Consider the following 57,671-nt stretch of genomic DNA (forward strand, 5'->3'; position numbering starts at 1 on the left):
CCCCACAATTGACAATTCACATATCTGATATTGACAAGTATCATCAAAAATACTTTAATAAAACATTAAAAATTGCGAAATTAGCGCACTGAATAAAAATCTTTTTGAACAAGCAAATTTATGGAGCAAAATATTTTAGATTGTGTCATCGTTGGATCCGGACCTTCTGGTTTCACAGCAGCAATATATGCAGCAAGAGCAGACCTGAAACCTGAACTGTATACTGGTTTGGAGCCGGGCGGGCAATTAACAACAACTACTGAGGTGGATAACTTCCCGGGGTATCCGGCTGGGATTACAGGGCCTGAAATGATGATGGATCTGCAGAAGCAGGCAGAAAGATTCGAAACCAAAGTTCATTACGAAATGATCACCAAAGCGGAATTCTCTAAAGAAATTGGCGGTGTTCACAAACTATATGCAGGAAATAAGGAGATCTTCGCTAAAACAGTCATTATCTCTACAGGTGCTACGGCAAAATATCTTGGCCTTGATGATGAAAAGAAATATGCAGGAGGCGGTGTTTCCGCATGTGCTACGTGCGACGGGTTCTTCTACAGAGGAAAAGATGTAGTGGTAGTAGGAGCGGGGGATACAGCAGCGGAAGAAGCTACTTACCTTGCAAAGCTTACCAGAAAAGTAACTATGCTGGTAAGAAAAGACGTATTCAGAGCTTCTAAAGCTATGATCCACAGGGTAGAAAATACTCCGAATATTGAAGTGAAATTCAATCATGAGCTGATTGGTATTGAAGGTGAAAACAGTCTTGTAGAAAGAGCCGTGATCATCAATAACCAAACGCAGGAAAAATCTACGGTTGATGTGGAAGGGATCTTCATCGCCATCGGGCACAAACCGAATACTGATATCTTTACAGGCCAGATTGACCTTGACGAAAACGGATATATCCTTACGGAAAAAGGATCTACAAGAACCAATCTTCCGGGTGTATTTGCTGCCGGAGACGTTCAGGACCATATCTACAGACAGGCTATTACTGCTGCAGGAAGCGGATGTATGGCGGCTATGGATGCAGAAAAATACCTTGCTGAACTACATTAATATTCAGCTTATCATCATACAAAGCGCGCCCGTTGGGCGCGCTTTTTTATTTACAGGGCTCGGGCTCAAACGAAGTTTGAGCCCGAGCCTTTTCCACCAGCTTCATTCAATCAACAAAGTTGATTGCCCCTTAGCCCCCTTAAAATATAAGGCATCAAAATAAAAACTTTGCGTTAAAAAACAAAAACTACTTCTTCTGAAAAGCAGCCAGTTTCAGCGCATTTTTAATCAGCCTGCCGGGACGGAAGATGGCTTTTACGCTCTTGATGCTTGCCGAGGTTACTTCCTCTGCCGTTTCTTTTCCTTCACTGGAACCACCGGCCTGCAGGGTAAAATATTCTCCTACGTATACTATTTTGCCATCTGCCACATCATCTGCAATTTTGGTGAAGATGGTTTCCAGCACTACAAGCACATCGCCTTTGGATACGGTGGATACTGAGGCGGCATATTTGGCAAGATCGTCCATAGTGGTTTTACCGTTTCCTACGATGTCTGCGTAATATTTTTGCGGGTCTTGCGGTTTCTGGATATTCTTTCTTGGAATAATGTTGAATGTAATTGGCATTTTTCTAAATATTTGTGTTAAATAATGATAGAATAAAGCAATACAAAAATTCTGCGAAAAGCAACTCAAAAACAACAATTCTCACGAAATGGCCAATACCGGAACTTATCTGTTGAATAAACAGTAAATAATAAATATATCTTCTGGAAATCTATTATTTATTTTCACAAAATGATAGGCATGAGTGGTTTAATTCATGCTGGTGATTTGATGAATTTATGCGCATGAATTGAAGAAATGATGCACATGAATTTTAAGAGCATAGTAACCAACAAAAAAACTGCTTCTTTGGAAGCAGTTTTCGTTATAATGATTTATCTTGTTACAATCCTTTTCTGGACTTACCCTTTTTATTTTCCTCTTTTAAGGCTTCTATCTGCTCTTTCAGTAGCTTGATGTAATCCTGTTGGCTTTCCAGTATATATTCTGGAATATTACAATATTGGTTATAATTTCCAGATTGATTATTTGTACTACTGTCATTAAAAGTTAAGTTCTGTACGACATTTGCCGTTTTCTCTTCTTTAATATCTTCTACATTAATATCTAATGCCTCCGCCAGCTTTTCCCATTCATCATCATAAATCTTCACCTCGCCGTTTTCTTTACGGCTGTAGTTGGATACATCGGTTGCAATGATATCAGCAAGATATTGCTGAGTAAAGCCTTTCTGCTTTCTTTGATTTTTTAACTTTTCCATAGTCATAGGCGTATCTGTGTTTTGTACAAATATAGAAAAAAAATGGAGTTTGCTAAACTGTAAATTATAATTACATTTGAGAAAAACTAAAAAAACATGAATAGACTTGTAATTATTGGCAATGGCTTCGACCTTGCTCATGGATTACCAACTTCATATTCCTCTTTTCTGAATTATATATGGAAAAATTTTAGTGAGACTAAAAGCAATCCTTTGTTTCAGGATTTATTTGAGATAGATCATATTCATTTTCGGGGCAATGAATCGTATAATAATTATAATGAATTCTGTGAAGATATAAGATTTAGTTTCAGAAAAGATCCATATTATTTTGTAAATTCTGCTAACTATAGTGATAAAAGTTTTACTTTATACCATAAGCGTAGTTCTTCAAAATGTGTATTTTCTTTTAAAAATAAATTTTTTGAATTAATTACTGTTAAAAGTGTAGAAAATTGGGTAGATATAGAAAATATTTATTACCAGGTATTAACTTCAATGGTGAAAGGGGATAGTGTATTTTCGCAATTAGGAGATATTAACCAATTGAATGCTGAATTTTCTCAAATTAAAAAGCTTTTAGATTATTATCTTAATAAAGAGATTGAACAGAAGTACTTTTTTAAAAATTCATATGAAGATTCAGACTCAATTGCTGATCTATTTACTTATGAGTATAAGAATTTAGGTAAAGACTCTAAGAATAGTTTTTTTTTGGAATTCGCTCCTGATTATAGAAAAGAACTAATTGATTTTGATAATTTATTTTTAGGCGTTAGTATATATCATCAAAAATGTTTTGAAAATCTATTTGTTGATTTTAATTATACATCAAATGTGAATAATTATGTATCTATTATAAATAGTAAAAAAGTTAGAGGATATGGGCTGTCATCCCAAATACAAATACATGGCCATGTTTCTGATGATACCAATCCGATAAATTTTGGCTTTGGAGATGAAATGGATGATCATTACAAAATATTAGAAAATACGGGAGATAATAAATATTTGGAAAATATAAAGTCCTTCATGTATTTTAATAACTCAAATTATCGTAAACTACTGAACTGGATAGAGACAAAAGATTATCAGGTTTTTATAATGGGACATTCATGTGGCTTATCAGATAGAACATTATTAAATACATTATTTGAACATCCTAATTGTAAATCCATAAAGATTTTCTACCATCAAAAAGCAGATGGAACAGATAATTTTACTGAATTATCACAGAACATTTCAAGACACTTTAATAAGAAGTCAATGATGAGGCAAAAGGTGGTAGATAAAAGCTTATCCAAGCCTCTGCCTCAGAATGTGAGATATCAAAGTAAAGGAGTATAAGTATTAAACCAAATTAAAAGTTTTTATAAAATAAATATGGAAAGAAAAGTCATAAAAATCAAACATATCACAGGAACCTACACCATCGAGGTTGCCGATGGAAAGCTGAATGAAATGAAAAGTCAGCTGGACAAATGCCTGAACGATGAACAGGGCGCAATAGTTGTGAAGGGAGAAAACGGAGACCAGTTTGTATATCCGTCAGATCTTTTGAAAAACAGTTTCATTGCTGTAGTAGATAGGGAAGAGGTTAAAGAGGCGTAGAAAAATAATTCCCCTGATTTTAAGCTCATTATTAAGCTTTGTTAAAATTTGTGGAATAAATATTTTGCAGAGCTGTAAAATCCTTCTATATTTGCACCACTGAAAACAACGGTACATCCGTTATTCAGGAGAGTTGGCAGAGTGGTCGATTGCGGCAGTCTTGAAAACTGTTGACTGTAACAGGTCCGGGGGTTCGAATCCCTCACTCTCCGCTTAAGGAGACGTCCATTTTTTGGACGTCTCCTTTTTTAATGCACGTTATAGTCTGCATTACGGGAGGTTATATTAAAATAATGCTCTATAAACAAGTGTTCGGGTTTTGTAATCTTATTGATATTTTTTCATACTATAAATTCCAGTTTATTTCTAATTAATGGATTTACTTTTCATCCTGTCATTGTATTTATTTTTGAGAAATGTTACGAGCTTCCCTGATGCTTTAAAAATCAAAAGTCCCAAAAGCCAGCCCGAAAGTGCTCCGCAGATAATTCCTGCGACAATTGAGATGTCGGCTGTCCACCAATGCTGTATTAAATTGATGAAATAGAAAAAAATAACAGAAACAATAGTAGTCCCTAATATGGAGACAGACAAAAAAAGAGTTTTAAACCCTTTGCTTACAGATTTTTGCTGAATCCCCACCAAAACTGATGCAGAAATAATACCTCCGCTGATCAGGAAAAACAGGATAAGGAAGAACATCAGAATCAAAACAACTCCAATAATGAGTGCCAAAAGAAAAAATAGTGCACCCATCAGAATCAAAGCGATCAGAAAATCTTCATCATTTTTGAATGAATCCATCATATAAAGATGATGAGGAATGTTAAGTATTCCGTGTAAAAGATTTTTCATAATTAAGTTTTTTTAAGTCAGCTATATAAGTTGTCTGTCCGCTCTTTTTAGAATTTTTCGATCTTTGGTTTCTTATTGTTTTGTAGTATGACACCTTTCTTCAGACTTGTTGAGACAATACAATAATTACTGGAAAAGTTCAGTATCTTAAAGGAATCTCAGATTCATGCTCTGATAAAAAAATATTCTTCAATATCATTTTGTAGTACATTGCACTGGGGTCTTAAAAAATTAATTTTCATTCATGTGTTTTTTGTTAATAGTCTATTCATAAATATATTGCAAAAAATCATGTGACTGGGAAAAATGATATTATGTTAAAATACAGCAGATTGAAAATGGATAATAATCATAATGATTATGTTATTTTTGAATGATGTACGGATGTGTCCAGTGCGAGAGCAATTACATTGAAAGCATATTTAAATTACCAAATTTGAATTCTTCTTTTCGAGAATGGATAACTTATTAATTTTGATTAGATGATAATATGTTGTAAGTCAATTTTTTAATATTATTTAAAAAACTCAGAAAGGGTATTAAGAATTTGACAGAGCTCCCTTTCAGCCCGCAGAGTAAATACTCAAAATGTAGTTTATTGCAGGCTTTTTTGTTTATGAACTGGCCTTTTAAAGTTTTCAAAAAAATTACCGTTAATTTTTAAAATAACATAAAAATCTATCCGTTTCCAGCCAAAACTTATCTATTTTTGAACAACTAAATTTCAAAAATAAAAATGAAAGCCAAAGCTCCTTTTTATATTGCATTGATTGTTGGAATTACTTATCTCCCCTTATCTGCACAAGCCCAGTCACAAATAAACAATGATATTTCTAAAGTAGAAGCAGGATTGATGCCTGCAGTCCGTTTTCAGGGAGAGCCTCTCTGGACAATGGAATCCAGAATGAAACACTATAATATTCCGGGCGTGAGCATTGCAGTCATTAAAAATTCCAAAGTCATTTGGAGCAAAACTTATGGCTTCGCAGATGTGGAATCTAAAATTCCGGTGAATACCCAAACACTGTTTCAGGCTGCATCTATGAGCAAACCGGTAAGCATGTATGCTGCACTGGCGGAGGTTGAGGCCGGAAAAATAAACCCGGATGCTGATGTGAATACCTATCTGAAATCCTGGAAAATTCCCGAAAATAAATTTACAAAAGAAAAAAAGGTAAGTCTTAAACATATAGCGAGCCATACAGCAGGAATTACCATGAGCGGATTTCCCGGATATGAAACTGATAAGCCTCTTCCTTCCCTGGTTCAGGTGTTGAATGGAGAGAATCCAGCCAATACTCCCGTAATTACAGTTGACAAACTTCCCGGAACCCCTTTCAGGTATGCAGGCGGTGGATATTGCGTTATGCAGCAGATGTTAATGGATATAGAAGGAAAAGACTTCACCACTGTTATGAATGAAAAAGTACTGATGCCACTGAACATGAAAAACAGTACCTTTTCCCAACCCTTACCTGAAGCACAGGTCCGGTTTGCCGCCACAGCATACAATCAGGAAGGTATAAAGGTTCCCGGGAAATATCATATCTACCCCGAGCAGGCACCTGCCGGTTTATGGACTACCGCTGAAGACCTGGCTAAATTTATAATTGATGTTCAAAATACCCTCAGCGGGAAAAGCAGCACAATTATTTCGCAAAAAACGGCTGAAGAATTTACAACTCCTTTCATTGATCCGTTTATGGGATTGGGTATTTTTCTGGAAAACAGGGAAGGACAGATTTATTTCAATCACGGTGGCTGGAATGAAGGCTTTTCGAGCAGATTCATAGCCAGTAAAACAAGTGGTGACGGAATTGTAGTGTTAACAAATACCAATAAACCCGATTTTGTAGAAGAGGTGGTACGTTCGGTTGCAGAAGTTTATCACTGGCCTGCATTTAATCCTCCTGCTTATAAAGTCTTACCACTGAATAATGAAGATTTTAGCAATACAGGAAGCTACACCAATAATATTTACGGCTTTTTTAAGATTTATCGTGAAAAAGGAAAGCTGATGGCTGCCAATAATACAGAAGGTCCTATGGAACTTATGAAAATAGGAGAAGACACTTATGCATTCCGGGAATGGGATTTCAACCTTAAGCTGGTAAAAAATACCCGGACAGGAAAAACAGAATTAGCTCAGATTCTCCGCAATGGTAAAATCAGGCAGGGGCCGAAGCAAAGCGACAGAGAAAAAGTTCCTTTGGAAATAATTCTTGACGGAAATTTTGATGAAGGACTGGAAGCTTACAGAAAAGCAAAAATCAAAGATGAGAATCATTATCTTCTTTCCGAAAACTATCTGAATGATGCAGGCTATTCGTTACTCAACAGAAAAGATTTTACAGGAGCCATTAATGTTTTACGCTTAAATACATTGCTGTATCCCCAGAGCGAAAATACATATGACAGTCTGGGAGATGCTTACATGAAGGCCGGACAAAAGGAAAAAGCAAAAGAAACCTATCAAAAATTACTGAAGATAAATCCTGCAAATGAAAACGCTGCAAACGTTTTAAAAACATTGTAGAATGAACTTTTTAGTTTTGTATTTTAAGAGAAGAAAATGTAAAACATGAGTATAAAAGATAAATACGGAATGGAATTTCTAAAAGTAAGTGCTGATGGAAATATAGGGCATACCTGTATCCGTAAAGATGGAATTGTTGATAAAAATAACCTGCTGCAGTTTTTAAATTATTTGAATATATCCCGTACCCGGCATCTTTTAAAGGAAATAAACCATTATCTGGAGAATACGGAAACTCCGGATAATACCCCTTATGACTCTATGGTCCTGGAACATATTGATCTGAAGATCCATTACCCGGAATTTATAATAGACGAACAACCCGGCACGTTTCCGTTAGCAGATATCAGAGACTTATTGATGGAGTGGCTGGTGTTTTTACAATCTTAGATCATTTTTATATACAAGTCATATACAATTCAGTATCATTTAACTAACGGATTGAACAATTTTTTGAGTATAATAAGTTTTTGGTAATATTTTTTTTAAAAATTGATTTATAACTATATATGTGTGGTATGTAGGCGTAAAATGATTAAAAAAATAAATGTTTTTCGAAATTTTGTGAGTATTTTTGGCGGTACTTAAATATAAACAAACCCAAGTACTCATTCATCTTATGATCTTAATTGTTGATGATAACCAAAGCAATCTTTACTCACTGAAAAAACTGCTGGAATCTAAAGACTTTCAGGTAGATACAGCCGGTTCCGGAGAAGAAGCATTAGGAAAAGCCATAAAAAATAATTATGCACTGATTATTTTGGATGTACAGATGCCGGGTATGGATGGATTCGAAGTAGCGGAAACATTAGCAGACTACAGCAAAACAAAAGAAGTTCCCATTATATTTTTATCCGCAGTAAATACCGAAAAGAAATTTATAACCCGTGGATATGCCTCAGGAGGAAAAGACTATGTTACCAAACCCGTAGACCCTGAAATTTTACTGCTTAAAGTTAAAACATTCTATAATCTTCATGAGCAGAATCTGGCGATGAAAAAGACCCAGCAGAGTTTAGAACTTGAAGTCAAAGGCAGACGTGAATCCCAGGTGACCATGAAATCCCGGATCGATCATCTGCAGTTAATGCTCGAATCATTGCCGCAGATTGCATTTACACTCAATGAAGATGGAAACATAGAGTTTGTTAATTACAAATGGTATCAGTATTCAGATACGGATGTGGATTTTCCAGAAGTACATCCTGATGACCATAATATCAGGGAAGAATTCGAGCGTTGCAGAAAAAGAAACAGAGCCCTTGAGCTTGAGGTCAGAATAAAAAAAGTGGATTCAGGAGAATACAGGTATCATCTTCTGCGCGTAACACCGGTGAATGATGGGAATATAATAAAAAACTGGATTGGAACATTTACCGATATTGATGACCAGAAAAAAATTGAAAAAGAAAAAGACGAATTCCTGAGTATTGCCAGCCACGAACTGAAAACACCTTTAACAAGCATAAAAGCCTATGTTCAGTTGCTGGACCGCAAACTAAAACTGGATAAGCAAAGTGCCGAAGCCGGTTTTATGATTAAAGTTCAGGACCAGATAGAAAAACTCAATACCCTGATTACCGATCTGCTAGATGTTTCCAAAATAGAAAACGGGAAGCTTAAAATCAACAGGAAGCCGACCAGTCTTGAAAATGTTATCAGCAATGCCGTTGAAACCATTATTCAGACCCATGATGAAAATAAAGTTAAAATAAAACGTCATGGTATAAAACCGGATATTCTTATTCCTTTGGATGAAATACGCATAGAACAGGTTCTGATCAATTTCCTGACCAATGCCATTAAATATTCTCCCCAGAATAATCAGGTTATCGTTACCACTTTTGTAGACGAAGAAAAACAGGAAGTAAAAGTGAATGTCACTGACTTCGGAATAGGAATCCCAGACTTCAAGCAGGACGCTGTTTTCCGTAAATTTTACCGTGTGGAAGAATCCTCCCTGCAATTTCAGGGGATGGGAATCGGGCTGTTTATCTGCTCGGAAATTATCAAGCAGCACCACGGAACCATTGGAGTATCCAGTAAAATAGACGAAGGCTCTACATTCTATTTCACCTTACCTTTAAACTAACGTTCATGCCGAAAAAAATAATCAGAAACCTTCAGTTTGGAGTCGGTTTATCTTTACTGATCCTTATTGCTAGTTCAGTGGCTTCCTATGTGAGCATACAAAAGCAAATGGACCACCGTGAAAGCCTCTCCAAAAGCCGGCGGTCAATAACAGCAGTAAAAGATGTTCTTGTTGCCTTACTGGATGCAGAAACAGGAAACAGAGGTTATCAGCTTACAGGAAGAGAAACCTTTCTGGAACCCTATAACCGGAGCTTAAACGAATATGGGCAGGCTATAGAACGGGCAAAAGCTTTGGATATATCAGATAAAAAACAGCTTGAGCGTTTACATGCCCTGGAAGAAAATGTTAAAAATAACGTTGATAATTTAAAGCAGTTTGTTCAGAACAGGAAGAAAGGTATTGTTATGACGCAGGAGCAGATCCTGATGAGCAAAACTTATATGGACAAATGCCGCAGGATCGTCCGGGATTTTGTACAGTACGAAGAAAGCCAGCTGGAAATCAAAAACAGAGACCTTAACCGTTCGTCAGGTACAACCGTCATATTCATTATCGTTTCGGCAATTGCTGCGGTAGTGGTTACCGTCTTTTTTTATATCAAACTGAGGGCAGATCTTATCCGAAGGGAAAACTTGGAAAAACAACTAAGAGCAAAAGACCTGGAGATAAGCAAACGTGTAAGCGCTATCAGGGAGATTGCAAACAGGGTTGCCAATGGTGATTACAGCCAGAAAGCGGTAGATAATTCACAGGATGATCTCGGTGATCTGGCAGATTCACTCAATCATATGACCGATTCACTGAAAAAATCCTTCGATAAGATCAATAAAAGTGACTGGCGCCAGAAAGGACTTGCTTTGCTCAATGAATCCCTGGTAGGAAACAAGTCAGTAAAAGAGGCTTCAGATGAATCTTTAAACCAGCTTGTAAGCTATGGTAAATGTATCAATGGCGCTTTATATCTTTTTGATGAAGGAATACTTAAGCTAAGTACAGCTTTCGGTCTGGAAAACACCATGAAAAAGACTTTCGAACCGGGCGAAGGAATGGTTGGTCAGGCTTTTACCAGCGAGAAAATACAGGCCTACAATAACCTCAATGAAGATGATTTCACCGTAAGCTTTGCAAGCAGTAAAATAAAAATTAACGGAATACTTCTGGTTCCGGTTCATGCAGACGGTCACTGTATCGGGATATTCGAATTAGGATCTGTCTCAGACTTTGATGAAGACAGAATTAGTTATTTTGCCGAATGCAGCCGCAACATAGGAATTGCTTTAAATGCAGCAAAAGGCCGTGAAAAAGAACAGCAGTTACTTGAAGAAACCCAGGCCCAGTCAGAAGAGCTGCAGGTACAGCATTCCGAGCTGGAAAACCTGAATACAGAACTGGAAGCTCAAACCCAAAAACTGCAGGCCTCCGAAGAAGAACTGAAAGTACAGCAGGAAGAGCTGATGCAGGCCAATGCCGAACTGGAAGAACGTTCAAGAATGCTCGAAGAGAAAAATCACCTCATTGCAGAAAGAAACAGTGAGATCCAGAAAAAAGTGGAAGAACTCGCTCTCAGTACAAAATATAAATCCGAGTTCCTTGCCAACATGTCTCATGAGCTGAGAACACCATTAAATTCAATCCTTCTCCTTTCAAGATTAATGGCTGAAAATCCCGATGAAAATCTGAATGAAGACCAGATAGAATCTGCAAAAGTTATTCAAAGTTCAGGAAGCAGCCTGCTTACCCTTATTGATGAAATCCTGGATCTGGCCAAAATAGAATCAGGGAAAATGTCCCTTGAATATCAGGACGTTATTATAAATGATGTAGTAACAGACCTGAAAAACCTCTTCAATCCGGTAATTCAGGAAAAGAAAATTAAATTTGATGTACATATAGACGGGAATGTTGAAAAAACAATTGAAACCGACAGACTTCGAGTAGACCAGGTACTCCGCAACCTTTTATCCAACGCTTTAAAATTTACCACAGAAGGAAGCATTAATCTGAACATAACGAAAGATCCTAAAAATAACAGTTTCATTATCTTCACAGTAAAAGATACAGGAATAGGAATTCCGGAAGAAAAACAGGCTATTATTTTTGAAGCATTCCAGCAGGCTGACGGATCTACACGCCGTAGATTTGGCGGAACCGGTTTAGGACTGTCCATAAGCCGTGAAATTGCAAGACTGCTTGGAGGAGAATTAACCCTGAAAAGTAAAGTGAACGAAGGCAGTGAATTCAGTTTGGTTATTCCCGTAACTGCCGTATCCGAAATAGTTCAGCCTGAAAATGATCAGCATCTGGTAGACGTTATCCGTGGCGATGTTGAAGAAATTCAGAATATATTGGAAGATACAGAATCACCAGATGTTCCTGTTGAAATATTACCGATTCCTGAAGCCATAGAAGATGACCGCGATGAAATTACCGCACAGGATAAAGTAATTCTAATTGTTGAAGACGATATTCACTTTGCAAAAGCTTTGCTTAAGTACGCCCGAATGAACCGGTACAAAGGAGTAGTGGTTGTAAGAGGAGACTATGCATTATCCGCAGCAGTTCAGTATCATCCGCAGGCTATTCTGCTTGATGTTCAGTTACCTGTGAAAGATGGCTGGCAGGTGATGGATGAATTAAAATCAAACGCTGTAACCCGGCATATTCCGGTGCATATGATGTCCGTACTGCAGCTGGAAAAAGAAAGCTTAATGAAAGGTGCCATTGATTTTATTAATAAACCGATGGCTCTCGATAAAATGACCGATGTTTTCAGGAAGATCGAAGAAGCCCTTCAAAAGTCTCCGCAAAAAGTTTTAATTGTAGAGAACAATGCAAAACATGCCAGCGCTTTGGCCTATTATCTGAGTAACTTCAATATTTCTTTATCAGTGGAAAATAATGTGGAAGACAGTGTAAAAGCTTTGACTTCCCATGTAGACTGTGTCATCCTGGAAGCCTCAAAAGCTAATGAATACCAGGTGATTGAATCCATTAAAAGTTATGAAGGATTGGAAAACCTGCCCATTATTATTTTTACAGAGCACAGTTTATCCAAATCAGAAGAGCTTAAAATCAAGCAATACGCTGATTCCATTGTGGTAAAAACTGCCCATTCTTATGAAAGGATTTTAGATGAGGTAGGATTATTCTTACATTTGGTGGAAGAAAAAAATAATTCTGTTGAAACAGCACGCAATAAAGTTTTAGGATCTCTCACCGAAGTCCTGAGCGGTAAAAAAATACTGATTACCGATGATGACGTCCGCAATATTTTCTCTTTGACCAAAGCCCTGGAAAAATACAAAGTGGAAGTAGTAGTTGCTATGGACGGAAAACATGCCCTGGAACAGATAAAAGAACATAAAGATATAGACGTTATCCTAATGGATATGATGATGCCTGAGATGGATGGCTACGAAACCATAAGAGAAATCCGGAAAATGCCCGCTTTTACCAGGCTTCCGATTATTGCCATCACTGCAAAATCCATGATCGGGGACCGCGAAAAATGCATCGTGGCAGGAGCTTCAGATTATATTTCGAAACCTGTGGATATCGATCAGTTATTATCCCTGCTTCGTGTCTGGTTATATGAAAGTTAAATGATGAATAAGAAAATTTTAATTGTGGACGATGATCCACGGAATATATTTGCACTTAAGCTTACACTGAAATCCCGCGGATATCAGATTGAAAGTTGCATAAACGCTCAGGTAGCCTTTCAGATATTAAAAGAAAACCAGATAGACATTGTCCTGATGGATATGATGATGCCTGAAATGGATGGGTATGAAGCTGTAAAGATGATCAGAAATACCCCGTCTATCAGTCAGATTCCCGTAATTGCCGTTACAGCACAGGCCATGCCGGAAGATCGCCAGAAATGCCTTGATGCCGGAGCACAGGATTATGTATCGAAACCAATTGATGTAGACCAGTTAATTGCTGCCATAGAAAAGCTTTCATAAATGTTAGAGCCGAGCATTATAAAAGATGAAGAAGTAGAATACCTCATAAAAGATGTTTATGAGATGTACGGCTATGATTTTTCTGAGTACAGCAGGGCGTCCTTTAAACGCCGGGTAAACCGCATCTGCCTGATTGACAGGTTTACCAGCTTTGCAGAACTTAGATATACCATTATCAATGATCCGGAATATCTGAAACGCTTTGTAGAAGAAATAACAGTAAATGTCACAGAAATGTTCCGCGATCCGCATTTTTTCAAAACCCTCAGGGAAAAGATTCTGCCACAGCTGGGAACCTATCCGCTGATCAGGATCTGGGTGGCAGGCTGTTCTACCGGCGAGGAAGCCTATTCAATAGCTATATTGCTTAAAGAAGCCAATCTGTACCATAAATCACTGATATACGGCACAGATCTGAATCCATCCGTGCTGGAAACCGCCCGTTCAGGAGTTTTTCCGTTGCAGCAGATGAAAACCTATTCTGAGAATTATATCTTATCCGGAGGCAAAAAAGATTTCTCAGATTATTATACAGCCAATTATGACAGTGTAAGATTTGATAAGAGCTTGCAGGAAAAACTGATTTTATCTACCCATAACCTGGTTTCTGACAGTTCTTTCAACAGTTTCCAGCTGATTATCTGCAGAAATGTAATGATTTATTTTGATCGAGCGTTGCAGGAACGCGTCTTTCAACTTTTTGATAACAGCCTTGAAAACCTGGGCTATCTGGCACTGGGAGCAAAAGAAACCCTCAGATTTTCCAAACTGGACAGGAATTATCATCAGGTAGAAGATCAGCGAATCTGGAAGAAGGCGGAGCATATGTAATTTTGACCATGGAAGCAAAGGATACAAAAACAGAATTAGTAGTGATAGGAGGATCTGCGGGAAGCCTGCAGGTCATTCTTGAAATGCTGAAAAAATTAAAAACAGAGCTGGATTTTCCTGTTGTTCTGGTGCTGCACCGTAAGGCATATTCAACCAATATTCTGCAAACGCTATTGCAGCAGTTCATCTCCATTGAGGTGGTGGAGGTTGATGATAAAACTGAAGTTCAGAACAATAAAGTATATGTAGCCCCGGCAGATTATCACCTGCTGTTCGAAAACAAAACCATGATGTCGCTGGATTTTTCGGAAAAAATGAATTATTCGAGGCCGTCTATTGATGTTACTTTCAAATCTGCTTCCGAAGTATATGGAGAAAACCTAGTGGGAGTTCTGCTGTCAGGAGCCAATGCCGATGGAGTGGAGGGGCTTGGATTTATTAAAGCCAATAAAGGAAAAGTATGGATACAGGAACCGGATACGGCAGAAGTAGATTATATGCCTAAACATGCCCTGCAGGAAGTAGCCCATGATCTGATCATTCAACCGGATAATCTGGCAGATTATATCAATCAATTATAATATCATAACAACCCTAAGATTTAAATAGAAAAAAATATGAGTACAAAGAAGATTTTGATTTTTGATGATGACACAACTATTCTGGAGGTAATTACCATCATTTTTGAGGAGAATGGGTATCAGGTTGAAATTTCGGAAACATCTCATGATATTTTGGACAAAGTATCCAAATTTAACCCGGATGTTATTCTTATGGATAACTGGATTCCAAAGATTGGAGGGGTACAGGCAACCCAGCTTTTAAAAAGCCATGAAGAATTCCGGTCAATTCCGGTTATTTATGTAACGGCCAATAATGACATCGTTAGGCTGGCGGAAGAAGCACAGGCTGATGATTATGTGGCAAAACCATTTAACCTTGATGATCTGGAAGAAAAAGTAGCTAAATATTTACAGAAATAATAGAAACCAGAACTGAAAGTGCCGTCTTTATTATATAAATCCTTACATTGTTTGTAGGGATTTTTTTATTCAAATAATCTTTCTTTCAGGATGGGGTTCTGTTCCCTCAAAATGCCTGATTCTTTCTCGGATAAAATCAATGCTACATTTCCCGTTATTGATTTCAGTGATTAAAGCAGATAAAAACAGTTTCAACTCAGGATAAGAAAGTATTGTACTGGTAAATGTAGCGGCAATGATGTTTTTTTTGGATACAATATTCTGTGTAAAGGTATATTCACCTTCCAGATCAATATTCAGATGAAACTGATTTTTTATACTGAAAGATAAATACCGGTGTATCAGATCTATATTTTGTAACATATTTTCCATCACAGTGTATTTATATGATATACAATAATATTTATGCCATAATTGTTTTTTTTAATATTTTTTTTAATTGATAATCAGAGAGAATAGGTCTGGTTAACAGATATGTTAAAATAAATACTATCTTGCTGATACAGAAATTTCATTTATATCCAGTCATGTTAAAAGACATTATTGCCAAAAATCTAACGGTTATCTTTTGTGGAATTAATCCCGGTTTAAAATCTGCTGAAGACGGGCACCATTTCTCAGGAAAGAGCAACCGGTTTTGGAAAGTTCTTCATCAGGCAGGTTTTACGCCTTTCCAAATTGAGGCTGTAAACGATATAAATATTTTAAATTTTGGATATGGGCTCACCACTGCCGTAGCAAGGGCAACCTCCCGTGCTGATGAACTTTCAAAAAATGAATTTGATGATTCCCTTGAAGTTTTCACAGCAAAAATGAAAGAATTTCAACCGAAATATATTGTGTTTCTTGGTAAAGCAGCTTATAAAGCGTTTTTCAAAAAAAAGGAAATTTCATGGGGCAGGCAGGCCGAAGATTTTTGTGGTTCCGGGGTTTGGGTTTTACCTAATACAAGTGGCCTTAACCGGGGTTTTACCCTTGATGACCTGGTAGATTTTTATAGCCAGCTTTATGGGGAAACTCAACAATCCTGAGAAAAGAATTTCCAGGTTTAATACCTTTAGAACGTTATCTTCTTTTCAATTTTGAAATGTATCTGCCAGATTTCTTATTTTTGCCAAAACCCTGCTATCCATGAAGAATGTCCTGAGCTGGATATTAATTACATTTCTTATCATTTCTCTTTTGAATAACTGTTTCAGTAACAGTACTCAAAGAGAGATCAGAGAAAAATCCTCATTCCTTGCTGAACTGAGGAAATTATATTCTTCCGGAGACCCTTCAAAATGGCCCAAACCGATTCTGGATCCCGAAGCCCGGCCTTATTTTTCCGAAATAGGGCATTTGCCGGAAACCCGGTTTCCTCCGGACAATCCTTATTCGGAAGACAAAGTATTGCTGGGAAAAACACTTTTTTACGATCCGAGGCTTTCAAAATCCGATCAGATCGCATGTGCCTCCTGCCATGATCCCGAGCTTGGATGGTGTGATAACCGGACTTTTTCTTTCGGGCACGACAGGCAGCTGGGTACAAGAAATGCAATGAGCATCCTGAATGTATCCAATGCGCATTCCTTATTCTGGGATGGCAGGGCTGCCTCTCTTGAAGACCAGTCGGAAATGCCTATCAGGGATGAAAGAGAAATGAACGGGCACATTGATCTCGCTGCCGGGAAAATTGCTAAGATTAAAGGATATGAGGCATTATTTGAAAAAGCATTTGGAGATAGAACAGTTTCAAAAGACCGGATTTCCAAAGCGATAGCCACTTTTGAAAGAACAATTAAAAGCGGAACATCCAGATTTGATCAGTTTATAGACGGAAAAGCAGACATTTATTCTGATGATGAGCTGATGGGACTTCATCTTTTCCGTACCAAAGCCCAGTGCATGAACTGCCATAATTCCGGTTATTTTTCCAACAACCGGTTTGAAAATGTGGGAACTTCTTTATTAGGTTCAAAAGAAGAAGATCTTGGAAGATATCTGGTTACCAAAAAAACAGAAGATGCCGGAAAATTTCGTGTACCCGGGCTGCGTGAAGTATCAAGAACAGGTCCGTGGATGCATAACGGTTCTATGACGACACTTACGGAAGTCATCCAGTTTTACAGCAGAGGAAATCCTGAACATTCTCAAAAACGGTCAACGGTTCATCAGGGAATAACGCTTACTTCCGAAAAATCAGGTTTTGTAAGGTTGTTGGATCTCACTGATGAAGAAATTACCCAGCTGGAAGCATTTCTTCGTACTTTGTCTACAAAACCGGAAAGGGTGTTGCCGCCTGCATTGCCACAGTAAATTAGTACTCATACAGACGGTAATTAATGATTTATTGACTCAGAGTGTAAAGCTTTTTTGCTACATTTATAAAGCGGTAATCAGCCATAATAATCCATTTATGAATATTGAACTTTTTTCAAAAAATGCTTTAGTAGGAGCAGCTACCCAGGGCATAGGAGCAGGAATAGCCTTAGAACTTGCAAAATGCGGTGCGAACGTAACAGTAATGGCGCGCAATGAAACAAAACTTAAAGAGATCGTGTCTTTGCTGCCTGTCATCAATTCCGGTCAGAAGCATGAGTATCTGGTCGCAGATTTTTCCGATTTCGAAGAATACAGGAAAATTATTACTGAATATTTCAGCCATCATTCCATAGATATCCTGGTTAACAATACCAATGGCCCGGAACCCGGCTTAGCACTTGATAAAAATGTGGATGATTATCAAAAGGCATTCGATCTGCTTTTTAAAACGGTTTGTGAAACAACATTATTGGCCCTGCCTCATATGATCAAACAGAAAAACGGGCGTATTATTAATGTTTCTTCACTGTCTGTAAAAGAACCGATCAATAATTTATCCCTTTCAAATTCTATCCGTTCGGCAGTGATTGCATGGGCCAAAACTTTATCCAATGAAGTGGCACAACATCAGGTGACGGTTAATAATATTCTTACGGGGTATTTTGATACGGAACGTATTCAGAATCTCATCCGCCACGAATCACAGCAGACCGGTAAATCTCAGGAGGAAATAAAAAAAGCAAGGGAAAATAAAATTCCGATGAAGAGATTGGGTAAAACTGAAGAGTACGGTCATCTGGCAGCGTTTTTAGCATCAGAATATTCGGCCTATCTTACCGGAACAAGTATTCCTTTAGATGGCGGATTGAATAATACTTATTAACAAATATATTGATAATGATATTGTTATGTTTTTTTTAACGCAAGGTTTTATATAGAGTAATGTTGAATTTTAAGTAAAGCAAAGGATCTGACTGCGTTGAAATGAAGCTGAATGGATATGCGCTTGCTTAGTCGAATCAACTTGTTGACTCCGCCCTTTGTATCCCTTAAAGCTAAAGCATAAATAATAAACCTTTGCGTTAAAAAACATAAACCTTTATATTTAACTATCAATTAATAACAGGAAAACGCCACAATTAAAATTGAATAACCCAAATGAAAAACACGGTTAAAGTTTTAAGAGAAGAAAAGAATATGACCCAGACTGAGCTTGCTGAAAGATCTGGTATTTCTTTACGCACCATTCAGCGTATTGAGGCAGGAAATATTCCCAGAGGATTTACCCTGAAGGCTATTGCCCAAACTTTAGAGACAGAACCGGAAAATCTGATTTCCACAAGCGAAGAAATCTTCACAGTTGATAGGGCTAAATTAATTAATCTTTCTGCTTTGTCAGGACTTGTTATACCATTTGGAGGCGTTATATTTCCACTGATTTTAACTTACAGAACCAAAGATCCGTTCAATAAGGAACTTGGAAAAAACATTGTAGGTGTTCAGATTATTCTGGCCGTTATAGTTTCTGTTTTAATGATCGTAAGTCCGTTTATTCAAAAAGCATTGTCTGTAAAAACTCCTCTTTTTCTGATGTTTTTAATTGCATTTCTTTGTATCAAATTACTGGTTATTATCAAAAACGGAATATGTTTGAATAGAAAAAATGATTTATGTATTAAATTGAAAACCAGTTTTTTATAAATTCTGTCGTATAAATGACGTAAAGATGTCATATGTTTTTCGCATAAAAATTAAATACTAATGCTGAATCTTGCAAAAAATTTAAGCATGAAAATATTTAAGAAAATTGCGCTATCATTAGTTGTCCTTATTGCATTATCATTACTGGGCGGTTACTTATATTTCAATAAAAAATTTACACCTCCTGAAAATAATCTGAAGGTTTCAGGTATTGCTCAGGATATTAAAATACAATGGGATTCTGCTGATGGAAATTCTCTTGCGGCAGCTCTTCTTCCGATCAGGCTTAAAGGTATTGACAGGACTTTTTATATGCAATTGGATTCCGGTTCGCCAACTACTTTCTTTTACAAAAAACCACTGGAATCTATTCATAAAAAATTCCATGATAAGATTGAATTCAATAATCAGGAAAAGCAAATCCCGCTACAATTCAGCACGGGAAGCATGAATGTAGCTTCTGATAATTTTGAATTGCTGGATTACGGAAGCGCTTTAAACCTTAATAACGACAAAGAAGATCATATTATTGGAACCATCGGAACAGATCTTCTGGAAAAAAGAATTACTGTTTTGGATTTTAAGAATGAAATATGCTCGTTCCTGGAGAATTCTGATGAAAAAGATTGGGAAGCCCTTGAATTCAAAAAACGTAAAATTCTGTTTCCGGCAGCAGTTGGAAATCAAAAGCTGAAATTACTATATGATTCAGGAAGCAGTGGTTATGAGCTCATTACCAATAAAGAAGAATGGAAGAAATACAGGATTCCGGGAGAAAATATTAAAAAGGAAAAAGGCAATTCCTGGGGAAATATGCTGACCGTTATTTCTGCCCCTGCCCAGCAAACCATTAAAATCGGAAGCAGTACTCTTGAACTTTCGGAAATCACCTACATAGAAGGAACCTCAAAAATGCAGAACCTTTTAATGAAAACCTCGGGAATGCAGGGAATGATCGGGAATAAGCTTTTCCTGAATCATCAGCTTATTTTAGACTGTAAAAATGAAAAATTCAAAATAAAATAATCCTTTTTAAGTATAAGCCGTTCATTTTTATCCTGGCTGAACTTATATTTTTTAATTATCATGTAATAATTCCCCAGTATGGGTTGTCTTACTATGTATTGAAATTACATAGTATATGAAGAACTGGTCTTTTAAAAAATGGAACACCATTTTAGGATGGGTAATGTTCACCATTGCATTGATTACGTATGGATCCACCATGGAACACTATCTCAGTTTCTGGGATTGCGGCGAATACATTTCCTCAGCCGTAAAACTTGAAGTAACGCATGCTCCCGGAGCTGCCTTATTCCAGATTGTGGGTGCTGTGGCAGCTATTTTTGCACTGGGAAATGAACAAAACTACGCCATTGTAATCAATGCCATGTCCTCACTTTGCAGTGCATTCACCATTTTATTTTTATTCTGGACAATTACCCACTTTGTAAGACGGCTTTTAAACAAGGATTTTGATGAAATTACAAAGCACCAGGAAATTTCCATTCTTTTTGCTGGAGCTGTAGGCGCTTTATGCTTTACATTCTCAGATACTTTCTGGTTTTCAGCGGTAGAGGGAGAAGTATATTCCATGGCTTCCATGTTTATTGCTTTGCTTGTCTGGCTGATTACCAAATGGGAAAACGAATACCTTGCGAAAGACAACGAAAGATGGATCATCCTTATTTTCTTTGTATTAGGACTTTCTGTAGGAGTACATATGATGTGTATGCTTGCCGTTCCGGCAGTATGTTTAGTATACTATGCAAGAAACTACAAATTTACCTGGAAGAATTTTATCTGGGCTAATGCCATCACACTGGGAATTTTGATTATTGTTTTCAAAATTATCTTCCCGCTTATCATGACGATGTTTGGAAGGCTTGAAATATTCTTCGTGAACGGACTTGGACTTCCTTTCCATTCAGGAACCATTGCTGCATTTATTCTTATGGCTGCACTATCTTATTTCATGATTAAATATGCACGGAAAGCAAAGCGGAATATTTTTCAGGCAATAGCCTTGTCTACTGTATACATGATGATTGGTTTCTCTTGCTGGATGGTAATTCCTGTGAGAGCGAATGCCAATCCTCCGATGAACCTTAACGATCCGGATACCGCTATTGGTATGCTGGATTACTATAACAGGGAACAGTATGGTGACTGGCCAACCATTTATGGACAAAACTACACCGCTTTCCTTGATGCCAACGGAATTGAGAAGAACGAAGACGGAAGCTTCAAGACCAGGAAAACCGGAGAAATCTATGAAAAAGATGAAAAAACCGGAACTTACAGAAAAACCGGTGACAGGTTCGATTATACATTCAGTAAATCTCAGATAAGTTTAATGCCAAGAATGTTCAATCAGGATAAGGATGTTATGGCAAACTACATTTCAATGTACGGAGCTCCTGATTTTACCTTCAATTATGCCAATGAAGATGTGGCAGATAATCCCCAGGCCAAACAGATTTTTGATGAATTGAGAGCCAAGTACGAAGATAAATCCATTACAGCAGAAGACTACCTGAAAGTTAAACCCTACAATTTAATCAATGTTCAGAAGCCATCTTTGGCCCAGAATATGGATTATTTCATTACATTCCAGAACGGATATTACTTTGTAAGATACCTGATGTGGAACTTCGTGGGAAGGCAGAATGATCTTGAAGGAAAAATGGAAAATACGAGAGGAAACTGGATTTCCGGGATTCCTTTCATTGATAATGCTTTGCTTGGCAACCAGGATAAAATGCCTGCGAAATTCAAGAATGAAAGTACCGTAAAATTCTTCTTTTTACCTTTGATTTTAGGACTGATCGGTTTCTTTTTCCAATTGAACAGGGATTTTGGAAGATTTTATGCCCTGCTTTCATTATTCGTTTTAACCAGTGTCGGAATCGTTTTCTATACGGGTGTAAAACCCTTTGAAGTAAGGGAAAGAGATTATGCGATGGTAGGCTCGTTCTATGCCTTTGCCATCTGGATTGGACTTGGGGCAGCAGCTATTTTATGGTTCATCCAGTCTAAGGTAAAATCCAATGGAGCAAATATTGCTTTGGGAGTAGTTTTACTGGGCGTCCCTTTTATGATGGGCTTCCAGAACTATACACCACATAATAGAAGTGAAAAATCAGCGGCCCGGGATTACGCTTATTCATTTCTAAAATCACTGTCTAAAGATGATATTATTTTTATTTATGGTGACAATGATACCTTTCCTGTATGGGCAATTCAGGAAACTGAGCGGTTCCGTGATGATGTAAAAACCGTGAATTTTACCCTTTTAGGCACTCCCTGGTATATTGATCAGGTGAAAAGAAAAACATATGATGCAGCGCCTATTCCCACCCAATTGAACCATGAAGATTACCGGGATGGAGTAAACGACCAGATTTACATGATGAAGAAAGAAGACTGGGAAGGTGTTTTTTCCATGTTAAAAGAACAGGGAGCCCCTGATACGGAATTTCAGGCATTCAGAAAATATCTTACACAGGATTCCCTGACACTCAAAGAGGCAATCAGCTTCCTGAAGTTCAAATCTCCTGAAAAAGACGAACTTCTGAAAATGTATTTTGGAGAAGAAAAATACGAGCAGTACAATATTCTTCCTGTAAATAAATTCATTCTTCCTGTTAACAAAGAAAATGCTCTAAAAGCAGGAATCATCACTCAGGCAGACCTTCCGAATGTAGTGAACCAGATCATGATCACTTATAAAGCAAATACCCTTTATAAAAATAACCTGATGATGATGGATATGCTTGCCAATTTTGATTGGAAACGTCCCGTCAACTTCTCATCAGGAGGGATCTACGACAGCGAAAATATTTTTTACCTTGATGAATATCTTCAGTTTGAAGGTTTCAGTTATAAGCTTGTGCCTGTTCATACAAAGACCAGTCAGGATGGAGATATAGGAAGGGTAGACGTTAATTCACTGTACAATGTTGTGAAAAACTTCAGATGGGGGAATTTCAAAGATCTGAGTATTCATTATGATGAAGCGGCAACCTCAAATATTATGGTCTACAGAATGACTGCTGGCAGAGCAGCTTCAGCACTGGCTTTAAGCGGACAGAAAGGTAAAGCAGTAGAATTATTGGATCTAGCTTCCAAAGAAATTCCTGCTGAAAAATATAATGATCCACGTTCACTAAGTTCTCTTGTAACCGGGTATATCATTGCAGGACAGGAGAAGAAAGGGCTTCAGCTGGCAGAAATCCTCAAAAAAGAGATCTTTGACGAATATGATTATTACCAGAGTCTTTCCCCGGCATTCCAAAAACAGTCGGCAAGGCAGATGAGATTAAAACCAATGGAGTATTCGCTTGTGGTAGCCGCCGTTACAGACGCATATAAAAAGCTGGGACAGAATGAGAAAGCATATGCTTACCTTGTGAAATCCATAGAGCCGATTGATAAGAAGTTTAACACATTCATCAAAGATCTTCAGCAGATGGGCAAGGAAAAGGCAAGAAAAGAGTCTGAAAACGTACAGAAAATTGCTCCTTTCTATCAGTATTTATTCGATGTGATGAAACCTTTTGATTCCACTTATTCAGCGGAAAAAGAAGATCAGATTACCAGGGCAATGATTAAAGTAACCCAATAGAAATTGTTGATAAAAATAAATTTTGCCAAAGAAAAAGTCCGGTATTGTTCCGGACTTTTATTTTCTATATGTTATTAAAATAAAAACTAATCAATAGGTTCCCACAATTGAATTTTGTTTCCCTCAAGATCTAAAATATGCAGGAATTTTCCGTAATCGTAAGTTTCAATAGTATCCAGAATCGTAACGTTTTCTTTTTTTAGTTCCTCAGCCAGAGCTTCCAGATTTTCCACCCTGTAGTTGATCATAAAATCTTTCGCAGAAGGCTCAAAATATTTTGTGGTTTCCGAAAAAGGAGCCCATTGCGTAAGGCCTTTTTTGGAAGGATCTTCACTTTCACGCCATTCAAAGCTTGTTCCGTAAGGGCTTGTTTCAAGGCCAAGATGGGTTTTATACCAATCATTCATAGCGTTCGGATCTTTTGATTTGAAAAGGATACCTCCGATTCCTGTTACTTTTTTCATGTCTATTTTTTTACTGTTAAAATAATGTCTGTCCGGGAAATTATTCATGCTTTTCCCTGATTTCAAATATATGTAAAACTTTTCACCGGGAATATTTATCATTTTCAAATTACTGAATGCTTTGTATGGAATAATAGGTGGCCGTATTTGGTAAAATATATTGACGGAATTTCCTGAATTGCTTACATTTGGCATAAACTGATCATTTATGAAAAAAAATACATCATATTTTTTCAAATTTGCATGGCTTCCTTTATCGCTTATTCTGGTCTGCGGATGTTCAAAAGAAGAAAAAAAGAAAGAAACGATGCCGCAAAATGTTTCCACAGCTTCTGTTGCAGGTAAAGAATCCGTAAATCCCGCACCTATAGTGGAAATAAATAAGACTCCTGAAGACTTTGTCCCGGAAGGCTATAAAATTTTTGAAAAAAAATCCGGAGACCTTAATAAAGATGGGGTAGAAGACTGTATCCTTATCATCAAAAAAATAGATCCCACTAATATTATTACAGATGAATACCGCGGAAAGCTGGACCGCAACCGGCGTGGCATCATCATTCTTTTCAAAAAAGGTAAAGGATATGAACTGGCTTCCAAAAATGAAAGTTGTTTTTCATCAGAAAATGAAGACGGAGGTGTTTACTATGCACCGGAACTGGATATTTATGCTGAAAAAGGAAAACTGTATATTCATTATGCCCACGGAAGATATGGCTACTGGGCCTATACTTTCAGGTACGGGCAATCGGATTTTGAGCTGATAGGCTATGATGACAGTTCAAACACAGGACCAAGGGTAAACAGTACCACCAGCATTAATTTTTTAACAGGGAAACAGCTTGATAAAACAAATGTCAATGAAGAAGCAGAGGGCGGGAATGAAGTATTTGAAGATACCTGGAAAAAGCTGAAATCATCAAAACTTCTGACACTTTCAGAGATCAAAGACTTTGATGAACTTGATTTTTCTTCATATTAGATCAGGATAAAATTCAAAATTGAAATATAATATCATCTTTTAAATCAAAAACCTTCAGACGATTAATCTGAAGGTTTTTATTTGCTGTTACTCAGGTTTGACGCTCATACCCTGAACTTCTTCCGCAGAAAAACCATAGATCTGGGGTGTTTTCACATCCAGCAGGTTCAGGTAAATGTACAGTTCGCCTCTGTGGTGGATTTCATGTTCTATCATTGCTCTGAGCCATTTCCATATGGTTATTTCATTTCCGGGAGGAGTCAGGCACTTTCGGTTCAGGTCCCCATCAGAAAGGCCGAGTATAATCTCTATGGTTTCTCTGTGCATCTCATTGAAAAACCTTAATATATTGTCATAGCCATCTGCCAGTTCCTTTCCGCAACCCTGATAAGCACTTTTTCTTCCCGAAATGGTTTCGCCGTACATATATCTTTCGATAGCAGCAATATGCCTGATCTGATCACCGATTGTAAATTTTCCCGGCTTGTAGGAAAAATCAAGATGTTGAGGCGGAACTATTTCTATCAGCCGGAGTGTTCTGGCCCGTACTTTCTCATAGTAATCAATGAAAGAATTTACAGAGGTTATTTCCATGTTTTAACTTTTGATGATGTAAATTAGAGAAAATATAGATGCAAGCGAAAAAATTCCGGTTGAATTTCTTTTAAATTTTAATGACTGCTGAAAAATCCCAGCATATCATTTAATGCTGTTTCGGAATGCATTTTATCACCGTTTTCCAGGGATTCTTTTGTGGCTTCGGCAGCTCTTTTGCGCATATGGTTTTCATAATGGGCAATAGCTTCCTGCAGAGAGGTAAATGATTCAGATGTAAGGCATTTACTCAGTTCCAGGGCATCCAGCATCGCCATATTAGCTCCTTCTCCGGCAAACGGGGGCATTACATGGGCGGCATCTCCAAGCAAAGTAAGATTGGGCTTTGTTTCCCAGGTCTGATCCAAAGGCATAGCATAAATAGGACGGGGAATGAAAGGCAAAGCTGCATTTTCAAAGAGTTCATGCCATACAGCATTCCATTCCGGATATTCCTGTTTAAACCATTCTGTCATCTGTTTCTGGTCTGAAAAATCAAGATTACTTTCTGCGGCCCAGTTTTCATTGGCCCTGAAGCTTGCATAAAACCCAAGATCGCCACTTCCTTTTTGACCCATCAGGAGGTTTTTATTGTTTCCGAAAGCCATTATTTTACCGTTTTTTATCAGGTCTTTGATTTTGGGAGCAGCTTTTTCTGCATGATATACATTACCTTCAAGCATTAAGATTCCTGAATAAGTGGGTTTCAGGTCTGTAAGGTAAGGACGTATCTTTGAGTTGGCACCATCAGCGGCAATCACAATATCTGCATGGGCGGAGAACCCGTTCTTAAAATGCAGCACCCAGCCTTCACCCTGAGCATCCATTGAAATAAAATGGCTGTCCCAAACTACGGTTTCAGGCTGTAAAGAATCCAGCAGCATATTTCTTAGCGGTCCGCGGTCTATTTCCGGACGGAAATGTTCATTCCCGAAATCTTCATCAGGTTTTGTTTCGTGATCGGTAAACATGATTTCCGCCTGTTCATTTACGATCAGCATTTTGTCTGCACCGGGACGGTAATTCTTTTTAAATTCATCCATAAGCTGGGCATCCCGTATGGCATCCAGCCCTGACCCCTCATGCATATCAAGCGGAGAGCCCTGTACCCGTGCATTCTTATTAAGATCTCTTTCGTATACCTTTACATTGGTATTTTTAAGCTGTAAAAGTCTTGCCAGTGTCAGTCCTCCGGGACCGCCGCCTACTATGGCTATTGATTTATTTTCTATTAACATTGTATTGTAATTTTAAATTTTACTGATGCAAAATTATTTTTGTTTCAATACAGATAATAGTATAAATCGGTCATTTTTGTTTTTGGATAATTCTTTCGGCACTACGCCTGAAAATTTTTTAATTTCCTTAATGAAATGGGTTTGGTCTGTAAAATTAAGTTCCGGAAATAGTTTACCTTCTGCAATATGGCCTAAAGAAGCCCTGAAGCGCAGAATACTGCAGTACGCTTTTAAAGACAGCCCGAACTGCTGGTTGAAATAGCGGTTGATCTGCCTGCTGCTCCATCCTGTTTTTTCTGAAAGCTCTTTTACACTCATTTCGCCATTTGAAGAATAGATAAGGTTAAAAAGCCTGTGCTTTCTTTCATCTATGGTTTCAGGCAGCAGTTCTGTTATTTTTTCCGTTACTTTTTGAGTAAATGTTTCGAGGTTTTTAAGATCATGATCATTCAGATTCCAGAAATCATCAGCAAGGTTTTTACCCCTGTTGAGAATATCTGCAATAGAGGTCCGGAGAATATATTCAACGGCAATTGGCCGGAAGCTTACCGCAAAAGCAATAGTGTCAAGGGGAATGATTCTCTGTTCCGGTTCCGTCTCTAGCCCGATAAGAAAAACACTGAAAGAACCTGAACCGGATTTCATGAAAAATAAATCGACTCTTCCGTCCGGCAATACAACAACTTCTTTTGCTTCCTTTGCCGGATTATGAAACATGCCTATATTTTCTACAAAGGTGTCCAGTGATTTCTCCGGCTTAATAAATTGACAATAGAATTTGCTGTTCATAGAAATGCACGTCTGTTTTGGTTCTTTTTTCAAGAATTAAATTACAAAAATAGAATGAAAGGAAAATATGAGGTCTCATTTTTAACTAAAAAAGAATGGCCTGTTTTATATTTAATCTTCCGGGATAAGGTATGAAGTTTAAAGTTTTTAAAGACATTATTTGTAGGGATATTTTGGATTTGAGAATTTATTGTGGTAAAATCTGGCTAATTTATAAGTATTTGTAAATCATTTATTTATATTGTAAGGGTATCTGTTGGGCCCTGCTTTTTTAGAATTTTTGAATTGTTTTGTTTTGTTTTGCAACCCAATTTAAATCAGCAGATTGGTAGTTGAATTTAGTAATAAAAAAAACTTTTCATATTACCTCTGCTATTTAGCAAAACTACAAAACGATGAATCTTAAATGTATTTTTTACTTATGGATAATGATCCTGAGTTTATTACCCGTAGGGACACAAGGGGCTAAAAACAGCCCAAAAAAAATATTCTCAACTTGTACTGAACCCTACTTATACGATTACCAAACTGTCAATAACGGAGCATGGAGTTCTGCTTCTACATGGTTGGGAGGAAACGTTCCGTCAGCCAATATCGGAAGTTCGAAAAGTGTACTCATTACTCACAAAGTGACCAATACCGGAAATGATTTTACACCAAGTGCGAACTCAATTTTAACAATTAAAAACGGGGGGGAGCTTACCCTTAAACAGGTTCAGATGAACAGCAGTAATGCAAGTATCATTCTGATCAATGGGAAAATAATCGTAAATAATGGTGATTTCCAGGTAAATACATCAACTTCAGGAGTGTGCGCCACCAATAGCTGTATCTATCTGGCCAACGGAAATTTTCAGTTTGAATCTTCCGGTTCTGTGATGAGCTTTATCAATAGCGGAATTGATGTAAGAAACGGAAGTGTACAGTCCAAAGCCAATGTAACCGGAAGTTCAATAAGGATACGTGTTAACGGTAATCTGGAAAGAAATGGAGGAACATGGGCCGGGAGCAGTATTGCAAGTTGGTATGCCTCAGGCAGCATAACCGGTTTTTCCGGACAGCCTTCTGAATCAAGCAGTTCACTTGTTGCATGTCTTTCTTGTAATGCGGGATTTTCCGGGCCACCGGTCGTTACCAGTTTAACGAATACCTGTCCTGCCAATACTGTAAATCTTAACTCAGCGCATACGGGAACAGTTCCCGCAGGTACACAGCTTGTCTGGTATACAAATAACACACATAGCGGAACAGCACTTACCACAACGCAGGTTGCCTCTGCAGGGGCCGGAACATATTATGCATTTTATTTTGACGGTACCAATAACTGTTATAGCCCTTCTTCTGAAAGTGTTACCGTAAATATTACCGTCTGCAACCCATGTGCGGCCTTTCCGGTACCTAATATCAATAATGCAGCTAATTACAGTATGGTTAACAGTGCCTATTCAATTCCCTGCGGTTCTGTAACTGCTAATTTAAGTGGATTGACGGCTTCCAACAAACCTTCACCTTCTTCAGTAATTCTTACATGGCACAGTGCATCTCCTGCTACAGGGGCGAACCGGATAAATCCTGTAACTGCGGTAACAGGGGCCACAAGGAAAATATATGCTGCTTTCTTTGATTCTGTAAACGGATGTTATTCTGAAGTAAAAGAAATTACAATATATGCACCGATATGTGCTGTAAATGATGATTATACATCAACTCCTATTATGAAAGGAAATGCTGCAGTTCTTCCATCTTTATTCAGCAATGACCTCTATAACGGAAGCAATTTTACAATGCCTAATCCAAATGTGGAATTTATCTATGAGTTGTGGAATACCTCATATGCAACCATTAATACGGATGGAACCATCAATGTGAAGCCGGCAACACCTCCGGGAACTCATAATTTCCTGTATAAAATATGTGATAAAGATCCTGATGCTGTTTCCGGAAGCAATTGCAGTACAGCAACAGTTACGGTAAAGATCCTGGACTATTGCACACAGAATGCACTTGGAGGTACTCCGGACGGATATTCTACCATTGGTATTACTATTCAGAAAAAGCAGAGCGGCTGGCCGGAAAAGGTTCCAAACGGACACATTGCTCTGGAATCCAAAACAAAAGGTTTTGTTATAACCAGGGTGAGCAGTGTGAGTACAATTCTGCAGCCTAAAGAAGGAATGATAGTGTATGATATTGCAGATCAGTGCATAAAGCTTTTCAACGGTACCATCTGGAAATGTATCCAAAGAACATGTAACAATTAAGCTTCTAAAACCATAGATATGAAAAAAATATTATTTACAGCAATTTCACTGGGAATTGCAGTTCAGGCCCATGCTCAGATAGGAGTAAACAAAAGCAGTGTAAACGGAACCAGCACTATTCTGGATTTTGAAGATTCCCCTTCCAATACAAAGGGACTGATTCTTCCCGCACCGGATAATCTTTCAGCGGCTTTGTCCGGCACTCCTTCAAATAATAACGGCACTTTTCTTTTTGATAAAAGCGATAAAAAAGTTAAAGTGTATGAGAATAATGCATGGAAAGCTTTAAGTGATGAAGGTAATTCTTCAGGTATCATGAATAATACAACAGCCGAGCATACCAGTACACAGGGTATTATCATGGGAGCGCCATCCAGCAGTGCTTATGGAGTATTGGTTTTAGAGTCGGCCAATAAGGCTATGATTCTTCCGAAGATACAAACTCCCCACCAGACTGTTAAAAGCCCTTATCCGGGAATGATCTGCTACGATACGGTAAGCAAAACCATTGCAATATTTGACGGTGCGGTTTGGAATTATTGGAAGTAATAGTGTATTAGTTTAATGATAATATAATTGTTTATTTTTTTATAAAAAAATGAAAATAATTTATGATTTTCGTTAATTATTATTAATTTAATTAAATGAATTATATCTTTATTTCGATTTTTCTCACAATTTCGGGAATTCTTTCCGCTCAATATTCGGAAAAGAAGATTGATTCTATGCAGACGATACAGATATCCGGCCTCAGGAAAGGCGGAAACCTGGAAGAAGCACTCACCCTCAATAAAGAAATTTTAAAAAAAGCTGAAGAAATACAGTATAAAAAAGGAATTATTGAGGCAAATATTACCATCGGGAATCTGCTGTCATTGCTTGGAAAGAATAAAGAAAGCCTGGTCTATCTTGATAAAGCAACTAAAGAATTGGAAGGCACAGATGATGATGAACTTGAATCAAAACTGTATGTGGAATATGCCAGAAACTATAGTCTTTTGGGTCTGAGGCAAAAAGCTATAGAATACTATGACCATGCAACCAAATTGGCAGAAAATATGCAGGATTCAAAGAAGAAAAAAATTCTTCTGAATTATTATTATGCCAGTAAAGCAGCTGTTTATGAAGAAATGGGAGATACCGCTTCATTCTATAAAAGCCTGCATCTTGCCTACAAACTGTATCCCAATCCCATAACCGCTTCCAGGCTTGGAAAGTACTTTACAGTATATGCCAAAAATCTTGATTCTGCAGAATACTATCTGAAAAAAGCAGAATCCGACATCAAAACAGGAAATTATAATGTACATGAAGAATCTATTGTTTTGAGGAATTTCGGACGGCTGTATTTTGCCAAAAAAAATTATAAAGAAGCCATTTCTTATTACCAGAGATCTCTTGAAATTTCTAAAATAAACAATAAGAAGGTTGATTTAAGAGATACCTATAAACTTCTTTATGAAGCCTATAAAGCTGAAAACGACAGCAAAAATACGGTGGAGTACCTGGAAAAATACACAAAACTGAATGACAGCATCCAGACAAATAACAGGCATACAATAGATATTCCTGTAACCAGACTTTTACAGGAAAAGGAAATACAGAAGAAAAGTACTCAGAATAAGCTGTACCTGATTATAGCTGTCATACTGTTGATTGCATTGTTTTTATTGCTGTTATTCAGAAAAACCAAAAAAGGACAGCAGCAGTTGCTGCAGGAAAATGAAGAGATTATTTTAAAGCATGATGAACAGACCAGGGAACTTAAGCTGAAAGTCAATGAATCCTTTGACGAAGTAACGGAACTCGCAAAAGCCAACAGTCCTGAATTTTGGGGAAGATTTCAGGAAGTTTATCCTGAACTCGGGCAAAAGCTGCTGGCGCTTAATCCTGAGCTGAAACTTAGTGAACTTAAACTGGGAGCCTATATATATCTTGGTTTCAATACCAAAGATATCGCTGAATTTACATTTAAGGCAGTAAAAACCATTAAAAACAATAAATACAACCTGCGGAAAAGATTGCAGGTGCCTACCGAAGCTGAGTTTACCCTGTGGATGAGAGATCTTATTGAAAATAAATAAAGTTCAGGGTACCTCTTGGGCCGCCATTTTCTGTGAATATAGGTTCAGATCTGTTTCTTTTGTACTTATAAAATTCCAGAAAACAAGTGAGTAGTAAAATAGACATTGATTTTAAGAATATACACATTGGAGATATTATCAGGCAAGTGGTAGAAGACAGAGCCATTAACCCAAACCGTATAACTTCATTTTTTAAAACGTCTGATGATGAAATTTTTGAGATGTACAAATCAGACAGCCTGCCCAGCCATATTATACTGAGGTGGTGCAAACTTCTTGAGTATGATTTATTCCGTCTCTATACCCAGCATCTTATCTTATATTCGCCTCAGTCTTTACGAAAGACAAAAGAGAATGAGCCGCTTCCGGAATTCAGGAAAAATATTTACACCGCCGAGATTATTAATTTTATTATCGAGCTTATCCGGACAGGTGAAAAAACCAGGCAGCAGGTAATAGAAGATTACGATATTCCCAAAACTACATTATACAACTGGCTTAGTAAATACAACAGAAAGACTGAACAACGTTAAAATATGCGAAAACCTAATTATAAAAGGATTTATGAGGATATTATCAATAAAAAATATCCCCATAAAATAGAAGAATGCCAGATTTTATTGTCCAAAGAAGAACTGAATTTCTTTGATATCATTAAATTGAACCAAAAGATTTTTGCAAGTGATGAATCAACAGCTGAAAGTCAGAAACACCGTTCATACGACGATCAGGTCATTATTAAAATACTGCAGTATCAAAAGGATAACATGATTAATAATACCCAGCTTGCCCTTCACTTCAAATTAAGCAGGAATACAGTAGCCAAATGGAAAAAAATATTCAGAGATCATCCTGTCGCATCAGAGAATTGATACCATCATACTAAATACCTGCTTTCTTTCCCGTAACTGAATTATTTTTTAGTTTTACAGTAAAATAAACAGTGCGTATGAAATTGAAGTTAGGTATTCTGGATCAGTCTCCCACTACTAGAGGAGGCAGCTCATTACAGGCCTTAAAAAACAGTATTGATTTGGCACTGTTTGCTGATGAAGCAGGTTTTCACAGCGTGATCTATTCTGAGCATCACGGCGTAGAAGCCTATGGAAGCTCAAGCCCGGAAATTCTGTCGGCTGTTATATTAGGTAAGACCAGGCATATCAAAGTAGGAACGGGAGGAATCATGATGAAAAATTATTCAGCCTATAAAATTGCTGAGTGGACCAAGATGCTTGGCAGTCTTTATCCCGGACGTTTTATTCTAGGTTTGGGTAAAGCTCCCGGTGGCTTAAAAGATGCCGTATCAGCCCTGAATAACCACAGGCCTGTTATTTTGTCCAGCCAGGAAACTAAACTTGAAGAAATCATACAGTACATTAAAGAAGAAAAAGGAATTTATGGCGGACTTATTGCCCAGCCTGAAAACCTTGCTCATCTGCCGGAAATCCTCTGGCTGGGCTCCGGAACCCAGTCAGCCAGGGAAGCTGCAAAGCATGGAGTGGGCTACTCCTATGCAGATTTTATGGGAGAAGGACCGGGAGCAGAAAGTACAGAAACTTACTTAAATGAATTTGAAAGAAATCAATACAGTTCCACACCTTCGTTACAGGTAGCTGTTGCCGTATCTGTTGCCGATGATGTAAAAACAGCCCGTTACAATGCCTACGGAATGGCCTATCAGTTTTTGCAGTCAAGACACATTCAGGCTCCTGAGGCACTACTCCCGGCTGAAATAATTGAACAGAGAATTTTGGGAAGTGAAGATGAGGAGGAATTTTTTAAGATTCTGAGCCATATTATTACCGATATACCCCGGAATATTTCAGGAAGGCTACAGGAAAAAGCTCAAAAGTATGATACCGATGAGCTGTTGATCCTTTGTAATATGTATAAAGAAACAGACCGGATAGATAGCTATAAAAGTATTATATTGGCCAATTAATAATCAACAGATCTCATGAGCTACAATATCCAGTTATTCAGTATTGAAACAAAAGAAAAAGAGCAGGCATCGGATGACGACAGCTTTTTTGATTACGAAGAAAATATAGTCCCGCTGACTGAGGACCAGATTGCCGGATTAAAAGAACGCCTTTTAGCATATAAGTATGAACTGCTAAGAGAAGATAACACCGGACTTCATTTCAACCATCCGGATGAGGATTTTGGAAATGCATTACTTACTAAAAGAGGGCTGTATTTCAATGCAGGTCTTAGCGAAAGCTCTATTTTCGAAGTAGGAATGACTGCCTCAGAATTTACAGATACCGGAGAATTTGCAAAATACGACCCACAAAATGAAGGCTGGGAAGAATTTTAGCCAGCAGCAAACTGAAATTGGATAATTCTTTGGACTGAAATTCATACATTTATAAGCTGAATTGAAAGGCAACGAATCTATGAATCCCGATTGGTTTGATTTTTCCGGTTATTTAAAATTATTCTGGCAATTTACATGGGCACAGTGGATTTTATTCAGCCTTGTATCCAATATTTTCCTGTATATATTTTCAATAGGTCTCTACCAGTTCATTGAAAAAACATGCCGCAAGGATTTGTTACAGGACCGGAACCATCCTGTCACCCGGTCTGATTTTTACCTAAGCATTCTTACCGTTATCTGCAATAGCCTTGTAATGCTGCTTGGAGCATTTTTATGGAAAAACAATTGGATTACCATTGATCTTCAGCCTTCTGTAATTTCAGTTTTTCTGGAAACCATTGCTTTAATCCTTCTGATGGATCTTTTAATGTATTTTTTCCATTATGCCGCCCATTTGCCGTTTGTGTATAAAGTATTGCACGGTAAGCATCATGAACATGTCAGTACCAATTTCCTGAGCCTTTTTGTATTGCATCCATTTGAAACCATAGGTTTTGGACTTATGATTTTGGTTTTGCTGATGAGTTATGATTTCTCAATTATTTCTATTGCTATCTATCTTACAATTAATCTGATCTGGGGAACCATAGGACATTTAAACAGGGAGTTTTTTCCGGCATCCTTTGACCGTTTTTTTGTAGGCACTACCAGATTTCACAACCAGCACCATTTAAATGAAAGTAAAAACTTTGGTTTTTATACTTCTATCTGGGACAGGTTGTTTGGTACATACCAATAATTCCAGATTTCATCTTTTTATATTGATGTGAAATTTGATAAGTTTTCCAACTTTTCATGACATAACTGCATCTGTCAATTTATATACGTCAAGTTCTGTCGCTTTGCCTGAATACCTTTGTTTTTTATTAGGGAAAATAACATTTTAAGGGCGGGAAAATGAAATTACTTGTGTTAAATCTCAATAACGAGATTTGTATGTATGTTAAAAAACGTTAAATTTGCCGGAAAATTATAAAAACCAATATTAACTAAATACACAAACGGATGAAGAAAATATATTCTGGTGCATGTATTCTATGCGCTGTTTTCGGGCTGTCTGCCCAGGAAGTATTGTGGCAGAAAGATATCAAATCCTCAACGCAGGATTTTCTAAGCCAGGTTACTACAACCATTGACGGGCAATACTTAATAACGGGAAGCAGTATTCAATCAGGGAGTAATTCAGCTGCAACCTCCAACCTGAAATCTGCAACCTTGAAACAAAACAACGGCTACGATTTCCATTTAATCAAACTCAACCAACAGGGCGATCAGGTTTGGGGAAAATATCTTTCAGGCCAAAACCATGATTACCTTTCAGGATCTGTAGCTACCCAGGATGGCGGTTTTTTAATTTCCGGAACCAGCTATTCCGGTAAAGGCTTGGATAAAAAAGAAGATTCCAAAGGCGGATCAGATATCTGGCTGGTAAGGCTAAACGAATTCGGGGATGAACTCTGGCAAAAGACTTTAGGAAGTTCTTCCGATGAAGAGGCCAGATCCGTTATTCAGGCCACGGATTTAGGATTTTTTATTGCCGGGAATGTTCAGAACTCTTCTAAAGGCTATGGTTCCAAAGATGCTTTGATTGTAAAACTGGATAAAGACGGAAAAGAACTATCTCAATTGATTTTAGGAGGAAAAGGATTGGATGAGGTTGAAAAAATGATTCCAACTAAAGATGGAGGTGCTTTGTTAGGGATCTATTCGAGGAGTTACGAGGTTCGGGTTTCAGGTTCCGGGAATCAAAAGTCTTCATCTATTTCAAACTCAATATCACGTAATGGGAAATCGACCGAAAACTTCGGAGAAGGTGACTACTGGATCATTAAGCTTAACAAAACCGGGAAAGTAGAATGGGAGAAGAACTATGGAGGTAAAGGAGATGACCATTTGAGAACACTGGCTTTGACTTCAAACGGCTATTTAATAGGAGGAGAATCCAGATCCGAAAGGTCAGGAAACAAAACTGTAGGAATAGAAGAAGGAACAGATTTATGGTTAATTTCTTTAAATGAAAGAGGCGAAGAGCTTTGGCAGAAATCCTACAATTTTGGAAACAGGGATATCCTGATGGGAACGAGTATTTTACATTCAGCAGATGATAAATCTTCTAAAGGAATCCTGTTAGGCGGTTATACTCAGGCAGAAGGAAAAATACAGACCGATGATGAAACCTTCTGGATGCTGTACTTAAACCAAAATGGAGAGGAGCAGTGGAGAAAACACGTAAAAGGAGAATCCAGGAAAAGAGAAGAAAGACTTTCAGATATTAAACTGAACAGGGACGGCTCCATCATATTGGCTGGAACTAGTGCTGAAGAACTCGGAAAAGAGAACTGGAAGATTATAAAATTGGGAGATAAGCAGCTTGATCAGTTGATTGAAAAACAAGACATCAAAATCTATCCTAATCCGGTATCAGATTATGCTTATGTGGAAATTGGGTATGATTTCAAGGAAGCGGACATCCTGTTGTATGATATGGGAGGAAGACAGCTTCAGAGCCTGAAAACAAAAAATAAGATTACTAAGATTAATACCCAGAATTTAATTCAGGGAGCTTATCTGGTGACGATAAAAACAGATACAAATAAGACAGCAAGTGCAAAATTAATTAAGAAGTAAACACACAATGAGAAAATTATTATTATCAGTTACCCTGATCTCAGGCTTAGTACAGGCCCAGAGAAACTTCGGGGGTACGCCGGAGCCGATGCCATCGGTTTCCTCTTTTTCGTCCTATGTAAACACTCCTGTTTCTTTATCTACAGGAGTTCCCAATATATCGATCCCTTTATTTTCCCTTCCCACCGGCAGTGGAAATTTAACCCTGCCCGTTGCCTTAAGTTACCATACTTATAATGCTGCAGCGGATAAGCCGGGAAGTGAGGTGGGTCTTGGTTGGTCACTGATGAAGGCCGGGGTCATTTCAAGGATCCTTTCCGGTGTGGATGAAAGATTTTCAGATTCATCCAAACCCGATTACCAGAAAAACCAGTTTTATGATATTTATTACTATGACATTCCCGGCAATTCCGGAAAGTTCAAATTTGTAAGGGATATAAACAATAATACCTTTACCGTCAATAATATTTCCGGGAATAATGTTAAAATAGAATATACCAGAACTTCCAATACAGCCACCCTGATTGTCGATTCATTCACCATCACCGATGGTTCCGGCCTCAAATATATTTTTGAGGATTACAGCCTTTCCCGTACGTCAGAAGATACCCGCGCCAAAGAATTTAATTACAAGTCTGCCTTTTTTCTAACAAGGATAACAGACCAGAACAACGTTACGGTAGCCAATTTCAGCTACCAGAAAAACAATAAGTATATAGGATCTGGTACCAGCTACCTGCTGTACCAGAACTGCAAGCTGGAAACCATCTCCACGAAATACGGCAAAATTGTTTTCGAAAACGGCTATGCCTCTTCTCTGGACGATACGAATAATGATGCTTACAGCATTAAAAGTGTTTCCCTGCTGGACAGCTCTTCCCGTCTTGTTTCAAAATACAGGATGGAATATGCTGATTTTCATATTCCCGGTCCTCAGCCCAAAACCAATGAAGGCAAAAGGACCCTATGGACCCTGGATAAGCTGGACAAGAACCAGCAGGTTATAGAAAGCAGGAAGTTCCGGTATGATACTTCCGGTTCAGAAACCAGCTACAGCCCCTTACCAGACCCCGAATCTTATGGTAATTTTTTATGCCCGTCCACAGGCTACGTATCTCCAACGTATAATACACTGGGGCTGCTAAAACAGATGGACCTTCCAGAAGGAGGTTCTGTAGTCTATAATTTTGAAGCAGGTACGGTTTATTTGGACAAGAGCAATGTTCAGCTCGATAATACGGTAATATCAGATCCTGATCTGCAGTATCTTGACATGGTGAATACTATTGGTTTCGATACGAATACCAGCCGGAATTATACTTTTCAGGTTTCTGAAGCCGGGCAATTTTTTGTAAGCTTTATTCCGGATGAAACATATGTGATTCCCAATCCACATGGGGATATTATCCTTACGCCGACGTATAAACTGGCCAATTCAGCAGGAACCAATATTTCAGGGAACAGAGGAAGCTGCCGTGAAGACGTATTAGTATATAACCTGGTACCCGGTACCTATACCTTTAAAATTACAGGAAACGGAAACGGATCATTGTTCAACTACCGTATTAAATCCCTGCCTCAGCCTTATAAAAACAGGTATTTTTCCGGGACCCGTATTGCCAATATAAAATATTATGAATCTTCCGGCAACCTGAAAAAAACAATAAGCTATGATTATGATTCCTTTTCCAATCCCAATAATGCAAGTGGAGAATCTTATATGAATGAAGTTTGCAGTGGTGCAGAATATGAGGGCAGTTTTGTTCTTTACAGGAACATAAAAGAAATTTACGGTACCCCTTCCCAGAATACGGGCTATACAAAGTATTATTATAAAACACCTAATGATTATTCAATGTGGCCAGCTATTTACCGACCTTATTATAATATTGTTTCTTCAGGGCTGCTGGTAAAAAAAGAAGTTTTCAATGCGCAGAACCAGCTGATGGGTGATGAAAATACGGACTATGTTTTAGAGGAAATCCCAACAGCTGACGAATATGCGCTGTGCAGTAGCAATACCTCAAAAGCAGCATGGTTAAAATCGGTCAAAACGTTTTCCAAAAACTATTATACTAACGGCAGCAGCCTGCAGAACAGTACCGAAACCATTTTTAATGCTTCGAATTTCCAGCCTTCTGTTATGAAAGAAACTTCACCGGAAGGAAAAGTGACGGAGAAAAAGATAAAATATGCAGGTGATCTTAATAATACCCGCCTGTCCACTGCCGGTATGACCGAGGTGCCGCTTCTGACTGAAGTAAGAGTAAACGGAGCCCTTGTAGATAAGTCTGAAACGAAATATGATAATGTCTCGAATTTTTATCCGTCATCTGTCATGGGATACAATGTGCAAAACCAGAACGAGTTTACAGCAGCTACACTTGATGTGTATGATGACAAGGGAAATCTTGTACAGGTTTCGGATAAATCTAATGTTCCCGTAACCACCATCTGGGGATACGACAAAACCCAGCCCATTGCTAAAATTGAAGGCCTTGCGTACAGCCAGGTAATGAACCTCCCGGTTGTAATAGCGGCCATTAATGCATCCAATGCCGATGCGGCTAACCCTGCCAATGAAGCATCTTTACTGCAGGCTTTGGAAAACCTCAGAAAAGATCCGGCACTGAAGAACTATTCTGTGACCGCCTATACCTATGACCCGCTGATTGGCATCACCAACAGTATTTCTCCCAACGGGATAAAAACCATCTACCTGTACGATCATTCAGGCAGGCTGGTAAAAGTTACCGATGCCAGCGGGAAAACCCTGAAGGAATACCAGTATAACTATAAACACTAATCACGATGAAAAAAATAATATCACTATTTACAGTTCTGTTGGCATCGGCATATTCCCATGCCCAGACAACGGGGGCAAGCACCTCCGAGAACTATATTTATACCAGGACCTGTCTTGACGAAAGCTGTACCAAAAAAGCTGAAGCCGTTCAGTATTTTGATGCCCTGGGAAGGCCTAAACAGGTTATAAATATTAAAGCAACCCCATCCGGGAAAGATATCGTCAGCCATATCCAGTATGATGAGTTCGGGAGAGTTACCAAAGACTATCTCCCGGTTCCGCAGAGTGGGAGCCAGAACGGAGCCATCTATGCAGATCCTTTAAACAATGCCGTCAATATTTTCGGAAACGAGAAAATTTATTCAGAAAAAGAGCTGGAAGATTCCCCGTTGGGAAGAGTAAAAAAAGTAACCCCGCTGGGAAATGATTTTGCAGCCCATCCTTCCAATATCACGTATGCTGCAAACATGGCAGGAGAAGTGAAAAAATATACGGTGGCCACATCATGGCAGGATAATGCCACTTTTTCCACCCTTACCGAAAACGGGACGTATGCCGCCAATCAGCTGGTGAAAAACAGCGTAACAGATGCAGACGGGAACATCACCACAGAATTTAAAAATTCTGACGGAAATACCATTTTGATGAGAAAAAATGACGGGACCCAGAATATTGACACTTATTATGTGTACAATGATTTCGGTCAGCAGGTTATTGTTATTCCGCCAATGGCTGCCGTAGCTGCTGTAAACCAGACAGCTTTGGATAATTTATGCTACCAGTACCGTTACGATGGGTTAGGAAGACTTGTAGAAAAGAAGCTTCCCGGAAAAGGCTGGGAATATATGGTGTATGATAAGGCGGACAGGCTGATCCTTTCACGCGATGCTGTAATGAAAGCCCAAGGCAAATGGCTGCTGACAAAATACGACAAGCTGGGAAGAGTAGTTTACACCAGCCAGATAGCAGCAGGTGAAAGGATCACCCTGCAAAATCTGATTGGCGATTTACTTATTACCGAATCCAGAAACACGACAGGGTTTGTGAAAAACGGAACTACCGTATATTATTCCAATGATTATTTTGCACCAGATCTGCAGTCTGTACTGAGCGTAAGTTACTATGACACTTATCCCCAGAATACTCCTGCCATACCAGCCCAGGTGTTGGGACAGAATATCCTTACGGATAATATGGAAGCATCCCTGAATACCAAAAACCTTCCTACAGCTTCCCTTATCAAAAATATTGAGGACGATAACTGGACGAAAAGCTACATCTGGTATGATGAAAAATCCCGTCCTGTGGGTACTTATTCCATCAATCACCTGGGAGGATATACCAAAACGGAATCTTTGCTGGATTTTGCAGGAGTAACCCAATTATCAAAGGTCTATCATAAAAGACTGGCTGCCGATACCGAAAAAGTACTGACCCAAACGTTTGAGTATGATGCCCAGAACCGCCTGAAAAAACAGTATCACCAGGTAGACAGCCAGCCACAGGAATTATTAGCTGAAAATACCTATAACGAACTCTCCCAGCTTTCCAATAAAAAAGTAGGAAACAGCCTGCAGAGTATTGATTATACCTATAACATCAGGGGAGCCCTTACCAGGCTCAATGATCCGGCCAGCCTTAATGGTAAGCTGTTTGGTTACGAGCTGAAATATAACAATCCGGTAAATACCGTGGCAAAGTTCAACGGGACCATTTCCGAAGTAGACTGGAGAACGGCTAATGATCAGGTGCTCAAAAGATACACCTACCAGTATGACGGGCTGAACAGACTGAAAAAGGGAGCTTATTCTGAGCCCGGTTCATCCGTACCGCAGAACGATTTCTATAATGAAACGGTAGCGTATGATATGAACTCTAATATCAGCTCGCTTCAGAGAACCGGTAAAAATTCTTTAGGGTTAAAAGCAGATATTGATCTCCTTACTTACAGCTATACCGGCAACAGGCTCAATTCCGTTACCGATGGCTCCACGAACTACAGCGGATATCCCGATACCTCAGGAAATATCATTTCCTATGATGATAACGGGAATATGAAAGATCATAAGGATAAAGGCATTTTACAGATAGATTACAACTTTTTGGACCTTCCAAATAAAATAACTTTTGACAAAACTTATCTCGCCCGGAATTTAGTAACAGGAAAAACAGTAACCCGTAATGTTACCACAAACTATATTTACAGGGCAGATGGTACAAAACAGCGTAAAGTATATAAATACAGCGGTGAAACGTTTGCCACTGAGGCCGTCCTTTCTACAGATTATCTGGACGGGTTTCAGTATGAATCTCAGGCTGCATCCGGTCCTTTCACTTTAAAATTTGTACCTACTGCTGAAGGGTATTACAATTTTGAAAATAATAAGTATATTTACAGCTATACGGACCATTTGGGGAATGTGCGTTTAAGCTACACCAAAAATGGTTCAGGAGCAGAGATCATTGAAGAGAATAATTTCTATCCTTTTGGGATGAAGCATGAAGGCTATAATGCTTTAGCAGGAAATCCTGCTTACAATTATGGCTATAACGGAAAAGAATTGCAGAAAGAAACAGGCTGGAATGACTATGGCGCAAGGATGTATATGAGTGACATCGGAAGATGGGGTGTAATTGATCCATTGGCGGAGACAAGTAGAAGGCTCACTCCTTACAATTATGCTTTGAATAATCCTATCAGTTTCATAGATCCCGATGGAAGAAAAGCGATGGTTAGCGACCTGCAATTTGAGAGTGGTTATGCTGCTGGAGGTGCTTTCGATTATTATGGAAACGGCGGGTATGGTCCTGCTATAGCAGATTTTCTTTATCGTGATGATCCTTTCGCATACTTAAAGAATATGAAAGGAAGCACAGACGGTGGAGGAAGTAACGCAACGAGTAACCCTACCCCTAAAAGCAAAACAGGACCAGGAATTATAAAATCTATTAGTAATTTCTTTAGCAGGCTTTTTGGAGGAAATAAAAAAAGATCCAATAGATTAACTGTAGGTACCCCTGAAAGATTACCAGATGGTCATACTAGACTATTTGGGTTAATTAAAAATGCTAATGTAAATGCTTATGGACAAAGTCCCTTAGAAGCCCATAGGGAAAGCCAAAGTAATAGTCTTTATAATCCGGGAGAAACAAGCTTAGACAGATCTTTCAGATTAATTAGCAGTTCTCACATTGAAATAATGCAGGATTTTGGTGGCGGTGGCTATAATATGTTTGGAGGATATGGTAGAGCTTCAAAAGCTTTAGGTGCTGTAGAAGAAACAAGTAGCGTTTTTAATACTTTGACTGATGAAATGTATGCAGGAGGTCAGTATTATATGTATTCAACTAATTCTCTTTCCAATGGAACTTATACAAAATCGATTTCAACTTTAATATCATCAGATAAAACCAGTAGTTTATCAACACTACTTAGTACTATGAATAGTGAGGCAAAAGGTTTTGGGGCGCACACATTAATTATTGAGGGTACATCAATTGTAAATCCAAAAATGTTTAATCCAGCAATGGCACAAAGACTTGGATTTACTTATCAGAGAACAAGTGAATCCTCTATCCGTTTAATTCAATCTATTAAATAAAAAAATATGAACCCATCTATTATTGAAGCAAAATTTAGAAGAAGTAAACTTGATCTGGATAAGACAAAATTATGGAGAACAGTTAATATAGATCAACAGGAATCCATATTAAATAAAATAAGCTTAACACAAGATGAGAAAGAGCTGATATGTTATTATAATGGTGATAATTGGTGGTTATTAACAACTAATAATCTTATTGTATGTAATAAAGAGAATATAAAACAAATTAAACTATTTGAAATTTTCAAAATAGAACTATCGAATAATATTAAGAACATAAACTCTTCAGAACTTTTTATAGATATTTCATGTAATGATAATATAATTAAATTAGAATTAGAAAAATCTTCTTGGCCTATAATTGTCGAAATTTTGAAGCTTATAACAACTGCAGAGGTAAATGTGAATTAGAAATATATAAGCTACCAACAAAATAAAAGGGTAATGTACCAGATGTGTTGGTAGCAAAATATAGCGTTGATTTTCAGCGCTATATTTTTTTAACTAAATGAAATTTGAAATTTTGAAATGATATTTAGGTAGCCAAAGTAAAAAATAACAGGAATTAGGCTATCTAAAATATTGAGAGTCATATAAGGTGTTCCAGATGTGTTGGTGGGAAAAGTGAATGATCCGGCCAGCCTTAACGGTAAGCTGTTTGGCTATGAGCTGAAATATAACAATCCGGTGAATACCGCGGCAAAGTTCAACGGGACCATTTCCGAAGTAGACTGGAGAACGGCTAATGATCAGGTGCTCAGAAGATACACCTACCAGTATGACGGGCTGAACAGGCTGAAAAAGGGAGCTTATTCTGAGCCCGGTTCATCTGTACCGCAGAACGATTTCTATAATGAAACCGTAACATACGATATGAACTCCAATATCATGTCCCTTCAGAGAAATACTAAAGGAGTTTCGGGAACGGCTTCGCAAATAGACAATCTTACCTATGCTTATACAGGCAACAGGCTCAATTCCGTTACCGACAGCTCCACGAACTACAGCGGATATCCCGATACCTCAGGAACTCCCATTTCCTATGATGATAACGGGAATATGAAAGATCATAAGGATAAAGGCGTTTTACAGATAGATTACAACTTCCTGGACCTTCCAAATAAAATAACTTTTGACAAAACTTATCTCGCCCGGAATTTAGTAACAGGAAAAACAGTAACCCGTAATGTTACCACAAACTATATTTACAGGGCAGATGGTACAAAACAGCGTAAAGTATATAAATACAGCGGTGAAACGTTTGCCACTGAGGCCGTCCTTTCTACAGATTATCTGGATGGGTTTCAGTATGAATCTCAGGCTGCATCCGGTCCTTTCACTTTAAAATTTGTCCCTACCGCTGAAGGGTATTACAATTTTGAAAATAATAAGTATATTTACAGCTATACTGACCATTTGGGGAATGTGCGTTTAAGCTATTCTAAAAACTCATCCGGCAGCGCAGAAGTTCTTGAAGAAAACAATTTTTATCCTTTTGGATTAAAACATGAAGGCTATAATGCTTTAGCAGGAAATCCTGCTTACAATTATGGCTACAATGGAAAAGAATTACAGAAAGAAACAGGCTGGAGCGATTATGGAGCGAGAATGTATATGAGTGACATTGGAAGATGGGGTGTTATAGATCCATTGGCAGAGACAAGCAGAAGATTTTCGCCTTACAATTATGCATTAAATAACCCAATCAGCTTTATTGATCCCGATGGGAGAAAAGCAACAGTTAACGATATGCAATTTGAGAGTGGTTATGCTGCTGGAGGTGCTTTCGATTTTTATGGGAATGGTGGATATGGCCCTGCTACGGCAGATTTTCTTTATCGTGATGATCCTTTCGCATATTTAAAAAAAGGAAGCGGAGGAGCAACAACGGTCATGTGCCAGATGTGTTGGTAGCAAAATATAGGGTTGATTTTCAACGCTATATTTTTTTTAACTAAATGAAATTTGAAATTTTGAAATGATATTTGGGTAGCCAAAGTAAAAAATAATAGGAATTAGGCTATCTAAAATATTGAGGGTCATACAAGGTGTTTCAGATGTGTTGGTAAGACATTCGTGATAAATAATTTTCGCAAATAATAAGTATATTTACAGCTATACTGACCATTTGGGAAATGTTAGGCTAAGCTATACCAAAAATGATTCAGGAGCAGAGGTCATTGAAGAGAATAATTTTTATCCTTTTGGGTTAAAACATGAAGGATATAATATTTTAAGCGGAAATCCTGCTTACAATTACGGCTACAATGGAAAAGAAATGCAGAAAGAAACAGGCTGGAGTGATTATGGCGCAAGGATGTACATGAATGACATTGGAAGATGGGGTGTAATTGATCCATTGGCAGAGACAAGCAGAAGGTTTACTCCTTACAATTATGCTTTGAATAACCCAATCAGCTTTATAGATCCCGATGGAAGAAAAGCAACAGTTAACGATATGCAATTTGAGAGTGGTTATGCTGCTGGAGGTGCTTTCGATTATTATGGAAACGGAGGGCATGGTCCTGCTACAGCAGATTTTCTTTATCGTGATGATCCGTTCGCATATTTAAAGAAAGGAAGCGGTGGAGCTAAAACTTTTGGGCAGACACAGGCTTATAGAGATATCATGGCTTCATTGCAGCAACCAAGTGCTCCTAAACCAGGTTTCTGGAGTTTTTTAAAAGGACTTTTTGGAGGTAACAAAGGAGCAGGGATTACAACTATTGCAGCTGGAGCTAGTATAATTAAAAGTGGGACTTTAGAGATTGGGGAGGTTTTAGAAACATCACCCTTTGTTAGTAATTATGTGGATGGATTTTCAGATGGAGCTAAATCAACTTTGGATTATGTTGGTGGACAATTTTTCGGTGCTAGTTATTGGGACGGGCTGGCTAACACTTTTAGTTTAGGTACTTATGGTACTGTAAAGACAATAGATGGTATTATTAGATTTGCTGATGCAGCTCCTGATTATACTACTAATGATTATGCATATGGAGCAGGTTTTATAAGCGAAAAAGCTGTAGAGGCTGTAGTGTTTAAAAAAGTTTCCCAAGTAAATGCATTTGGAATAAATGGGGGATATGGGTTTAAAATTGGAAGAACAGAATTTTTATATGCAAATCCGAGTGTGGGTGGGGGAACAATATTTTTCTATGCATCATCTACCGGCGGTAAGTTTCGCTTAGATTATCATGGGTTGCCTTCACTAAATAGAGGCAATACGTTACATTTTCATTCAAATTATTGGGGCTTTAGTAATTCTCCTCATAGAAGCATAAATCCTTTTTATTTTGGAAAACCTATAAAATAGAATAAATGAATTTTAATAATAGAATTTTAAATCAAAAAGTTAGTATTCTTTTTATCGATGATTTTAATATAAGCGATTGGGATGATTTAAGTCAAGTAAAAAATATTTACAAATCCTTATTCTTAAAGGGAGATACTTTGTTTTTTTCATTTAGACGTGAAGAAAATTTAACAGATGGAGAAGAACTAAAAAAACTTAGAGCTAAAATATTAGATACTTTTAATAATGAGGGTGAATATATTATTTTAAGGCAATTAGATGATACACGTTTTGATAGTATTGCTAGAATAGTTATTAATGACAATACTTATAATTTTCTTTTTGACATATGGAAATATTTTTATAGTTGCACTTTTTTTGTTCCCAGCAAAGATTTAACTCTTTCCGATTATGGTAATTTTCAGAAAAAAAATAGATTTGAGGATAAAGCAAATGAAAAACTATTAGATCATCATTTTGCAGATGTTACATGTATAAAAGGGTTAGGTGGGGATAATATGATTATAAGTTATAATAGTGATTATGAATTACCTAAATTTTAATTATAAAGCTTCATTTGGTACGAATACTTCAGGATACTTATAACAACATGGTTCTTATTGGAGTGCTTCTGTGAGAAATCCTGCAAATTCCCTTGGAAGATGGTGGGCTGGAAAAGGAGCACAGTATGATATTAATTTTAGAGGAATAAATACAATTAGACCACCAAGAGAACATGATTTTTCCAAAGATCTTAAATAATATAATGATTAACTATGAAAAATATACTAAGGCTATTTGTTTTAACGGTTGTGTGCTCTTGTAATATGGATAATTACGCAAAATTACCTTTTGGTGGATATGGAGTTGATTTTGAAGGAGGAAAAAATAATAGGATGATGAAGAATAATATGATGATTATCGATAGTGGACTTGTAGATTGCAAATATAACGATGTGTATATGTTGGTTTCTGTTGACACAACCTATTCGATGAATCCCCATAAAGTGAATAAGAAAAATCTTAAATATTTTATACAGGATTTAAAAAAAGATACTATTATCAAAAAAATATCTTATTCAGATTTACAAAAGATTATAAAACAAAAATCTTTAGAAGAAATAGATATTACTAAATAGATTCATTCTCTTACTAGAGATTTAAAGGATTATAAAGCAATTAATATATCTGGTACAGGGACTGATAGGGGAGCTAGACATGTTATTTTTAAAGATACACCTAGTCAGGTAGAAATCATAGGAATAGTTAAGGGACATGATTATACTAAAATTTTTAAATAATGGAAAATTGGGAAAAATGGGATTTGAAATATTCTATAGCAGAGTTTATTGTGCCAAGACTTGAGGCATATAAAAATGAAGTGGAAAATGACAATATTATGTCTATACCATTATGGATAGAGGATCATAGTTTACCATTTATTTTAGACCAGAACAGAGGATATTCAAAAGAAGAAGTAAGTTTAATAAATAAAGAATGGACTATAATATTACAAAAAATGATATTCTCATTTAAAAGTTTATTAATATCCCAAAACGAAATAAATTTTGAAGAATTACGAAGGAGGCAAAATGAAGGAATGCAGTTGTTTGCAAAATATTATCTTAATTTATGGGACTGAGTATTGTTTATATATTCTAAGATATTAATAGGGTGATGTATCAAAGTTAATGATTCGATTATTCCAATAAATAATTTATTGAAAATCAACTAAATTTAAATGTTAGAATTTAAACGGTAAGAGTCGGTTATCCTGCTCTTACTGTTTTTTGTAGAAATAATTTCAGTATTTTTTGTAGTTTGGCAGAAATAATAAATAAGGCACACATGAAAAAAAATATGTTGCATTTTCTGTTGTTAATCCTGTTTTTCTCATGCAGTGAAAGTAAAAAGGAGATGTCCGGAAATGACGGATTTAACAAAACTGATGATCATGTATTCTCTATTGAAGAAATGCCTAATCAGGGAACAACATATGACACTATTTATACACAGAATGTTCCGGATAATATCAGGCTTATTACAGCCCTGGAAACCGATCTGGAAAAAGCAGGATTCAGTTTTAAATCCAGAAAATCTGCTGAAATATCTTATAATAATTGTGAAGAAAACAGCATAAAAATAGTCAGTGGTAATGGAATAAGAGAGTATTTTGCAAAAAGCAGCAAACCGGAGAAAGGAACTGAAGATTTCTATCCTGATTTTGTGGTTAGGGTATACGAATTTCCGTCAAAGGAAGATGCAGGGAAAGGTTTTAAAGATTTGGAAAAAGCACTCTATTCACGGGGAAACCATTGTAATGGAAAAGCACCTGAAAAGCTTGTAATGAATGGCACTGAAGTCTATCATTTATCTACCCGTGCAGAAATGTTCAGAAGCTATACGGAAAAGTATGGTGAAATGATAAAAAATTACCATTAGATATCTTTGCGTTAAATTTGATATCAAGCCGTTAAGATTATTAAACTGGAAAAGGTATGAATGAAGCACTTTCAAATGAGCTGATCGAGCTGGCTGAAAAAGATCTGTCAGTCAGGGAAAAACTGGCTTCGGAAGTTCAATTGGCAGGTAGATATCATCCGGAAATGGAAAAGATCCACAGGCAAAATGCAGAAAGACTTAGGGAGATTATTAAAGAGATAGGATTGCCAACAGTCTCAAAAGTGGGAGAGAAGGCCAGTGATGCCGCCTGGCTGGTTGTTCAGCATTCTATTGGCGAACCCGAATTTATGAAAGAATGTTATAAAATGATGGTGGGAAACAAAGAAGATATAAGCCCTTTGAATATTGCTTATCTGCATGACAGAATCCAGGTTTTTCAGGGCAAACCGCAGCGATATGGCACCCAGTTGACTACAGAAGGAATTCCTTATCCTGTAGAAGACAAGAATATTCTTAACGAAGAACGCCTGAAAGTTCTTTTACAACCCTTTTCACAGGAAGAAATTAATCATATTCCCGGTATAGAAAAGATTCCTGAAATAGATGGAAAAGATGCTGATTATACAGCATGGAGAATAAAAACGGGATGGATAGTGACTTCTTAATCAGATTTTTTTACAAAGAGCTAAAAAATATTTTGTCAGTTTCAAAAAACTTTATATATTTGCACCACTGAAAACGACGGTACATCCGTTATTCAGGAGAGTTGGCAGAGTGGTCGATTGCGGCAGTCTTGAAAACTGTTGACTGTAACAGGTCCGGGGGTTCGAATCCCTCACTCTCCGCAGAGTAAATACTCAAAAGCTTTTAAAAAGCCTGCAATTTTAAATTGCAGGCTTTTTTTTGTTTCTGGAATACCGCTTGAATTTCGTTTGCAGATGTAAGGTTTTTATAAAAATATTGCAACTGTTCATTTCTGTTTCGAAACAGATGTACTATTATAAAATGCTGGAATTAATCATAGCGAACTGACTATCTATTTTGTATCTATCTTTTTAAATAATGCTTTGTCAAAGAGGTTTTGCGTGCTGCGAATTCAGACTCATTATTCGTCTGTCTGCAATTTAAAGTCCTGGAAAAACCATTTTCATTTTTGAAATTTCACTTTATATACTTGTTTTTAATATACTAAAATCATTGGATAGATACTTTTTAGACCTCTTGTTTTTTTGATTCTTAGATTTAAATTTCCTCTTTTGCTTAAAATAATGAATGCCTAATGAATTGTAAGGATATCTGGTATTTCTGAGTTTTTTAAATATCCCGAAAGACAAGTCAATGCCGTGTATGTTGCAAAAACCTTGATTCTGAAATTGATTTGAAATAGAGCAAATGTTGGATATGATTTTTTAGAATTCATACCTCCTTATCATCCTGTATTTATCTGCTACAGCCACATTCTGAATAAATGAATCTACATAAAAGATAACAGTCGGAATTATATTTTTTATGAAAAGTGAACCCTCAATATAAAATTTTCAGTCTAATAAAAATGATAACATTAATTATGGAAACTTATCAGAAACCAGACTATGGAAAGATATTTCAGGATATTCTGAAAAAAAAATTCCCAAATAAACTAAATGACTTTAAATTTTTGCTTAAAAAGAAAGACTTTTCTGCTTTGGATGTTATACAGCTTAACAACAAAATTTTTGGAGTTATAAATAAAGAAAATGATTCTTTTAATCAAAAAAGCCGCTCTTACAGCCAGTCAGATATTCTTTATATCCTGAATTATCAGAAGGAATACAGTTTTAGTAATACCCAGGTGGCCAATCATTTCAAACTAAGCCGTAATACCGTTTCAAAATGGAAAAAAATATTTAATATATAATGGATGAGTTATATAACTATTTCCTTATAAATATACTGAATTACAAAGCTTTACATTGTTGAATGTGTATACTCCGGTTTACATAAACCCTTATTTGAATTCAATAATTCCGGCCAGGTTCATATTCAGGGACAGAAGATTATACTGAAACATATTTAAGATTGTAAATATAGCCGTGAATCTTCAGCATTCTATAAATACCCAAACAGGGTTTTGTTAAATATTCTCTGTTAATCAGTTCATTATGAAAACAAAATACATTTCTGAATTAAAATCAGACTTCAGGTTTTTTGGAGCTCTGTTTTTATTTTGTTTTCATAGCATTCAGGCACAACTTTATATTTCCCGGGGCACCATTATTTATAGAGCGGAAAATATTTTCTCAGATTCCATAAAAATAGAGAATGAAAATCCTGAAGCTAAAATCTACGTAAGCTCAAATACGATAATAGTAAACCCTCATAATATATCCAATCATCGAATTGTAGAGGTAAAAAGCAAAAAAAATATTGTAAAATCTTCTGGAAAACTTATTGAGAAGAGCCACACTAAAACCTTTGAAAAGAGTAAACATGTTGCCGTAAAAACTGAAAATAAGAATATTGAAAAACTTTCATTTTCTTCATCTCCTGTACCTCAGCATTTTTTCTCTTCATCACAGAAAAATACTGTTGCAGTAATTCCAGTAACAAATACGCATCCTTCGGGTTTTATACCAGCTTTAAAAGATTTTTTTAAACACCGTAGTTCTCAGGAAAAAAAATCCCGGATTGTCTTTTACTATGATTTTCTTTTATCTCAAATAAACTTTTCCGCATTTTCTGTGAGGCCACCACCCGTTTTCATTATTGGTTTTTATTTAGTATAACCTATCAGTCTGTTTTTGAGTAGGTTATTAGTTTATCAATTAATAAATAAAATAATGAAAATATTTTTATCTCTAAAATATCTCAAAAGAATATGTTTTTTACTTATCCTTTTGACGTTTTTTGAAGGATATGCACAATGTCCTCAAAATATTGTTTTTCCGGCATCAGCCAGTGGGGCAGCTGCAACAACCACAATCAACGGAAACGGCTACAGAATAGGAAACTCCACATTATCCTTATCAAACTCCAGTATCGTATCATATACCAATACCATTGAAAACGGACACCAGACCGCTTATGGTATCGAGATTGCGCATTCCGGATCTGCTGATACATTTGCCAACAGAGTAGAAACAACGCTGACTTTCTCTCAGCCGATTTATAGTCTGAATTTTAATATCAATGATCTTGATGCTGGTGATAATATCAGAATATTGGCATATGATCAGAATAATACTCTGATCAATTTTGGAACAGGTAATTTTACATTATTCAATACACCCACTACCACCCAAATTACATATACTGCCTCCCCGAATAAAGAATTTACTTCCAGCGGTACTAATATTCCATCTTCAGATAGTAATTTGAGAGCGAGAATTGCAGTAAATTTTAATGGGCAATATGTATCCAGACTTATATTACAGTATTACGATGTAAATTCAAGCGGATCATATACTATTGATGCGCTTTCAGGAAGTGCTCTTTGTGCCAATCCGGATAGTTTTACAGTAACAAAAGGGAGTTCTTCTACAGCAACAACCCTTTCCAATGATTTTCATTTGACTGCAGCAGCAACCACCTCCAATGTCACAGCGTCAGCAGTTGGATCGTGGCCGGGCGGTATTACGATGAATCCAAATGGAACTATAAGCGTAACCGGTGCTGCGACAGCCGGAACATACACATTAAGTTACAGGATATGCTCTGCCTCTGTTCCTTCCAATTGTTCTACATCAACAGCAACACTCATTATTTTAGAAGATACTGACGGTGATGGTATAGCCAATATTTATGATCTTGATGATGATAATGACGGTATTTTGGACACAGATGAATGTCCCGGTAATGCTGTCACAAACGGAATATTTGCCGGAGATCTGTCCGGATGGACCGCCGGAACAGGCTGGACGTACAGCTCTGCAAACGGAGGAACGGCGATCAATTCAGATAATGGTTTGACTGCGGGAAGTTTAATATCTCAGTCTGTAAGTAATCTAAATCTTGTTCCGAATAATGGTTTTGTTTCAGTAAACTTAAAACTGGGAGCACAAGATGCAAATAATACTGCAGGCTCAACTGCAACATTAGAGGTGCTTTTGAACGGTACAGTGTATGCAACTTTTACCAACAGTACTTTGAGAGATAATTCAAATGTGTCACTTGCTTTATCAAACGGAGCTGTAAGTAATTTCACAACTTTTGGTACTACAGGTGCAGCTGCATCTACATACACCCAGTCAGCCCCTTTTAGCATACATATTCCTCATACAGGACCCAATACAGCAACACTTTCATTTAGAATGACTTCAGGAAGTGATGATTGGAGCCTGGATGATATTTCAATCAATGCTTCTATTTGTGATTATGATAATGACGGTATTCCCAATCATTTAGATCTGGATTCTGATGGAGACGGTTGTTTTGATGCTATTGAAGGGGATGAAAATGTAACTGCTGCTCAACTGACAGCCGGAAGAATTTCTGGCAGTGTCAATACCAATGGTGTTCCTAATTTAGTAAACTCAGGCGGTACTGCCGATGTAGGCGGAGACGTAGGACAAAATTTCGGATATTCTCAAAGCATCAATCTCAGTGCATGTAAAGATACAGACGGAGACGGCATGATGGACAATCTTGATCTCGACAGTGATAATGACGGGATTTTAGATACCGATGAAGGTACTTTTTGTGCCAAAATAGGAAGAAATATCAGAGTTGGATATTTAGCCGTAGGCGCAGCCGATGATGGTTTAGCAACCAATTTATTATTAAATTTAAATAACTATGGTACTTACGGAGTCTATAAAAATGTAACAGGAGTTACTTTGGTCCCTTTTGCAGCAGTAACTGATGTGACGGAAGCTAATTTGATCAGTAATAATATCGATGTGTTTTTCGTTGGTTCAACGGCTACAGATAATAATAATGCAACCGGTGCAAGTACAACTAATAAAGCACCTACAAGCGTTAATAATATTCTGACCACGTGGGCAAAAAATACCGGAAAAGTGATTTTTGCTATTCAGAATAATGCAGTGGATTTTGGTTATTTAACCTCATCTAATAACGCAAATCCAAATACACCTTCCGGTACAATTGGTAATCAGGTATATACTAACGGATACTGGCCTGCAACATCACTTACACAATCAGGAGCTGTTCAGATGACCATAAGCTCATCAACAAGATTATTTAATACGTTAATGGTAGATGCTAACGGAAGACCGGTAGTGGTTTCTGACCAAGAGTATAATCTGGTGATCTTTCCGGATGCAACCATTTATATTGCAGAAGCAACGCAGGCTATACCTGGAACTGATAGCGATAGAAGAGCTATTGCAGATACATGGGCTTACGTTTTTGACAGATTTGTGTCCAAACAATGTACTTCTACAGATACAGACGGAGATACAATTCCGAATCACTTAGACTTAGATTCTGATAATGATGGCTGTAGTGATGCATTTGAAGCAGGAGCTACCACTTCTCTGACTCCTAATTTCGTATTTACATCAGTTGCCGGAACATCTACAGATACCAATAGTGACGGTTTGGCAGATATTGTTGACGGAACCCCGCTGGATGGGATTCCAAATTACATTCTTACTTACGAAATAGCAATAGACGGAACCAACAAAAAATGTCTGGATTCCGATAGTGACGGAGTTTTAGATTCTGTAGATCTTGATGATGATAATGATGGTATTTTAGATACCAGTGAAGGATTTGCGTGCAGCTCATTAAACAGAAATCTCAGAATTGGCTATTTGAATACAACATTAGGAAATAACGGACTAATGATCAATATGCTGAGTAATCCTGCCAACTTCAGCTATTCAGGAACTTTTAAAAAATTCCCGGGAATTACTTTTGTTCCATATGCTTCAGAAGCAGCAATTACAGAAGCTCAGTTACTGGCAGACAATATAGATTTATTCTATGCAGGTTCTTCGGCAAATAATGCCCAGACAGCATCAGATAAACTTTCCACAGCATTAAATACAAGAATATTAACCTGGATCAGCAACAATAATAAAGGCGCGATCATATTACAAAATAACGCTTCGGATTATGGGTATCAGGTTACTAATAACAATACCAATAATAATGCTCCTTATGGAATGGTTGGTCAAAGAGTTTTCACCAACGGATATTGGCCGGAAACTACTTTCTCTCAGTCAGGGTCTGTTCAGATGACGATTGCTTCCTTAACCAACACATATGAAACAGCAATGGTTGATGCTCAGGGAAAAGCAACTTTCATCAAGGATAAAAACAGAAAAATCGTATTTATTCCGGATGCTACTATTTTTGAAGCCAATGTAGGTGCTTCAAACGTTAATAATGCTACATTACGTGTTGCAGCTGACGTTTGGGCTTATGCTTTTGATGTTTTCCTTCAGGGAGTATGTTCTTCTACAGATACCGATGGTGATGGTACACCAAATTATTTAGATCTGGATGCTGATGGTGATGGTTGTTTTGATGCTATTGAAGGCGATGAAAATGTTTTAGCATCACAACTCAATTCAAATGGGAGCATTAACATTAGTCTTGCTGCTCCTAATAATGGGGTAGGTTCAACAGCAGGAACCAATTTAGGAGTTCCGAATCTTGTGAATACAGGTGGTTCCGCAGATACAGGAAGTGTAACAGCAGGAAGTGTCGGTCAGCCAATCGGTTCTTCTCAGAATGCATTGGTAAACACTTGTATCTGTTATGAAGATCCAACTTTAGCAGCCGGGCAAACTTATCCTGTAAAACACGGTATTACCTTGTTGGGAAGAGCCGGAGGCAGCAACACAAGCTGGCCGATGCTCAGAAACTCAGCTTATACTGCTCTGGAAAGTAAAACCAAAGGATTCGTAATTACCAGAAACAGTAATCCCGAAGGAACCATTGCCATTCCTGTTGTAGGAATGATGGTTTTCGATACTGATGAAAATTCAGGCTCAGGATGTCTGAAAATTTATCTGGGAAGCGGGGCCGGGGAAGGCTGGAAGTGCTTCAGTGCTCAGGGATGTCCGTAATTGAATTTCACGTGAAATCAACTTAAGACAGAGTGAACTTTTTAAAATAATTTATTGAATAAAATCTCATCGAAGCCCTTACCTCAATAGTGAAGATGGCCAGATCTTCAGATAAACACAAAGATATGCAAAGGTAGAGGCAAGGGCAAGATGGGATATTAAATATGTAAAACAATGAAAAATACAGCAGCCATATTATTTTTTTCCTTCTCCGTAATTGCTTATTCGCAGGTAAGAGTAGGAGCTACTAATTCGGTAGAAAGTGTTACCAGTGCTTCCGTTTTACTGGAATTCGGAACAGATAATGACAAAGGGATTATACTTCCTTACGTAGAAACTGTGCCATCCGGTGTAAATAATGCTAAAGGAGGAACGTTAATTTTTGATGTTTCTGCCAATGCGGAATACAAAGTAAAGGTAAAGAATGAAAATGCGGGATGGACAGACCTTAGTGTGCAATCCGGATATAATACAGCGATTGCAGGCAGTGTGAAAACTCCACAGGCTTCTCCATTAGCTGACCAGACCAGTGCAAAAGCTATAATTGGAAATTCAGCCACGACAACAGATGGTGTTTTGGTTTTGGATTCACCAAACAAAGCAATGGTTTTACCAATTGTTTCCAATTATACCAACATCAAAAATCCATCTCCCGGAATGATGGCTTTTCTTAAACATCCCAGTGATTCTGCAAAGCATCGTTTGATTGTTTTCAACGGACAGAAATGGACGTTCTGGAAACCGTAAAATTTATCTTCAACACTCATATTTATAGTAACAGACCAATTATTTTGGTCTGTTTTTTTTATAACAGAATACTGAGTGAGTAAATGAATTGCCCGTTTTGATGTACACAATACTTCCGGGCAGAACTAATCAACCTCTGATTGTATCAAAATAATACTGAAATTTTCACCGAAATAGTATTTAATGTATTGATTATCAAATGTTTTTATGATGATAGTACTTCGATAGACCCCTGGTTTTTTCTGAATTTTAAATTATTGTTTTTCCTTTGACCTGTAACTAACATAATCTTTAAAACTTTGGACTTTAAAAACATTCATATCGGCTCACTTATCAGGCAGGAAATTAATGAAAAGGATATAGCAACTTCAAGGGTTTGTAACTTCATGAATTGTACGGAAAATGAAATTGAAGAAATGTTGGGCTTGAAGAGCCTTGACTCGGAAACCCTTTTAAAATGGTGCAAACTTTTAGAATATGATTTTTTTAGAATGTACAGCCACCATCTGATATTATATTCACCTGATTCAAG

At 37.4% G+C, this 57,671-nt stretch carries 49 protein-coding genes, 2 tRNA genes and 1 pseudogene (1 of these 52 only partly in view); 44 read left to right on the plus strand and 8 right to left on the minus strand.

The genetic code is table 11. The annotated features are described in order from the left end of the window. Positions 1 to 120 precede the first annotated feature (120 nt). Positions 121 to 1,062 carry a thioredoxin-disulfide reductase gene (gene trxB / locus HNP36_RS03340; RefSeq protein ID WP_184160430.1) on the plus strand — a complete coding sequence of 314 codons (942 nt, stop codon included), beginning with the start codon at positions 121 to 123 and terminating at the stop codon, positions 1,060 to 1,062. 187 nt (positions 1,063 to 1,249) lie between these two features. Here the strand turns inward: trxB and HNP36_RS03345 are convergent, their stop codons facing one another. Next, positions 1,250 to 1,630 carry a DNA-binding protein gene (locus tag HNP36_RS03345; protein ID WP_184160428.1) on the minus strand — a complete coding sequence of 127 codons (381 nt, stop codon included), beginning with the start codon at positions 1,628 to 1,630 and terminating at the stop codon, positions 1,250 to 1,252. Between the two features lie 322 nt (positions 1,631 to 1,952). Then, positions 1,953 to 2,330: a helix-turn-helix transcriptional regulator gene (locus tag HNP36_RS03350; protein ID WP_317168943.1), complete on the minus strand. Its 378-nt coding sequence runs from the start codon at positions 2,328 to 2,330 to the stop codon at positions 1,953 to 1,955. Between the two features lie 96 nt (positions 2,331 to 2,426). On the opposite strand from HNP36_RS03350, the gene HNP36_RS03355 reads away from it, so the two are divergent. From HNP36_RS03355 to HNP36_RS03365, 3 genes are all read left to right on the plus strand, one after another. Continuing rightward, positions 2,427 to 3,677: an AbiH family protein gene (locus HNP36_RS03355; RefSeq protein WP_184160424.1), complete on the plus strand. Its 1,251-nt coding sequence runs from the start codon at positions 2,427 to 2,429 to the stop codon at positions 3,675 to 3,677. Between the two features lie 36 nt (positions 3,678 to 3,713). Continuing rightward, a complete protein-coding gene (locus HNP36_RS03360) occupies positions 3,714 to 3,941 on the plus strand; it encodes a glyceraldehyde-3-phosphate dehydrogenase (protein WP_184160422.1) in 228 nt (75 codons plus the stop codon). A 127-nt stretch (positions 3,942 to 4,068) separates the two neighbouring features. Continuing rightward, a tRNA-Ser gene (locus HNP36_RS03365) sits at positions 4,069 to 4,153 on the plus strand. A 154-nt stretch (positions 4,154 to 4,307) separates the two neighbouring features. Here HNP36_RS03365 and HNP36_RS03370 read toward each other — a convergent pair. Beyond that, positions 4,308 to 4,796 carry a hypothetical protein gene (locus tag HNP36_RS03370; protein WP_184160420.1) on the minus strand — a complete coding sequence of 163 codons (489 nt, stop codon included), beginning with the start codon at positions 4,794 to 4,796 and terminating at the stop codon, positions 4,308 to 4,310. Positions 4,797 to 5,532: 736 nt separating this feature from the next. On the opposite strand from HNP36_RS03370, the gene HNP36_RS03375 reads away from it, so the two are divergent. The 8 genes from HNP36_RS03375 (at position 5,533) to HNP36_RS03410 (ending at position 15,212) form a co-directional block, all read left to right on the plus strand. After that, positions 5,533 to 7,332 (plus strand): serine hydrolase, encoded by a 1,800-nt coding sequence (locus HNP36_RS03375; RefSeq protein WP_184160418.1) that lies wholly within the window; start codon positions 5,533 to 5,535, stop codon positions 7,330 to 7,332. Between the two features lie 45 nt (positions 7,333 to 7,377). Further along, complete coding sequence (locus HNP36_RS03380; protein ID WP_184160416.1) at positions 7,378 to 7,722, plus strand: hypothetical protein; 345 nt, start codon at positions 7,378 to 7,380, stop codon at positions 7,720 to 7,722. A gap of 229 nt (positions 7,723 to 7,951) precedes the next feature. Then, positions 7,952 to 9,427: a response regulator gene (locus HNP36_RS03385; RefSeq protein ID WP_184160414.1), complete on the plus strand. Its 1,476-nt coding sequence runs from the start codon at positions 7,952 to 7,954 to the stop codon at positions 9,425 to 9,427. A gap of 5 nt (positions 9,428 to 9,432) precedes the next feature. Then, positions 9,433 to 13,032, plus strand: coding sequence for a response regulator (locus tag HNP36_RS03390; RefSeq protein ID WP_184160412.1), 3,600 nt, complete (start codon positions 9,433 to 9,435; stop codon positions 13,030 to 13,032). Then, positions 13,033 to 13,398 carry a response regulator gene (locus HNP36_RS03395; protein WP_184160410.1) on the plus strand — a complete coding sequence of 122 codons (366 nt, stop codon included), beginning with the start codon at positions 13,033 to 13,035 and terminating at the stop codon, positions 13,396 to 13,398. Further along, a complete protein-coding gene (locus HNP36_RS03400; RefSeq protein WP_184160408.1) occupies positions 13,399 to 14,229 on the plus strand; it encodes a CheR family methyltransferase in 831 nt (276 codons plus the stop codon). Positions 14,230 to 14,237: 8 nt separating this feature from the next. Then, positions 14,238 to 14,810, plus strand: a complete 573-nt coding sequence (locus HNP36_RS03405) for a chemotaxis protein CheB (protein ID WP_184160406.1) — start codon at positions 14,238 to 14,240, stop codon at positions 14,808 to 14,810. A 36-nt stretch (positions 14,811 to 14,846) separates the two neighbouring features. Beyond that, the gene (locus tag HNP36_RS03410) at positions 14,847 to 15,212 is read left to right on the plus strand and encodes a response regulator (RefSeq protein ID WP_184160404.1); all 366 of its coding nucleotides are present in this window, start codon (positions 14,847 to 14,849) and stop codon (positions 15,210 to 15,212) included. A gap of 69 nt (positions 15,213 to 15,281) precedes the next feature. Here the strand turns inward: HNP36_RS03410 and HNP36_RS03415 are convergent, their stop codons facing one another. Next, positions 15,282 to 15,575, minus strand: coding sequence for a hypothetical protein (locus HNP36_RS03415; protein ID WP_184160402.1), 294 nt, complete (start codon positions 15,573 to 15,575; stop codon positions 15,282 to 15,284). Positions 15,576 to 15,739: 164 nt separating this feature from the next. Between HNP36_RS03415 and mug the strand changes: the two genes are divergently transcribed. The 6 genes from mug (at position 15,740) to HNP36_RS03445 (ending at position 23,844) form a co-directional block, all read left to right on the plus strand. After that, positions 15,740 to 16,243 (plus strand): G/U mismatch-specific DNA glycosylase, encoded by a 504-nt coding sequence (gene mug / locus HNP36_RS03420; protein WP_184160400.1) that lies wholly within the window; start codon positions 15,740 to 15,742, stop codon positions 16,241 to 16,243. Positions 16,244 to 16,343: 100 nt separating this feature from the next. Beyond that, positions 16,344 to 17,510, plus strand: a complete 1,167-nt coding sequence (locus HNP36_RS03425) for a cytochrome-c peroxidase (protein WP_184160398.1) — start codon at positions 16,344 to 16,346, stop codon at positions 17,508 to 17,510. A gap of 100 nt (positions 17,511 to 17,610) precedes the next feature. After that, positions 17,611 to 18,399 carry an SDR family oxidoreductase gene (locus HNP36_RS03430; protein WP_184160396.1) on the plus strand — a complete coding sequence of 263 codons (789 nt, stop codon included), beginning with the start codon at positions 17,611 to 17,613 and terminating at the stop codon, positions 18,397 to 18,399. A 275-nt stretch (positions 18,400 to 18,674) separates the two neighbouring features. Continuing rightward, positions 18,675 to 19,217, plus strand: coding sequence for a helix-turn-helix domain-containing protein (locus tag HNP36_RS03435; RefSeq protein WP_184160394.1), 543 nt, complete (start codon positions 18,675 to 18,677; stop codon positions 19,215 to 19,217). Positions 19,218 to 19,304: 87 nt separating this feature from the next. Beyond that, on the plus strand, positions 19,305 to 20,243 hold the full coding sequence (locus HNP36_RS03440) for a hypothetical protein (protein WP_184160392.1): 939 nt from the start codon (positions 19,305 to 19,307) through the stop codon (positions 20,241 to 20,243). Between the two features lie 115 nt (positions 20,244 to 20,358). Beyond that, positions 20,359 to 23,844, plus strand: coding sequence for a DUF2723 domain-containing protein (locus HNP36_RS03445; protein WP_184160390.1), 3,486 nt, complete (start codon positions 20,359 to 20,361; stop codon positions 23,842 to 23,844). An 86-nt stretch (positions 23,845 to 23,930) separates the two neighbouring features. Here HNP36_RS03445 and HNP36_RS03450 read toward each other — a convergent pair whose 3' ends face one another. Next, positions 23,931 to 24,308, minus strand: coding sequence for a VOC family protein (locus HNP36_RS03450; protein ID WP_184160388.1), 378 nt, complete (start codon positions 24,306 to 24,308; stop codon positions 23,931 to 23,933). 208 nt (positions 24,309 to 24,516) lie between these two features. Between HNP36_RS03450 and HNP36_RS03455 the strand changes: the two genes are divergently transcribed. Beyond that, complete coding sequence (locus tag HNP36_RS03455; RefSeq protein ID WP_184160386.1) at positions 24,517 to 25,287, plus strand: hypothetical protein; 771 nt, start codon at positions 24,517 to 24,519, stop codon at positions 25,285 to 25,287. Between the two features lie 87 nt (positions 25,288 to 25,374). Here HNP36_RS03455 and HNP36_RS03460 read toward each other — a convergent pair whose 3' ends face one another. The 3 genes from HNP36_RS03460 to HNP36_RS03470 all read right to left on the minus strand — a co-directional run bounded on the left by HNP36_RS03460 (position 25,375) and on the right by HNP36_RS03470 (position 27,908). Next, positions 25,375 to 25,881, minus strand: coding sequence for a DinB family protein (locus tag HNP36_RS03460; RefSeq protein ID WP_184160384.1), 507 nt, complete (start codon positions 25,879 to 25,881; stop codon positions 25,375 to 25,377). A 77-nt stretch (positions 25,882 to 25,958) separates the two neighbouring features. Continuing rightward, entirely contained in the window at positions 25,959 to 27,119 is a 1,161-nt protein-coding gene (locus HNP36_RS03465; protein ID WP_184160382.1) for an FAD-dependent oxidoreductase, read from the minus strand. Positions 27,120 to 27,152: 33 nt separating this feature from the next. Next, a complete protein-coding gene (locus tag HNP36_RS03470; protein WP_184160380.1) occupies positions 27,153 to 27,908 on the minus strand; it encodes a helix-turn-helix domain-containing protein in 756 nt (251 codons plus the stop codon). A gap of 428 nt (positions 27,909 to 28,336) precedes the next feature. On the opposite strand from HNP36_RS03470, the gene HNP36_RS03475 reads away from it, so the two are divergent. The 25 genes and pseudogenes from HNP36_RS03475 to HNP36_RS03595 form a co-directional block, all read left to right on the plus strand. Continuing rightward, entirely contained in the window at positions 28,337 to 30,169 is a 1,833-nt protein-coding gene (locus tag HNP36_RS03475) for a hypothetical protein (protein WP_184160378.1), read from the plus strand. Between the two features lie 18 nt (positions 30,170 to 30,187). Continuing rightward, on the plus strand, positions 30,188 to 30,718 hold the full coding sequence (locus HNP36_RS03480) for a hypothetical protein (RefSeq protein ID WP_184160376.1): 531 nt from the start codon (positions 30,188 to 30,190) through the stop codon (positions 30,716 to 30,718). Positions 30,719 to 30,813: 95 nt separating this feature from the next. Then, the gene (locus HNP36_RS03485; RefSeq protein ID WP_184160374.1) at positions 30,814 to 32,253 is read left to right on the plus strand and encodes a tetratricopeptide repeat protein; all 1,440 of its coding nucleotides are present in this window, start codon (positions 30,814 to 30,816) and stop codon (positions 32,251 to 32,253) included. Positions 32,254 to 32,339: 86 nt separating this feature from the next. Beyond that, positions 32,340 to 32,786 carry a transposase gene (locus tag HNP36_RS03490; RefSeq protein ID WP_317168946.1) on the plus strand — a complete coding sequence of 149 codons (447 nt, stop codon included), beginning with the start codon at positions 32,340 to 32,342 and terminating at the stop codon, positions 32,784 to 32,786. A 3-nt stretch (positions 32,787 to 32,789) separates the two neighbouring features. Then, on the plus strand, positions 32,790 to 33,125 hold the full coding sequence (locus tag HNP36_RS03495; RefSeq protein ID WP_184160372.1) for a helix-turn-helix domain-containing protein: 336 nt from the start codon (positions 32,790 to 32,792) through the stop codon (positions 33,123 to 33,125). A gap of 77 nt (positions 33,126 to 33,202) precedes the next feature. Then, on the plus strand, positions 33,203 to 34,195 hold the full coding sequence (locus tag HNP36_RS03500) for an MsnO8 family LLM class oxidoreductase (protein WP_184160370.1): 993 nt from the start codon (positions 33,203 to 33,205) through the stop codon (positions 34,193 to 34,195). A 15-nt stretch (positions 34,196 to 34,210) separates the two neighbouring features. Further along, complete coding sequence (locus tag HNP36_RS03505; protein WP_184160368.1) at positions 34,211 to 34,573, plus strand: hypothetical protein; 363 nt, start codon at positions 34,211 to 34,213, stop codon at positions 34,571 to 34,573. 61 nt (positions 34,574 to 34,634) lie between these two features. Continuing rightward, a complete protein-coding gene (locus HNP36_RS03510) occupies positions 34,635 to 35,375 on the plus strand; it encodes a sterol desaturase family protein (protein WP_228456236.1) in 741 nt (246 codons plus the stop codon). A gap of 266 nt (positions 35,376 to 35,641) precedes the next feature. Continuing rightward, on the plus strand, positions 35,642 to 37,264 hold the full coding sequence (locus HNP36_RS03515) for a T9SS type A sorting domain-containing protein (RefSeq protein WP_184160366.1): 1,623 nt from the start codon (positions 35,642 to 35,644) through the stop codon (positions 37,262 to 37,264). Between the two features lie 7 nt (positions 37,265 to 37,271). Further along, the gene (locus HNP36_RS03520) at positions 37,272 to 40,070 is read left to right on the plus strand and encodes an RHS repeat domain-containing protein (protein ID WP_184160364.1); all 2,799 of its coding nucleotides are present in this window, start codon (positions 37,272 to 37,274) and stop codon (positions 40,068 to 40,070) included. A 5-nt stretch (positions 40,071 to 40,075) separates the two neighbouring features. Beyond that, the gene (locus HNP36_RS03525) at positions 40,076 to 43,672 is read left to right on the plus strand and encodes a DUF6443 domain-containing protein (protein ID WP_184160362.1); all 3,597 of its coding nucleotides are present in this window, start codon (positions 40,076 to 40,078) and stop codon (positions 43,670 to 43,672) included. Between the two features lie 6 nt (positions 43,673 to 43,678). After that, a complete protein-coding gene (locus HNP36_RS03530) occupies positions 43,679 to 44,086 on the plus strand; it encodes a hypothetical protein (protein WP_184160360.1) in 408 nt (135 codons plus the stop codon). 213 nt (positions 44,087 to 44,299) lie between these two features. Beyond that, complete coding sequence (locus HNP36_RS03535) at positions 44,300 to 45,589, plus strand: RHS repeat-associated core domain-containing protein (RefSeq protein ID WP_317168947.1); 1,290 nt, start codon at positions 44,300 to 44,302, stop codon at positions 45,587 to 45,589. Positions 45,590 to 45,773: 184 nt separating this feature from the next. Next, positions 45,774 to 46,115: pseudogene (locus tag HNP36_RS19250) on the plus strand (RHS repeat domain-containing protein); the annotation flags it as partial. Positions 46,116 to 46,996: 881 nt separating this feature from the next. Continuing rightward, the gene (locus tag HNP36_RS03545; RefSeq protein ID WP_184160356.1) at positions 46,997 to 47,533 is read left to right on the plus strand and encodes a hypothetical protein; all 537 of its coding nucleotides are present in this window, start codon (positions 46,997 to 46,999) and stop codon (positions 47,531 to 47,533) included. A 213-nt stretch (positions 47,534 to 47,746) separates the two neighbouring features. After that, a complete protein-coding gene (locus HNP36_RS03550; RefSeq protein WP_184160354.1) occupies positions 47,747 to 48,109 on the plus strand; it encodes a hypothetical protein in 363 nt (120 codons plus the stop codon). Between the two features lie 161 nt (positions 48,110 to 48,270). Then, on the plus strand, positions 48,271 to 48,612 hold the full coding sequence (locus HNP36_RS03555; protein ID WP_184160352.1) for a hypothetical protein: 342 nt from the start codon (positions 48,271 to 48,273) through the stop codon (positions 48,610 to 48,612). 206 nt (positions 48,613 to 48,818) lie between these two features. Then, positions 48,819 to 49,412 (plus strand): hypothetical protein, encoded by a 594-nt coding sequence (locus HNP36_RS03560; RefSeq protein ID WP_184160350.1) that lies wholly within the window; start codon positions 48,819 to 48,821, stop codon positions 49,410 to 49,412. A gap of 56 nt (positions 49,413 to 49,468) precedes the next feature. Then, positions 49,469 to 50,038, plus strand: a complete 570-nt coding sequence (locus tag HNP36_RS03565) for a DUF6624 domain-containing protein (protein ID WP_184160347.1) — start codon at positions 49,469 to 49,471, stop codon at positions 50,036 to 50,038. A gap of 95 nt (positions 50,039 to 50,133) precedes the next feature. After that, positions 50,134 to 50,218, plus strand: a tRNA-Ser gene (locus tag HNP36_RS03570). Positions 50,219 to 50,925: 707 nt separating this feature from the next. Continuing rightward, on the plus strand, positions 50,926 to 51,270 hold the full coding sequence (locus HNP36_RS03575; protein ID WP_228456238.1) for a helix-turn-helix domain-containing protein: 345 nt from the start codon (positions 50,926 to 50,928) through the stop codon (positions 51,268 to 51,270). Positions 51,271 to 51,514: 244 nt separating this feature from the next. Next, positions 51,515 to 52,138, plus strand: coding sequence for a hypothetical protein (locus HNP36_RS03580; protein ID WP_184160346.1), 624 nt, complete (start codon positions 51,515 to 51,517; stop codon positions 52,136 to 52,138). Between the two features lie 54 nt (positions 52,139 to 52,192). Further along, positions 52,193 to 56,392, plus strand: coding sequence for a beta strand repeat-containing protein (locus HNP36_RS03585; RefSeq protein WP_184160344.1), 4,200 nt, complete (start codon positions 52,193 to 52,195; stop codon positions 56,390 to 56,392). A gap of 174 nt (positions 56,393 to 56,566) precedes the next feature. Continuing rightward, entirely contained in the window at positions 56,567 to 57,139 is a 573-nt protein-coding gene (locus tag HNP36_RS03590; RefSeq protein WP_184160342.1) for a hypothetical protein, read from the plus strand. 299 nt (positions 57,140 to 57,438) lie between these two features. Next, positions 57,439 to 57,671 carry the 5' portion of a transposase gene (locus HNP36_RS03595; protein ID WP_184160340.1) on the plus strand. Its footprint extends 205 nt past the window's final position, so only the first 233 of its 438 coding nucleotides appear in the window; its start codon is at positions 57,439 to 57,441; its stop codon lies beyond the right edge, outside the window.

Source organism: Chryseobacterium shigense, from assembly GCF_014207845.1.
GTDB lineage: Bacteria > Bacteroidota > Bacteroidia > Flavobacteriales > Weeksellaceae > Chryseobacterium > Chryseobacterium shigense_A.

Excerpts from the sequence above, each read along its gene's own strand:
- HNP36_RS03440 (WP_184160392.1), top strand. The coding sequence starts at position 19,305 with ATGAAAATATTTAAGAAAATTGCGCTATCATTAGTTGTCCTTATTGCA.
- HNP36_RS03585 (WP_184160344.1), top strand. The coding sequence starts at position 52,193 with ATGAAAATATTTTTATCTCTAAAATATCTCAAAAGAATATGTTTTTTA.
- HNP36_RS03525 (WP_184160362.1), top strand. The coding sequence starts at position 40,076 with ATGAAAAAAATAATATCACTATTTACAGTTCTGTTGGCATCGGCATAT.
- HNP36_RS03395 (WP_184160410.1), top strand. The coding sequence starts at position 13,033 with ATGATGAATAAGAAAATTTTAATTGTGGACGATGATCCACGGAATATA.
- HNP36_RS03505 (WP_184160368.1), top strand. The coding sequence starts at position 34,211 with ATGAGCTACAATATCCAGTTATTCAGTATTGAAACAAAAGAAAAAGAG.
- HNP36_RS03495 (WP_184160372.1), top strand. The coding sequence starts at position 32,790 with ATGCGAAAACCTAATTATAAAAGGATTTATGAGGATATTATCAATAAA.
- mug (WP_184160400.1), top strand. The coding sequence starts at position 15,740 with ATGTTAAAAGACATTATTGCCAAAAATCTAACGGTTATCTTTTGTGGA.
- HNP36_RS03370 (WP_184160420.1), bottom strand. The coding sequence starts at position 4,796 with ATGAAAAATCTTTTACACGGAATACTTAACATTCCTCATCATCTTTAT.
- HNP36_RS03520 (WP_184160364.1), top strand. The coding sequence starts at position 37,272 with ATGAGAAAATTATTATTATCAGTTACCCTGATCTCAGGCTTAGTACAG.
- HNP36_RS03450 (WP_184160388.1), bottom strand. The coding sequence starts at position 24,308 with ATGAAAAAAGTAACAGGAATCGGAGGTATCCTTTTCAAATCAAAAGAT.
- HNP36_RS03530 (WP_184160360.1), top strand. The coding sequence starts at position 43,679 with ATGAACCCATCTATTATTGAAGCAAAATTTAGAAGAAGTAAACTTGAT.
- HNP36_RS03485 (WP_184160374.1), top strand. The coding sequence starts at position 30,814 with ATGAATTATATCTTTATTTCGATTTTTCTCACAATTTCGGGAATTCTT.
- HNP36_RS03590 (WP_184160342.1), top strand. The coding sequence starts at position 56,567 with ATGAAAAATACAGCAGCCATATTATTTTTTTCCTTCTCCGTAATTGCT.
- HNP36_RS03455 (WP_184160386.1), top strand. The coding sequence starts at position 24,517 with ATGAAAAAAAATACATCATATTTTTTCAAATTTGCATGGCTTCCTTTA.
- HNP36_RS03470 (WP_184160380.1), bottom strand. The coding sequence starts at position 27,908 with ATGAACAGCAAATTCTATTGTCAATTTATTAAGCCGGAGAAATCACTG.
- trxB (WP_184160430.1), top strand. The coding sequence starts at position 121 with ATGGAGCAAAATATTTTAGATTGTGTCATCGTTGGATCCGGACCTTCT.
- HNP36_RS03355 (WP_184160424.1), top strand. The coding sequence starts at position 2,427 with ATGAATAGACTTGTAATTATTGGCAATGGCTTCGACCTTGCTCATGGA.
- HNP36_RS03415 (WP_184160402.1), bottom strand. The coding sequence starts at position 15,575 with ATGTTACAAAATATAGATCTGATACACCGGTATTTATCTTTCAGTATA.
- HNP36_RS03580 (WP_184160346.1), top strand. The coding sequence starts at position 51,515 with ATGAAAACAAAATACATTTCTGAATTAAAATCAGACTTCAGGTTTTTT.
- HNP36_RS03385 (WP_184160414.1), top strand. The coding sequence starts at position 7,952 with ATGATCTTAATTGTTGATGATAACCAAAGCAATCTTTACTCACTGAAA.
- HNP36_RS03430 (WP_184160396.1), top strand. The coding sequence starts at position 17,611 with ATGAATATTGAACTTTTTTCAAAAAATGCTTTAGTAGGAGCAGCTACC.
- HNP36_RS03445 (WP_184160390.1), top strand. The coding sequence starts at position 20,359 with ATGAAGAACTGGTCTTTTAAAAAATGGAACACCATTTTAGGATGGGTA.
- HNP36_RS03460 (WP_184160384.1), bottom strand. The coding sequence starts at position 25,881 with ATGGAAATAACCTCTGTAAATTCTTTCATTGATTACTATGAGAAAGTA.
- HNP36_RS03425 (WP_184160398.1), top strand. The coding sequence starts at position 16,344 with ATGAAGAATGTCCTGAGCTGGATATTAATTACATTTCTTATCATTTCT.
- HNP36_RS03560 (WP_184160350.1), top strand. The coding sequence starts at position 48,819 with ATGAAAAAAAATATGTTGCATTTTCTGTTGTTAATCCTGTTTTTCTCA.
- HNP36_RS03575 (WP_228456238.1), top strand. The coding sequence starts at position 50,926 with ATGATAACATTAATTATGGAAACTTATCAGAAACCAGACTATGGAAAG.
- HNP36_RS03375 (WP_184160418.1), top strand. The coding sequence starts at position 5,533 with ATGAAAGCCAAAGCTCCTTTTTATATTGCATTGATTGTTGGAATTACT.
- HNP36_RS03565 (WP_184160347.1), top strand. The coding sequence starts at position 49,469 with ATGAATGAAGCACTTTCAAATGAGCTGATCGAGCTGGCTGAAAAAGAT.
- HNP36_RS03545 (WP_184160356.1), top strand. The coding sequence starts at position 46,997 with ATGAATTTTAATAATAGAATTTTAAATCAAAAAGTTAGTATTCTTTTT.
- HNP36_RS03465 (WP_184160382.1), bottom strand. The coding sequence starts at position 27,119 with ATGTTAATAGAAAATAAATCAATAGCCATAGTAGGCGGCGGTCCCGGA.
- HNP36_RS03480 (WP_184160376.1), top strand. The coding sequence starts at position 30,188 with ATGAAAAAAATATTATTTACAGCAATTTCACTGGGAATTGCAGTTCAG.
- HNP36_RS03350 (WP_317168943.1), bottom strand. The coding sequence starts at position 2,330 with ATGGAAAAGTTAAAAAATCAAAGAAAGCAGAAAGGCTTTACTCAGCAA.
- HNP36_RS03345 (WP_184160428.1), bottom strand. The coding sequence starts at position 1,630 with ATGCCAATTACATTCAACATTATTCCAAGAAAGAATATCCAGAAACCG.
- HNP36_RS03360 (WP_184160422.1), top strand. The coding sequence starts at position 3,714 with ATGGAAAGAAAAGTCATAAAAATCAAACATATCACAGGAACCTACACC.
- HNP36_RS03550 (WP_184160354.1), top strand. The coding sequence starts at position 47,747 with ATGAAAAATATACTAAGGCTATTTGTTTTAACGGTTGTGTGCTCTTGT.
- HNP36_RS03380 (WP_184160416.1), top strand. The coding sequence starts at position 7,378 with ATGAGTATAAAAGATAAATACGGAATGGAATTTCTAAAAGTAAGTGCT.
- HNP36_RS03400 (WP_184160408.1), top strand. The coding sequence starts at position 13,399 with ATGTTAGAGCCGAGCATTATAAAAGATGAAGAAGTAGAATACCTCATA.
- HNP36_RS03390 (WP_184160412.1), top strand. The coding sequence starts at position 9,433 with ATGCCGAAAAAAATAATCAGAAACCTTCAGTTTGGAGTCGGTTTATCT.
- HNP36_RS03515 (WP_184160366.1), top strand. The coding sequence starts at position 35,642 with ATGAAGAAAATATATTCTGGTGCATGTATTCTATGCGCTGTTTTCGGG.
- HNP36_RS03410 (WP_184160404.1), top strand. The coding sequence starts at position 14,847 with ATGAGTACAAAGAAGATTTTGATTTTTGATGATGACACAACTATTCTG.
- HNP36_RS03435 (WP_184160394.1), top strand. The coding sequence starts at position 18,675 with ATGAAAAACACGGTTAAAGTTTTAAGAGAAGAAAAGAATATGACCCAG.
- HNP36_RS03555 (WP_184160352.1), top strand. The coding sequence starts at position 48,271 with ATGGAAAATTGGGAAAAATGGGATTTGAAATATTCTATAGCAGAGTTT.
- HNP36_RS03405 (WP_184160406.1), top strand. The coding sequence starts at position 14,238 with ATGGAAGCAAAGGATACAAAAACAGAATTAGTAGTGATAGGAGGATCT.
- HNP36_RS03500 (WP_184160370.1), top strand. The coding sequence starts at position 33,203 with ATGAAATTGAAGTTAGGTATTCTGGATCAGTCTCCCACTACTAGAGGA.
- HNP36_RS03475 (WP_184160378.1), top strand. The coding sequence starts at position 28,337 with ATGATCCTGAGTTTATTACCCGTAGGGACACAAGGGGCTAAAAACAGC.